Source organism: Sporolactobacillus caesalpiniae, from assembly GCF_040513385.1.
Taxonomy (GTDB): Bacteria; Bacillota; Bacilli; order Bacillales; family Sporolactobacillaceae; genus Sporolactobacillus.
This window is the reverse complement of sequence record NZ_JBEVCB010000008.1, coordinates 1-57,671: the sequence shown is the minus strand read 5'-3', so window position 1 is coordinate 57,671 and position 57,671 is coordinate 1. Positions and strand designations below refer to the sequence as shown.

General features: G+C 46.4%; 47 protein-coding genes, 2 pseudogenes and 1 CRISPR repeat array (1 of these 50 running past the window's edge). Of the genes and pseudogenes, 13 read left to right on the top strand and 36 right to left on the bottom strand.

Translation table 11 applies throughout. The annotated features are described in order from the left end of the window. A CRISPR array of direct repeats spans positions 1-919; the repeat unit is 29 nt; unit sequence ATTTCAATACATCCATGTTCTAGTTAAAC; it reaches 9,869 nt to the left of the window's first position. A 287-nt stretch (positions 920-1,206) separates the two neighbouring features. The 6 genes from ABWW58_RS15945 to ABWW58_RS15920 all read right to left on the bottom strand — a co-directional run bounded on the left by ABWW58_RS15945 (position 1,207) and on the right by ABWW58_RS15920 (position 9,723). Further along, positions 1,207-2,439, bottom strand: a complete 1,233-nt coding sequence (locus tag ABWW58_RS15945) for an MFS transporter (protein WP_353870142.1) — start codon at positions 2,437-2,439, stop codon at positions 1,207-1,209. A 1,057-nt stretch (positions 2,440-3,496) separates the two neighbouring features. Next, a complete protein-coding gene (locus ABWW58_RS15940) occupies positions 3,497-4,681 on the bottom strand; it encodes a trans-sulfuration enzyme family protein (protein ID WP_353870065.1) in 1,185 nt (394 codons plus the stop codon). A 333-nt stretch (positions 4,682-5,014) separates the two neighbouring features. Next, a complete protein-coding gene (locus ABWW58_RS15935; protein WP_353870064.1) occupies positions 5,015-6,145 on the bottom strand; it encodes a glycosyltransferase in 1,131 nt (376 codons plus the stop codon). Then, positions 6,126-7,313: a glycosyltransferase family 4 protein gene (locus ABWW58_RS15930; protein ID WP_353870063.1), complete on the bottom strand. Its 1,188-nt coding sequence runs from the start codon at positions 7,311-7,313 to the stop codon at positions 6,126-6,128. The genes ABWW58_RS15935 and ABWW58_RS15930 overlap by 20 nt, the downstream gene beginning before the upstream one ends. 257 nt (positions 7,314-7,570) lie before the next feature. Next, on the bottom strand, positions 7,571-8,791 hold the full coding sequence (locus ABWW58_RS15925; RefSeq protein ID WP_353870062.1) for a peptidase U32 family protein: 1,221 nt from the start codon (positions 8,789-8,791) through the stop codon (positions 7,571-7,573). 23 nt (positions 8,792-8,814) lie between these two features. Continuing rightward, on the bottom strand, positions 8,815-9,723 hold the full coding sequence (locus ABWW58_RS15920; protein WP_353870141.1) for a peptidase U32 family protein: 909 nt from the start codon (positions 9,721-9,723) through the stop codon (positions 8,815-8,817). Positions 9,724-9,921: 198 nt separating this feature from the next. On the opposite strand from ABWW58_RS15920, the gene ABWW58_RS15915 reads away from it, so the two are divergent. Beyond that, positions 9,922-10,785, top strand: coding sequence for an NAD(P)-dependent oxidoreductase (locus ABWW58_RS15915; protein WP_353870061.1), 864 nt, complete (start codon positions 9,922-9,924; stop codon positions 10,783-10,785). Positions 10,786-10,837: 52 nt separating this feature from the next. On the opposite strand, the gene ABWW58_RS15910 is transcribed toward ABWW58_RS15915, so the two are convergent. The 3 genes from ABWW58_RS15910 to ABWW58_RS15900 all read right to left on the bottom strand — a co-directional run bounded on the left by ABWW58_RS15910 (position 10,838) and on the right by ABWW58_RS15900 (position 12,770). Next, the gene (locus ABWW58_RS15910; RefSeq protein ID WP_353870060.1) at positions 10,838-11,302 is read right to left on the bottom strand and encodes a hypothetical protein; all 465 of its coding nucleotides are present in this window, start codon (positions 11,300-11,302) and stop codon (positions 10,838-10,840) included. A 3-nt stretch (positions 11,303-11,305) separates the two neighbouring features. Next, positions 11,306-12,262, bottom strand: a complete 957-nt coding sequence (gene manA / locus ABWW58_RS15905) for a mannose-6-phosphate isomerase, class I (protein WP_353870059.1) — start codon at positions 12,260-12,262, stop codon at positions 11,306-11,308. 88 nt (positions 12,263-12,350) lie between these two features. Further along, the gene (locus ABWW58_RS15900) at positions 12,351-12,770 is read right to left on the bottom strand and encodes a YjdF family protein (RefSeq protein WP_353870058.1); all 420 of its coding nucleotides are present in this window, start codon (positions 12,768-12,770) and stop codon (positions 12,351-12,353) included. 231 nt (positions 12,771-13,001) lie between these two features. Between ABWW58_RS15900 and ABWW58_RS15895 the strand changes: the two genes are divergently transcribed. From ABWW58_RS15895 to ABWW58_RS15880, 4 genes are read left to right on the top strand one after another with little or no spacing between them, the layout of a single operon-like run. Further along, the gene (locus tag ABWW58_RS15895; RefSeq protein WP_353870057.1) at positions 13,002-13,589 is read left to right on the top strand and encodes a TetR/AcrR family transcriptional regulator; all 588 of its coding nucleotides are present in this window, start codon (positions 13,002-13,004) and stop codon (positions 13,587-13,589) included. Further along, positions 13,589-13,903 (top strand): carboxymuconolactone decarboxylase family protein, encoded by a 315-nt coding sequence (locus ABWW58_RS15890; protein ID WP_353870056.1) that lies wholly within the window; start codon positions 13,589-13,591, stop codon positions 13,901-13,903. Before ABWW58_RS15895 ends, ABWW58_RS15890 begins: the two co-directional genes overlap by 1 nt. Next, entirely contained in the window at positions 13,900-14,148 is a 249-nt protein-coding gene (locus ABWW58_RS15885) for a zinc ribbon domain-containing protein (RefSeq protein WP_353870055.1), read from the top strand. The genes ABWW58_RS15890 and ABWW58_RS15885 overlap by 4 nt, the downstream gene beginning before the upstream one ends. Further along, complete coding sequence (locus ABWW58_RS15880; RefSeq protein WP_353870054.1) at positions 14,141-14,395, top strand: TfoX/Sxy family protein; 255 nt, start codon at positions 14,141-14,143, stop codon at positions 14,393-14,395. The genes ABWW58_RS15885 and ABWW58_RS15880 overlap by 8 nt, the downstream gene beginning before the upstream one ends. Positions 14,396-14,495: 100 nt before the next feature. Here ABWW58_RS15880 and ABWW58_RS15875 read toward each other — a convergent pair whose 3' ends face one another. The 5 genes from ABWW58_RS15875 to ABWW58_RS15855 form a co-directional block, all read right to left on the bottom strand. After that, positions 14,496-15,953, bottom strand: a complete 1,458-nt coding sequence (locus tag ABWW58_RS15875; RefSeq protein ID WP_353870053.1) for an NCS1 family nucleobase:cation symporter-1 — start codon at positions 15,951-15,953, stop codon at positions 14,496-14,498. Positions 15,954-16,975: 1,022 nt separating this feature from the next. Continuing rightward, positions 16,976-18,328 (bottom strand): allantoinase AllB, encoded by a 1,353-nt coding sequence (gene allB / locus ABWW58_RS15870; protein WP_353870052.1) that lies wholly within the window; start codon positions 18,326-18,328, stop codon positions 16,976-16,978. A 42-nt stretch (positions 18,329-18,370) separates the two neighbouring features. Next, a complete protein-coding gene (gene pucG / locus ABWW58_RS15865) occupies positions 18,371-19,615 on the bottom strand; it encodes a (S)-ureidoglycine--glyoxylate transaminase (RefSeq protein ID WP_353870051.1) in 1,245 nt (414 codons plus the stop codon). A 29-nt stretch (positions 19,616-19,644) separates the two neighbouring features. After that, positions 19,645-20,886, bottom strand: a complete 1,242-nt coding sequence (gene allC / locus ABWW58_RS15860; protein WP_353870050.1) for an allantoate deiminase — start codon at positions 20,884-20,886, stop codon at positions 19,645-19,647. A gap of 132 nt (positions 20,887-21,018) precedes the next feature. Then, positions 21,019-22,680, bottom strand: a complete 1,662-nt coding sequence (locus tag ABWW58_RS15855) for a PucR family transcriptional regulator (RefSeq protein ID WP_353870049.1) — start codon at positions 22,678-22,680, stop codon at positions 21,019-21,021. 469 nt (positions 22,681-23,149) lie between these two features. Here ABWW58_RS15855 and ABWW58_RS15850 point away from each other — a divergent pair, with 469 nt between their 5' ends. From ABWW58_RS15850 to ABWW58_RS15840, 3 genes are all read left to right on the top strand, one after another. Continuing rightward, positions 23,150-24,190, top strand: coding sequence for a Rieske 2Fe-2S domain-containing protein (locus tag ABWW58_RS15850; RefSeq protein ID WP_353870048.1), 1,041 nt, complete (start codon positions 23,150-23,152; stop codon positions 24,188-24,190). Between the two features lie 43 nt (positions 24,191-24,233). Further along, the gene (locus tag ABWW58_RS15845; RefSeq protein ID WP_353870047.1) at positions 24,234-24,491 is read left to right on the top strand and encodes a ferredoxin; all 258 of its coding nucleotides are present in this window, start codon (positions 24,234-24,236) and stop codon (positions 24,489-24,491) included. A gap of 67 nt (positions 24,492-24,558) precedes the next feature. Further along, positions 24,559-25,896, top strand: coding sequence for a nucleobase:cation symporter-2 family protein (locus ABWW58_RS15840; protein WP_353870046.1), 1,338 nt, complete (start codon positions 24,559-24,561; stop codon positions 25,894-25,896). 77 nt (positions 25,897-25,973) lie between these two features. On the opposite strand, the gene uraH is transcribed toward ABWW58_RS15840, so the two are convergent. The 3 genes from uraH to ABWW58_RS15825 all read right to left on the bottom strand — a co-directional run bounded on the left by uraH (position 25,974) and on the right by ABWW58_RS15825 (position 28,091). Beyond that, positions 25,974-26,324: a hydroxyisourate hydrolase gene (gene uraH / locus ABWW58_RS15835; RefSeq protein WP_353870045.1), complete on the bottom strand. Its 351-nt coding sequence runs from the start codon at positions 26,322-26,324 to the stop codon at positions 25,974-25,976. Between the two features lie 64 nt (positions 26,325-26,388). Continuing rightward, complete coding sequence (gene uraD / locus ABWW58_RS15830) at positions 26,389-26,889, bottom strand: 2-oxo-4-hydroxy-4-carboxy-5-ureidoimidazoline decarboxylase (RefSeq protein ID WP_353870044.1); 501 nt, start codon at positions 26,887-26,889, stop codon at positions 26,389-26,391. Further along, positions 26,886-28,091: an amidase gene (locus tag ABWW58_RS15825; RefSeq protein WP_353870043.1), complete on the bottom strand. Its 1,206-nt coding sequence runs from the start codon at positions 28,089-28,091 to the stop codon at positions 26,886-26,888. The genes uraD and ABWW58_RS15825 overlap by 4 nt, the downstream gene beginning before the upstream one ends. A 310-nt stretch (positions 28,092-28,401) precedes the next feature. Between ABWW58_RS15825 and ABWW58_RS15820 the strand changes: the two genes are divergently transcribed. Further along, the gene (locus tag ABWW58_RS15820) at positions 28,402-29,838 is read left to right on the top strand and encodes an NAD(P)-binding domain-containing protein (protein WP_353870042.1); all 1,437 of its coding nucleotides are present in this window, start codon (positions 28,402-28,404) and stop codon (positions 29,836-29,838) included. Positions 29,839-30,490: 652 nt separating this feature from the next. Here the strand turns inward: ABWW58_RS15820 and ABWW58_RS15815 are convergent. Continuing rightward, positions 30,491-31,960 (bottom strand): annotated as a pseudogene (locus ABWW58_RS15815) (glycoside hydrolase family 32 protein). Positions 31,961-32,265: 305 nt separating this feature from the next. Between ABWW58_RS15815 and ABWW58_RS15810 the strand changes: the two are divergent. Further along, positions 32,266-33,261 (top strand): ATP-binding cassette domain-containing protein, encoded by a 996-nt coding sequence (locus ABWW58_RS15810; RefSeq protein ID WP_353870041.1) that lies wholly within the window; start codon positions 32,266-32,268, stop codon positions 33,259-33,261. Beyond that, complete coding sequence (locus ABWW58_RS15805; protein ID WP_353870040.1) at positions 33,258-34,079, top strand: ABC transporter permease; 822 nt, start codon at positions 33,258-33,260, stop codon at positions 34,077-34,079. Before ABWW58_RS15810 ends, ABWW58_RS15805 begins: the two co-directional genes overlap by 4 nt. A 48-nt stretch (positions 34,080-34,127) precedes the next feature. Here ABWW58_RS15805 and ABWW58_RS17190 read toward each other — a convergent pair whose 3' ends face one another. The 11 genes and pseudogenes from ABWW58_RS17190 to ABWW58_RS15750 form a co-directional block, all read right to left on the bottom strand. Beyond that, the gene (locus ABWW58_RS17190; RefSeq protein ID WP_510770844.1) at positions 34,128-34,337 is read right to left on the bottom strand and encodes a hypothetical protein; all 210 of its coding nucleotides are present in this window, start codon (positions 34,335-34,337) and stop codon (positions 34,128-34,130) included. 93 nt (positions 34,338-34,430) lie between these two features. After that, positions 34,431-35,788 (bottom strand): annotated as a pseudogene (locus ABWW58_RS15795) (alpha-glucosidase); the annotation flags it as partial. A 1,028-nt stretch (positions 35,789-36,816) separates the two neighbouring features. Beyond that, on the bottom strand, positions 36,817-38,106 hold the full coding sequence (locus ABWW58_RS15790) for an MDR family MFS transporter (protein WP_353870037.1): 1,290 nt from the start codon (positions 38,104-38,106) through the stop codon (positions 36,817-36,819). Positions 38,107-38,585: 479 nt separating this feature from the next. Beyond that, a complete protein-coding gene (locus ABWW58_RS15785; RefSeq protein ID WP_353870036.1) occupies positions 38,586-39,578 on the bottom strand; it encodes a D-2-hydroxyacid dehydrogenase in 993 nt (330 codons plus the stop codon). Positions 39,579-39,656: 78 nt separating this feature from the next. Next, positions 39,657-40,838, bottom strand: coding sequence for an MFS transporter (locus tag ABWW58_RS15780; protein ID WP_353870035.1), 1,182 nt, complete (start codon positions 40,836-40,838; stop codon positions 39,657-39,659). A gap of 173 nt (positions 40,839-41,011) precedes the next feature. Beyond that, complete coding sequence (dat, locus tag ABWW58_RS15775) at positions 41,012-41,872, bottom strand: D-amino-acid transaminase (RefSeq protein ID WP_353870034.1); 861 nt, start codon at positions 41,870-41,872, stop codon at positions 41,012-41,014. A 285-nt stretch (positions 41,873-42,157) separates the two neighbouring features. Further along, positions 42,158-43,219 carry an iron-containing alcohol dehydrogenase family protein gene (locus ABWW58_RS15770; RefSeq protein WP_093671299.1) on the bottom strand — a complete coding sequence of 354 codons (1,062 nt, stop codon included), beginning with the start codon at positions 43,217-43,219 and terminating at the stop codon, positions 42,158-42,160. Then, positions 43,206-43,877, bottom strand: a complete 672-nt coding sequence (locus ABWW58_RS15765) for an MtnX-like HAD-IB family phosphatase (protein WP_353870033.1) — start codon at positions 43,875-43,877, stop codon at positions 43,206-43,208. The genes ABWW58_RS15770 and ABWW58_RS15765 overlap by 14 nt, the downstream gene beginning before the upstream one ends. Positions 43,878-44,152: 275 nt before the next feature. Then, on the bottom strand, positions 44,153-44,734 hold the full coding sequence (locus ABWW58_RS15760) for a competence protein ComK (protein WP_353870032.1): 582 nt from the start codon (positions 44,732-44,734) through the stop codon (positions 44,153-44,155). 705 nt (positions 44,735-45,439) lie between these two features. Continuing rightward, positions 45,440-46,504 (bottom strand): PTS sugar transporter subunit IIC, encoded by a 1,065-nt coding sequence (locus ABWW58_RS15755; RefSeq protein ID WP_353870031.1) that lies wholly within the window; start codon positions 46,502-46,504, stop codon positions 45,440-45,442. A gap of 169 nt (positions 46,505-46,673) precedes the next feature. Further along, positions 46,674-49,001: a YfhO family protein gene (locus ABWW58_RS15750; protein ID WP_353870140.1), complete on the bottom strand. Its 2,328-nt coding sequence runs from the start codon at positions 48,999-49,001 to the stop codon at positions 46,674-46,676. Positions 49,002-49,092: 91 nt separating this feature from the next. On the opposite strand from ABWW58_RS15750, the gene ABWW58_RS15745 reads away from it, so the two are divergent. Both ABWW58_RS15745 and ABWW58_RS15740 read left to right on the top strand, forming a co-directional pair. Next, a complete protein-coding gene (locus ABWW58_RS15745; protein WP_353870030.1) occupies positions 49,093-49,446 on the top strand; it encodes an aldo-keto reductase family protein in 354 nt (117 codons plus the stop codon). A gap of 84 nt (positions 49,447-49,530) precedes the next feature. Next, entirely contained in the window at positions 49,531-50,178 is a 648-nt protein-coding gene (locus tag ABWW58_RS15740; protein ID WP_353870029.1) for an alanyl-tRNA editing protein, read from the top strand. 192 nt (positions 50,179-50,370) lie between these two features. Here the strand turns inward: ABWW58_RS15740 and ABWW58_RS15735 are convergent, their stop codons facing one another. The 7 genes from ABWW58_RS15735 to pepV all read right to left on the bottom strand — a co-directional run bounded on the left by ABWW58_RS15735 (position 50,371) and on the right by pepV (position 57,332). Then, entirely contained in the window at positions 50,371-51,201 is an 831-nt protein-coding gene (locus ABWW58_RS15735) for an energy-coupling factor transporter transmembrane component T family protein (protein ID WP_353870139.1), read from the bottom strand. Beyond that, positions 51,173-52,906 (bottom strand): ABC transporter ATP-binding protein, encoded by a 1,734-nt coding sequence (locus tag ABWW58_RS15730; protein ID WP_353870028.1) that lies wholly within the window; start codon positions 52,904-52,906, stop codon positions 51,173-51,175. Before ABWW58_RS15730 ends, ABWW58_RS15735 begins: the two co-directional genes overlap by 29 nt. Before the next feature lie 79 nt (positions 52,907-52,985). Beyond that, positions 52,986-53,543, bottom strand: a complete 558-nt coding sequence (locus ABWW58_RS15725) for an ECF-type riboflavin transporter substrate-binding protein (RefSeq protein WP_353870027.1) — start codon at positions 53,541-53,543, stop codon at positions 52,986-52,988. A 132-nt stretch (positions 53,544-53,675) separates the two neighbouring features. After that, positions 53,676-54,515 (bottom strand): SAM hydrolase/SAM-dependent halogenase family protein, encoded by an 840-nt coding sequence (locus tag ABWW58_RS15720; RefSeq protein ID WP_353870026.1) that lies wholly within the window; start codon positions 54,513-54,515, stop codon positions 53,676-53,678. Between the two features lie 129 nt (positions 54,516-54,644). Then, on the bottom strand, positions 54,645-54,812 hold the full coding sequence (locus ABWW58_RS15715) for a hypothetical protein (protein ID WP_177184676.1): 168 nt from the start codon (positions 54,810-54,812) through the stop codon (positions 54,645-54,647). Between the two features lie 109 nt (positions 54,813-54,921). Further along, a complete protein-coding gene (locus tag ABWW58_RS15710) occupies positions 54,922-55,602 on the bottom strand; it encodes a YczE/YyaS/YitT family protein (protein WP_093671315.1) in 681 nt (226 codons plus the stop codon). A gap of 323 nt (positions 55,603-55,925) precedes the next feature. After that, positions 55,926-57,332 carry a dipeptidase PepV gene (gene pepV, locus ABWW58_RS15705; protein WP_353870025.1) on the bottom strand — a complete coding sequence of 469 codons (1,407 nt, stop codon included), beginning with the start codon at positions 57,330-57,332 and terminating at the stop codon, positions 55,926-55,928. Between the last annotated feature and the right edge of the window lie 339 nt (positions 57,333-57,671).

Below are 57,671 nucleotides of genomic sequence, written 5' to 3'. Positions count from 1 at the left end.
CTAGTTAAACCGTTAACGAATTAGCTGACCTGCTCAATAAAAAATTATTTCAATACATCCATGTTCTAGTTAAACGCGTGTGCTTGTCCTGGCACATCGTGGCGAGTTACTATTTCAATACATCCATGTTCTAGTTAAACAAAAGAGACCCGACAACAACGAGGTGGACTAACTGAATTTCAATACATCCATGTTCTAGTTAAACCTTGTCGTACCTCGTCGATCTTGATGGATAGCTGCATTTCAATACATCCATGTTCTAGTTAAACCCTGCCGTGTGGCTTCCGGCAATTCGGATACTCTCAATTTCAATACATCCATGTTCTAGTTAAACGGAAGCCGACACGTACGATTACCTCTGTGAAGCATTATTTCAATACATCCATGTTCTAGTTAAACTCATCCGGAAAGACGCGGTAGCTTGTCCAACCCTGATTTCAATACATCCATGTTCTAGTTAAACCAGCAGCAGAAGCAAGCGAACCGATGGGATGGTGAAATTTCAATACATCCATGTTCTAGTTAAACTATGACCCTCATCGTTAATGCCGACCGACTTGAGATAATTTCAATACATCCATGTTCTAGTTAAACGATTGCCTGCGCATTCTCACTGATTGATGTCTCTGCTATTTCAATACATCCATGTTCTAGTTAAACGGATTGTCATCGAATTTCTTATGCTTCGTGTCCCAATTTCAATACATCCATGTTCTAGTTAAACCCATACAATAAACGGTTCCACTTGGACTTTAAAGATATTTCAATACATCCATGTTCTAGTTAAACCAGCAGATTGCGAAGGCGGGGCACGATCATGCCATAATTTCAATACATCCATGTTCTAGTTAAACCAATTCCTGGACCGTATCGAATACCTTCACTTTGTCATTTCAATACATCCATGTTCTAGTTAAACACCGACAAAATAAGGCTTTTTATTTGATCTACGATCTTATAGTAGCTGATGGATAGGGTTATTTCAATTATTTTTCTAACTAATTGAGTTCGTTTGCTGATTTACGGATTAGTATGTATAAATCCTTTAGTACCAACAGAAAATCAGGATGACAGACAAAATAACTTAGAAAATTTATGCTGTTTTTTCTTGATCTCAGCTAAAATCGTCTATAAATTCAAAACCCAGCATCTTATCCGAATCAGATGCTGGGTTTAAACTTTTCTCTAGTTAATTCGTTCTTAGATTTATTCCTCCAACTCCGCTTCAATATACGAAGTTTTTGACGACTCTTGCATGCGCCAGTAGACGATCAAGCTGACAAAGACGCAGGCGGCCACGTAGAAGAAGAACATGGTTTCGATGCCGATGCTCTTGAACCACAGGGCTACGAATTCGGCGGTACCGCCAAAGATGGCGACGGTCAATCCATAAGGCAGACCGACACCGAGCGCGCGGATTTCGGTCGGGAACAGCTCGGCTTTGACGATCGCGTTGATCGAGGTATAGCCGGTGACGATGATCAGACCGAGCAGCATCAATAGGAAGGCTGCGGTTACGCTATGCGACGCGCGCATGAGTAGGAACAGTGGCACGGTCAAGACGCTGCCGCTGATACCGAAGAAGAACAGCAGCGGTTTGCGGCCGATTCGATCAGACAACATACCGGCGAGCGGCTGCAGAATCAGAAAAATGAGCAGTGCGACAAAGTTGATGATGCTGACAACTTCCTTGTCGAGTCCTACGGAGTTGATCATAAATTTCTGCAAATAGGTCGTATAGGTATAGAATGCGACCGTTCCTCCGAGCGTCAAGCCGACGACGGTTAGAACCGCTCTCGGGTACTTCATCAAAGCTTTAATGGTTCCCGCATTCTTCTTGGTTTTTCCGGACATTTTCTTGAACTGGTCGGATTCATCCATCGACAGTCGCAGCCACAGAACAGCAAGTGCTCCGAGCGCTCCGATCACGAATGGAATGCGCCAGCCCCATGCTCTCAATTCAGCTTCATTAAGTGATAATTGCAGAATGATTTGGACGCCGAGTGCTACGAGTTGTCCGCCGACCAAGGTTACGTACTGGAAACTGGAATAGAATCCGCGACGTCCTTTGTTAGCCATTTCCGACAAATAGGTTGCAGAAGTGCCGTATTCACCGCCGAGCGACAATCCTTGGAAAAGTCTGGCTAGGATAAGAATAATCGGTGCGAAAATACCAATCGTTTGATAGTTTGGTGTCGCGGCAATGATGAGCGAACCGCCCGCCATAATCAAGATCGATAGTGTCAGAGCGGCGCGGCGGCCATGACGGTCGGCGTAGCGCCCCATGATCAGACTGCCAATCGGCCGCATTAAAAAGCCAATCGCAAAAATTGCCGCTGTATTCAGCAGTTGTGATGTTGTGTCTCCTGACGGGAAGAAATCCGTTGAGAAGTACACTGCAAAAGCGGCATAAACATACCAGTCATACCATTCAATCATATTGCCTAAGGAACCTTTAAGAATATTTCCCGCGATTCGACGTGAATCCACGTGTTCTACAGGCTTAGCATCAGCCACATGAACATCTCCTTTAATCAGAACTCTCAATTGCCAACCGGTTAATATAATTAACGTACAATTTGGTGAAAAAAATATCCATGATGATCTGTCCACCTATGTATGCTTACTGTACCGAAAGCTTCGCCACAAGTGAAACAATTCGCTTATATAATCGCCATAAATCTTGAGGTCGCTCTGCGAGACATCTTCTTTCATCAAACTGTTGATTGGAATTATTATTCTATTTTGTTATCATTACAATAACATAAAGATCATAATTTAACAGCTTATTTGTTTTAATTTATAAAAATAAATTTCCAGTTGGTTCACTTGACTAAAAAATAATTTTGCATTTCTAAATAGGAATTAGCGGTTTTGAATCATCAAGCTTGTCTTGAACAAACAGTTCTAGTTCACGAATCATTTTGATCCTTGATTAAGTAACATGGCCGGAATAAAATAAGCGGAATTTTTCCGTCTATTCAAGCTATTTTTTCATTAATTTTCTAAATAAGCGGAATTTTTCCGTCTATTTCTTAGATTTGGCGCTTAACTAATCGCCCATCTGAATCTTACGACCTTTATCTTCGTACCGGGCAAGCCTGATCCTTTGCCATTAACCTTGCGCGCTTGTGCAACACTCCAGCTGCTCGCTTGCCGCGGGCGATCCGGGAGCCTCCTCGAGCGGGGTCTCCCCTGGCTCGCTGATGAGGCCACTGAAAAACTGTCGATTCTCAAAAAAACGTACTTTTTTGGGGGTCAAAAATGTCTCCCCATATAGAAAACGTCGCTTAGAAGCAGATCTGAGGGCTCGCTTTTCATCTGCGAATTTTTGATTTTAAAATTTTGGACTTTTTCAGTGGCCACTCGCTGATCCCGCAGGAGTCTCGCGCTTTCGTGTTTGGTTTTCACTTTATTACTAAGCCAAAAATCTAAGACTTTCTTATCTTGCAACAAAAAAAGAACCCTGAATTGGGTTCCGCCATATCGCTTTAGTTCACAAGCCTACTTTATCAAACGCTTGTGTTAAATCTTTAATAATATCATTTGCGCTCTCAAGTCCGACGCTAAAGCGCAGGAATCCGCGCTTGCGGAATTCCTCAGGATAGTAATTAATTCGTTCATCATCCGGACCGGTGTAGACGATTAAGCTCTCGTCATGTCCGATCGAAACGGCGGAGATGATGAGCTGCAATGCGTTCACAAAATCATTGTGACGCGCGACGTCGCCATCAATGCCAAAAGAGAGAACGCCGGAGTACAATCCGTGCATCTGTTTCTTGGCAATCGCGTGCTGCGGATGGCTCTCAAGTCCCGGATAAGCGACGAACGTGACTCCGGGATATGCTTCAAGGAATTGGGCGACTTTTAGCGCCGTTTCACTGTGTTGCTTCATGCGCAGCGGCAAAGTCACGACACCGCGCGTGATCAGCCAGGCATTGAATGGGCTGATTGCCCCGCCGATATTAACCATTGCTTCTCGTTTTATTTTATCAATCAATTCGGTTTTTCCAATCACCGCGCCACCCATTGCGTCTCCATGTCCGTTTATGTACTTAGTTAGACTGTGAATCACTAGATCAGCTCCGAGTTCGAGTGGTCTCTGGATATAAGGAGAAGCAAATGTGCTGTCAACGGAAACAAGAGCGCCTGCTTCATGGGCAAGTTCGGCAATTGCGGCGATATCGCTGACACGTGTGGTTGGATTTCCAGGAGTCTCCAAATGGATTAATTTTGTATTCGGACGAATCGCTTTTCGTACCTCTTCCACGTTCGAGGTATCTACAAGCGAAACCTCGACGCTGTATTTATCCGGAAAATAGTCATGAAGCAAGCGGTAAACCGCGATGTAAGAAACATCCGTGCAAATCACATGTGCGTCTTTATCGATAAAACTGAAGAACACACCCGCCAAAGCGGCGACACCGGTGGCGAGCACAACACAATCTTCGCCGCCTTCGAGTGATGCCAGGCGTTCCTGCAAATACAACTGGTTTGCCGATGTCGTCCGCGTATAAATGATGTTGTTCGGATCACTCCAATTAAGTGTCGACGCGTCATCCGGCAGCCGGTAGCTGTTCGCCATCGTGATCGGCCTGCGGATCGCGCCTGTTTCCTTGTCAATGTCGTTACCTACATGAATGCAGCGCGTCACAAAATCTGAATCGTTAAAATTGGCCATTCATTTGTCCCCTTTCACTACCCGATTCCACCATAGAAGCATGGTCATCTTTTCCTATAAATCCATCGTATGAGCCATCTGTATAGAAGTCAACCATTATTCATAGTATTCAACTGTGTTTTTGCTATTTTTTTATCAACGGATCCCGCGTAATCCAGTTCTACGTAGACTGAGCCGCGTGTTAATCGTTTCTTCTATTATAAGAAACGTGAAGGTTTTCCTTCTTTAAAATCAGCCTCTGTCCTTCTCGAGAAAAAAGCGCAAAAAAATAATGCACGTAATCTATTTTTTCAATAGATTCGGCATATCAATTCATTTTTAACATGCATCAAATTAAAAGGTTAGCTCATGATTCTCAACGAGGGCATCTTTTTCCCTCATGGTTCGCCGGTAGATCAGTTCCGTCATCAGATAAGCAATCGTCGATTCGGCTCCTTGATTTTGATTGACACCTTTTTGTTCCAAACCGTCACGACATCCGCCGTCCGTTGCGTCCGCCAGCGAAGCGTGCAAATCATTCGCGCCGTAAAACCAATCCCGGCATTGTCCCAAGATTCCAAGATATTTTTCAGGGTTGCCGAGTAAGCGAGCGGCTTGCTCGGCTGCGAGTGCCAGTTTCATCACTTCTAACGGTTGCTGATCCCACCTGCTGCACTGTTTCCGCGTGCACCACCCCTGATTGCCGATTGGATGAATCAGTCCGTCTGCCATCGTCATTTTCTCGATTAGAAAATCAAGCGATTCATTAGCGATGAGCAGGGCATCACTGTTTCCAGTTACTTGGAACGATTGAAAAAGCGCCCAAGGCAGTACGCCGTTGCCATAGGTCATGGCATGCTCAAACCATCGCCAATCGGTATCTGAATTTTGTTCAAACAGAGCCAGTAATTTCGCTTCAAAAGACTGAACACGCTCCGGTGCTTCTTGCCGAATAAAATTTTGGAACTCTGGAACCCCGCTCAATTCATTGCTGCGGGCCAGAAGCAAACTTGCGGAAGAAAGCGCATAGGCTATCCCGCGTGAATGGTTCATCGCATCCGCCGCTTGAAACGCTTTTTGGAAGAGCATCGCTGCGGCGAATCGACTGTCCGGATGAGGTTGAGTCAAACTGGCAACCGCGCAGGACCAAAGCGCGCGACCAAGGCAGTCATCGGACGGCTGTTCCGCTTCCGGAGAACGATCATAGGCAAAATTATTATGGAAGTGACCGTCCGGCTGCTCGGCGTATTCAAGAAATGATAAATAGATTTCAGACAAACGAACCAGTTGGACCGCTTCCTCTGTCGCTGCCGGATCATCTGCCGCAAACCGCTGCCATTCCGATACGAGCCAAAGCGCGCGGGCATTATCATCCGTTGAGTAGCCTTCGCTGCGACGCGGAATGTTGCCTAATGCATGCTCAATGAGTCCGGTATCATCGGTCATTCGTCTCAAATGCGTCAACTTAATTTTGGATTCTGGCAATCGTGTCCACCCCGGTTGACGGCTGTTTCATTGCTGCTTCCGCGAATATCTGCTTATATTTTTTACCGACTTGCGGCCAGCTCATCGACAGTCCAACGTGTGCCATTTTCGTTTGATAATCGGTGCGTAAGGCGTCATTGAAGAGCAATGTGTTCATTTTATCCACCCATCCTGCTTTGTCCTCATAGGAAACAAATAGCTCTTCATAGCCCTTAAGCAGATCTTGAGCGTAGCGATACGGGGTTGTCAGCACCGGTCGACCAAGCCCGATCGCGTATGCCAACGTGCCACTTGTAATCTGGTCAAGCCCCGGATAAGGCGTAATATATAGATCACAGGCTGTGATGTAGTGAACGAGATCTTGCTCAGTCATGAACTCATCGATCATCTGCACATGATCTTCCAAATGAAGCTGACGGATCAACGATTTAAGTTCATTACGATAAGATTCTCCTTCCTGCTTCTTCACATTCGGATGGGTCTGACCAATGATCACATAGAGCGCATTCGGTACTTTTTTCACAACCTCAGGAAGCGCGCACAGTACGGCTTCTATCCCTTTGTTGCGGCTTAGAAAACCAAATGTCATAATCACTTTTCGGTTCGTCCAGCCAATTTTCCCTCGGAAATCCGAACGCTTCTTCATATCCGGAACGGGTGTACCGTGTGGAATGAACGCAATTTTATCTTCACAGATCTGGAAAGCGTTTTTTAAATAGGTGATGGCTTTGTGATTCATCACCACAATCCTGTCGCTGCGCGCGACCAATTCACGTTGAATGGACGCGTACGGTTCTTCGGGGTGTTTGAAGACGGTATGGAACGTGGTGACGAGCGGTTTCTTAAGTGTACGGACGAAATCGAGAATGTATTCGCCCGCGTTTCCTCCAAAAATACCAAATTCATGCTGCAGCGAAACTGCTAAAACCGCGCTGTGATTCAACTGCTCTGCGATCCGCGTATAATCGGATCTGTTTTCCCGCTCAATGGCCCAGCTTGAGAACGGATCTTCCGGATACAGTGTGTCCTTGTCTTTGATAATGACAACGGGATCTGCGAGAGAATCACGTTTGGCTTTCTGCACATTCTGTCTCAAATGATACGTGTATGTGGCGATGCCACACTTCTGCGGTAAATACGTACTGACATAAGCTACCTGTTCACTCATATCGAAAATCGCACTCCTTTAAAATGAAATTCAATAGTGATACAGGAAATGTGGATTAGCACTCATCTTATGCGACTGCTAACAATAGCGTAGTCTTTTTTTTCGGAAAATTCAAGAGCAGGGAGACGGCAACCCTATGATTGAGGCAAGCCCTATGCCGCTTCAGTCAATGGTATCCGGCAGTTCAAATATAATTTAACAATAATTAAACCCCTCCGCTCACTTGTTGTGAACAAAGGGGTTTCTCAACAATTTATTTATTTTTTCCTCATCAGAAAATAGGGCTCAACAGGTGCGTCGACTGTCATCGTCACGGTCATCATCGGATTCGGAGCACGGTCAATCGGCTCTCCGTCCTCATCCCACAAGTCGCGGACTGTTTGTTTGAAATGGGTAAAACCCGGTCCGTAAAATTCGACCTCTTCACCGATGCCAAAATTATTGCGCTGCTCAAGTGTGGCGATATGCGTATCCGGATCATAATCCAGTACCTGAGCGGCGAATGTGTATTTCGGAATCGTACGCGGCTTGCCAAAGAGTTGTTCTTTCTCCGTCGGCACACCATAATAAAAACCGGTCGACAGATCACGCTGAGCGACTTTCCAAATCTCCTCGTCCCACGCGGGATCAAAGCTGAAATGCTCAGGATCGTCACAATAAGCGTCAACCGCGTTGCGATACACATTGGAGACTGTCGAAACATAATGAATCGACTTCATGCGTCCTTCAATTTTGAGGCTGTTCACTCCGGCATCAATCATATCCGGCAGATGATGGAGCATTGACAGATCAACAGCACTCATCGAAAACGGCTCGCCATCACGCAGGTGCGATTTTGCCTCACCATTATCCATGTCAAACAGATCGTATTTCCAGCGGCAGGATTGAGCGCAGCCGCCTCTGTTCGCGTCGCGATTCACCATATGATTGGAGAGTGTGCAGCGCCCGGAATAAGCGATGCACATCGCCCCATGGACAAAAGCCTCAATTTCAATATCTGTGTGGCGTCTCATTTCACGAATTTCTTCAATACCTACCTCTCTAGCAAGTACCACCCGCTCAAGTCCTATACTCTTCCAGAACTCAAGTGTTTTGTAGTTAGTCGCCGATGCCTGTGTCGACAGATGAATCGGGAGACCCGGGGCGGCATTAAAACAGACAACAATAAGTGCGGGATCCGAAATGATGACCGCATCCACACCAATTGATTTCAGTGTCTTGAAAAAGTCGTCCGCACCCCGAGCGTCGCCTTCATGCGTCACCATGTTGGCCGCGACAAATACCTTGGCTCCTCGGTCGTGGGCGAACGCCACGCCTTCCGTCATTTCCTCATAGGAGAAATTTCCGGCGCGTGATCTCAGCCCGAATGCTTGTCCGCCAATGTACACCGCATCCGCTCCATAGCGGATCGCCATTTTCAACTTTTCCAAATTGCCTGCCGGAGCCAGTACTTCCGGCTTATTTTCAATCTTTTTCATCAGCTTTCTCCTTCGTCATGCAATTAATGAACGTCCTCAGGACTTTTCAAATAAAATCCGGTTCCGAGCGGCCGTTGCTCAGGCTGAATCTTGGCTAACCGGTTGCAAAAGCTCTCCGCGATAAAATTCCCCGCATCAATCGATCGCCGCGCCTCGTCAAAAAGGGCAACAATTTGCACGAATTGATTGCCATGACACAGTACACCATCGAGTTTCCAAGTATCAAGTCCGTTTTCAACCATCAATTTCAGCTGGCCCATCAATGACAAATCTTCAGTCGAAAAGATATGTGTTCCTTCCTCATCCTCAACGATTGGATACTGGCTGTTCTCATTCTTGGGATCGCGCAAGTAGAGTTCGCCGGATTTCTCAGCCTGATCCGCTCCGCCTGTGTACTTAAAATAATTGGTTAAGAGCGGACGCCCGGACTGATGAATACAGGTCGGCCCATAGACCTGAACCTCAATCGGCTGTTCCAGCATCTTCTGCATGGTGATCAATTCTTTTAACGTCAATTCTCGGGCAGCGACCGCGCCGCACGCCCCTTGTCCAACCCAAAACGCGAGCTGCTCCGCCGACGTAGCCAAGGTTCCGCCGTCATAGATAAATTGCAGAGGAAAACCAAGCTCTTTAAGGACAAAAATTGCGCCGGGATCACCAATGGAGAGTGTATCTACGTCAAGCTCCGCTAGTTTGGATAAATAAGGAGTCAATTTTTTAATTTGCTCGTTGTGCATCAGCGCGTTGCATGCCACAGTCACCTTTTTCTCACGTTGATGAGCAAGCTTGGTGATTTGGCCGATTTGTTCTAAATCAAGTGACTCCGGCAGCCGCAGCCCAAATGGGTGTCCGCCCACATAAAGCCTGTCCGCACCGGTGTCAAGCAGCGCTTTCGCCTGTTCGTACGATTCTGCAGTAGCAATGATTTCAATCAAAACAATACCTCCGTATCAAGCATTCCGTATCGTCCATTATATCACGATCCCCCTCATAGCAACCCTTGATATAAGGCAATTTAATGTGTATCGGTAAAAATGTGTGCTATTCTGACTGTAGGAATTGGATACAGACATTAGTTCTAAAATAAGCGCTGAATCGCAACTGTTCGGCGCACTTAAGGAGCGACACAGATGATTGGATTTATTGGTATCGGTATCATGGGCAGCCGGATGGCGGGCCGATTGCTTGATGCGGGGTATGATTTGATCATTTACAACCGTACCCAGTCGAAAGCCAGACCACTTATTGACAAGGGCGCACAATGGGCGAACTCACCGCAGGAGGTTGGTGAGCAAGCATCGATCATAGTCACGATGCTGGCAAATCCTCAGGCGGTTGACGCTGTCGCCTACGGCGGCAACGGACTGCTTGCAGGAATGAAAAAAGGCGCGCTTTGGGTCGACAGCAGCACGATCAGCCCAACTCAATCGGCAAAACTAGCGGGCGCCGCAAAGCAGGAAGGCATTCGCTTTTTGGACGCACCGGTTGCCGGTTCAACCGGACCCGCTGAGAAAGGCGAATTGATTTTCTTTGTCGGCGGTGACAAAGCAGATGTTGCCGAAGCACGGCCACTGCTCGATGTGATGGGAAAAGAAGTGCACCATAAAGGGCCAAACGGTACCGGAACAGCAATGAAGCTTGTCAACAACTTGATGCTTGGACAAACCGTTGCCGCTTTCTCCGAGGCGGTCGCTTTTGGTGAAAGCCTTGGTTTGGACAAGACCGGCGTGATCAAATCACTCTTCGCCGGTCCAACTGCCGCGCCGATTCTTCATTTCAAAGAAAACAAAATAATGAAGGAAGATTTCGAGAATGCCGATTTTAAAGTGAACAGTATTTATAAAGATATGGAACTCGCTTCCGAGGAAGCCTACGCGCATGGTTTTGCGCTGCCTCTGTCAAACTTGGTTAAAGCAATGTACGGCCTATGCCAGCAGCAAGGTAAAGGTGACTACGATTTTGCGACCATCTATGATTTTCTAAAGAAAAAATAATTCAACAGGTGGAAAAACTGGAGTGAGAGATGATCCCTCGCTCCAGTTTTTATTAGACACAGCTGCGTCTTTTCCGCCATTTTTTACTGACGGCATGCTTCTTTCGATCTCCGCTTGATTTCAACGTGATCTGCAGTGACGCGCGTTTTATTTTTTCTTTTAAATCGAGCATAGGCTCAGGATCAATCAATACCTTCACATGATGCTTTTTAGCAATCTCGGCAGCTTGAAGCGCTACGCCGACAACCGCATCCTGCAGCAGCAAAACAGCGCTGCAACGCGAAATGACTTTCTCGGCAGCAGTCCAATTTTTCTTCTCATTTTCAGCGTCAATCCCATTAAAAAAGAGAACGCGCGCGTCACCTTGACTGCTCAGGCTGATCATTGATTTCTTTTTTCTGCGCCGTGGTTTGGGCTTGACTTGCTCAGAGACCGCTGAGGCTGCCTGACTTGGAAAGTCGTGAGTACATGACGCACCGATCACTAAAATGGTCGATTTTTTACGCTTGGCACCCATTAATTATACCGGATTCGAAACGATCAAATCCGCGGTTCCGAAGATTTGCAGTGTTTGAACGTCCGCCGGTACAACAAGGTGATCGCCTTTTTTCAAATCATAGCTTGAGCCTTCAATTTGAAGCTTTCCTTTACCATCAAGCACACTCACTAGCAGGAACGGCCAGTTTTTCTTAATCGGTTCCGTATGGCCGCGTACTTCCCAGTGAGAAACAGTAAATAGGCTCTCCCGTAATAGTTCCGTGAACTTCGCTTCTGCTTCCTGACGCACATGATAAGTTAATTCAGGGTCGACATGCGGACAATTCGCGACATCGATTGATTGCTGAATATGCAGTTCGCGCGGTTTTCCGTCCGCTCCTGGTCTGTCATAGTCATAGACGCGATAGGTTGTGTCCGAGCTTTGTTGTGTCTCAAGAATCAGGCAGCCGCCGCAAATCGCGTGTATGGTCCCGCTTGGCACATAGAAAAAGTCGCCTGGTTTTACCTTTACACGACGCAGCAGGCTGTCCCATTTTTTCTCGGCAACGGCCTTGCGAAATTCTTCTCGCGTTTGTGCCGTATGACCGTACACAATTTCTGAATCCGCATCACAGTCAATAATGTACCAGCATTCCGTTTTGCCGAATGGCACATGTTCCTTAGCCTGCGCATAAGCGTCATCCGGGTGAACTTGCACGGAAAGATCTGTGCGTGCGTCAAGAATTTTGGTCAGCAGTGGGAAATCATCTCCGGCATAATTGTCGAATAATTCTCGGTGCTCCGACCATGCGTCGGCTAGCGTTTGCCCTGCGAGCGGACCGTTCTTGATCACAGCCGGACCGTTCGGATGTGCCGAAATCCCCCAGCATTCGCCGGTTGTCTCGCTCGGTATGGTATACCCGAACAAGTCGCGCAACCGCGTGCCGCCCCATATTTTATCGTGAAGCGCCGGCGCTAGAAAAAGTGGTGTTTTATCCATCTGTACTCGTCCCCCGTTCTGTTCAATCCGCCTTTATTATACCATGCTTTTCTGATACAAAATGGTTGCGCTTTACTTTAGCAGTAAATCAGGCTTTCCCGCGATGCCTCAGCCTGGCTTTCTTTTTTCTCAGCTGATACTTTTGTTTCTCTAAGATCTCTCTTTCTTCCTTTTTGCGCGAGCAAGTTAATTTCTTTTTTTGTTCAAATGTCTCTTTCAACGCTTTTTGCGCTTTGGTTCCGATACCTAGACTCCGGGACTCTTTTTCAGCAATCCGTCTTAATCGCTTTGCATTGATGCGTTTACGATGATAGACATTCTCTTTCTCTAAAGCAACGGGCAGGCTGCGATCAACCAGTCGATTCAAGTCGTGAAGAACAAAAGATAAAAGATCAGGATTGCTCGGCTCCGGTCCGAACACATGCCGCACGATTATCATCCGTCCATCGTTCTCTGCTTCAACAACACCGACCCAGTACTGTCCATCGAAATACACGGTTAATTTCATAGAAAACGCCTCCTCTGTTCTTTCATGAAATGACGGACATCCCGAGGAGGGAAGGATACTGATATCATCATTGATACATCCGGACTACCAACCGGATCGTGTTTTTTCATTTCAAGGATAATTGAAGCATTTCAAAAAGATGCTGTCAACGCCGTTTGCTGACCGATGACTTGCGAATTTTAAACAACAGATTTATAATGACTATACAGTCAGTGAGTAAGGAGTCAGTTAATGAATAAACGAGAACACCAAAGACAACAGACACGTACAGCAATTCTTACTGCCGCCGAACAGGTTTATGCGATCCATGGCTTCATACGCCCATCAACACAGATGATTGCCAAAGAAGCCGGAGTCGCTCATGGCACTGTTTTTCTCCATTTTCAATCACAGGAAAAATTAATCCTGGCAGTGATTGAAAATCTGGGACGGTCGTTGACCTCACAAATTCATAAATCATCAGAACCGGGACATTCCCTTAACGAAGTTCTGCAAACACATCTGGATGCGATTGAAGCGAGCGAACCGCTTTATACGCATTTGATCATGGACCTGTCACAATTGCCGGAGGAAGCGCAGCAGACAGTGATCGGTATTCAATCGGTAATTGCCCATCATTTGGATCAAGTCATGAATCAATTGAAGAAAGAGAAAAAAATAAAGAATCTCAGCTTTTCTTTCCTGTTCAATACATGGATCGGACTCGTTCATTACTATCTGATGAACCGCAGGCTGTTTGCACCACAAGGATCAGTCCTCGCCGTTTATAAAAATCAATTAATCTCAAATTTTTTAACACTTCTGGAGGCGAATGGTTAATGAATACAATGGAATTCTTCATGACAGAAGCGCCTGAAGCCGCGCAAGCTTTTAATAATCTCATCAAGTCTCTATCAGAATCTACAGGACTGGATTCAAAAACAAAACAGCTTATCTATATCTCCATGAAAGCATCACAAGGAGATACTGCTGCTGTAACAGCCCATACCCACATGTTGAAAAAGCTTGGCGCTTCGCGTGATGAACTAAAAGAAACAATTTTAATGACACTGACCGTATCCGGAATTAAAGGCGTTGCAGCCTGCCTGGAACCGGCGCTTAACGTGTTTGATTCGGAGGCTGATGAAAAATGAAGCAATGTATTGCATGCGGCATGCCCATGAAAAAAGCTGACGATTATCCACTTGGCGACACAACGAAGGACTATTGCAAATTTTGCGCGCGGCCAGATGGAAGTATGCAAAGCTATGATGAAAAACTGGTGTCTATGACCAAGTTCATCGTAAGAACCCAGGGGCTCAACACCAATGTCGCTCAAAAATCAGCAGCATTCATGATGAGTAAGCTACCTGCATGGAAGAGCGCTTCTGATGACTGATCTATCTAGTCTCCCTAACATCGGACAGGTCCTTATTAACGAATTGCGCCAAATTAATATTTGCACTGCGGAAGAATTGCGAGCTACAGGGAGCGAGCACGCCTATCTCGCTATAAAAGAAAATGATCCGACTGCCTGCCTGTGCAAGCTCTATGCACTGGATGGAGCAATTCATGGAATTCGCTGGCATCTGCTGCCTGCCGACAGAAAAAAAGAGTTAAAAAAATTTTTTAATGATCATTATTGAACCGGGTAAATGGTTATGAATAAATAAAAACATGAGTAAGCAGCTGCTCGCTCATGTTTTTTGTCCCATCTATTTATCTACAAATTAGGAATTCTTTACCTTACTCCGCTCCAGAAAATTCAGCACCTGCGGCAACTTGTTCGCTGCGCATCATAACACCATATACAGCCCCGGTAATGAGCACACCGATCGGCCATGAGAACGCGGCGACAGCTGAAAATACGGGAATGAGTGCCAGAGGAACCGTAATGATGATTCCCACAATAAATGCGACGAACGCTTTTACATGATATCCGTTCTTATACCAATAGTCACCCTGCTTCTCTTCATACAACGCTTGCACATTGATCTTACCGCGCTTAATTAAATAATAGTCGACAATAATAATGGCGAAGATCGGTCCGAGAAAAGCGCCGAGTCCGCCGAGGAAATAGTTGACGGCAACCGGATTGCTGTAAACTTGCCACGGCATGACAACGATTGAGAGAATCGATGTGATCATCGCTCCGCGGCGAAAATTGATATGCTTAGGTGCCAGATTGGCAAAGTCATAGGCTGGAGATACAAGATTAGCGACGATATTCACTCCCATTGTGGCAATAATAAAGACGATTGCGCCCACAACAAGGAAAAACGGATTGCTCACACGCTGAATGAGGAGAACCGGATCCGTGATCGCTTTTCCAAATACAGTAATGGTTCCGGCTGTCACAACAACAGATGCTAGTGAAAAGGCGGTAAAGTTAACGGGCAGCCCCCAGAAATTGCCGCGTTTCGTCGTCTTCACCGAAGGCGAAAAGCGAGTAAAGTCACTGACATTCAGAATGATTGTTGAGAAATAAGCGATAACAAGTGAAATCGCACTAAAAAATTGAATCACGGCCTGTCCCGATGAAATTTTTACCGGACTGATACCGATATTTATTTTTCCACCTGCCTTAATCGCAATCCAAACGATTAAGATCAGCATCATCAGATAAACAACCGGACCACAGAAGTTATCAAATTTACGTATGAATTCCATACCATAATTAAATACAACGAACTGCAGCAGCCAAAGGAAAAGAAAACCGATCCATCCGGGAAGCGAAAGTCCGAGGAATGTGTAGCCCATCATCGATTTCATGTCCGGAAAGATAAGCAAAAGGATTGCGACAACGGCAACGGATGAAAGGTACGTCTGAATTCCATACCAAAAGATGGCGATGAATCCGCGAATCAATGCAGGCACGTTCCCGCCGAATACACCGAATGAAATGCGCGACAGAACCGGATAAGGCACACCAAGTTTGGTTCCAGCAACACCGGTCATATTCGCAAGGTACATGACAGCAAAAGCGCCAATGATTTCGGCAACCAGGACTTCCCAGCCGGTCAATCCAAGAAAAAATAAGCCAGCGGCAAAAGTATAGGTACCGATACTGTGCACATCAGACATCCACATCGACAATAAGCTGTAGGTCGTCCAGCGTCTTTCCTTGGCGGGAGCCAGATCTTCGTTATACAGACGTGAACTCGGTTCCGTGATCGTCCCTTTAAAAATTTCATGTGAACCCATACGTATGCCCTCCATTACCCAGAATATTTAGATATTAGCAAACAAGTTGACGAACGCATCATCAGCCAACCCTTCTTCGCGCGCCTAATCCTTTTTAAAAAGACGAGCAAAGAATGTTTCTTTAAATCACAAATAATGTTAAAAAATATTACAAATATTATATTAAAATGCATTCCAATGTTTGTCATTAGCCATAATGAATAAAAAAGTAATTCTTCTTTGTACTCATTCACCTATTCCCTTTAAATCATGTCATATTTCATGACACGATAAAGCAGTAGAAAAACCGAGCAAAAGCGCCCGGTCCTTACTTCCGCAGGATGTGATGACTTTCGCGTTGCATACAGGACATATGCAATGGAAAGCTCCTCTGCTGTTTGCGGAAGTTCCTTACACTTAGCGCAAGTTCTTCTATTGTTAGCGAAAGCCCATTTGCTCCAAATGCGGTTTTGAATCATCAACCTTGTGCGTGAGCAGACATTTCTAATTCACACTGGTAGGAAAGTTTAAGAAAACATTTAAAGGAAACGAGTGTAAGCGGTCCGAAAAAACGCCGCGTCCTGCGGCTCACCGGACACTAGGCCGTCCATGGCCGTCGCAACTAAGTCTTCGCCTTCGCCAGGGGCTTGGCGAAGCCAAGTTTTCTAATAAATCATTTGGATCCTTAATTAAGTAACGTAAAATAAGCGGAGATTTTCCGCTTATTTGCATCATGGCGCTTGTTTCACAGGCAAATAAGGGTAATTTTTCCGGTTATGCATAGAAAAATCCATCATTTTCACGTTTTTCGATTCGATAAGCGGAATTTCTCCGTCTATTTAAGCAATTTTTTCATTCATTCTCTAGTTAAACGGAATTTTTCCGCTTATTTCTCAGATTGGGCGCTTACCTGATCGCCCACACCCGAATCTTATGACCTTATCGTCGTACCGGCAAGGCAAAATCTGATATTTTCTTAAGCTGTAAAAAGACCGTGCACAGTTGATACACGGTCCATTCATTATTTATAGGAGTTTATACGGTTACTTTTCGGTGCCAAGCCATTTTCCGGCAGCCGCACCATTGATGCCATCTGTTTTAGAAAAGACAACCGTCCCCCGATTAATCGTCGTCTGTATGCTTGAAGGGAAAACATGGCCCTCGTACAGGCTGAATTTATTTTTCTGATAGAGTTTGTCTTTGGTCACCTGTTCAGGGACATCCAGCGCAACAATCGCAAGATCCGCATCGGCACCTTCGCGGATTTCTCCCTTTCGTGACGTAAGCCGGAAGCGTTCTGCCGGAAGCTTCGCCGTCCAATCCGCCACTTTAGTAAGCGGGAGATGGTGGGCTAAAGCGATCTCAATCGCGCTTACTAGCGAAAATTGACCACCGCTAATCCCGCCCCATGCAGAAAATATACTGTCTGTTTGTTTGTCTTTCCACTCGCATGGCGAATGGTCTGAAGAGAGCATGTCAATCCGTCCCCGAATCAGAAGATCGACTAAGCCGCTCCGTTCCGTTTCTGCACGAAGTGGAGGCGCGCATTTACCCACAACGCCGATCCTGCGAAAATCCTCATGACTGTAAAGTAAATAGTGCGGGCAGGTTTCTAGTGTAACATCCTGCCCTCTCTTTTTAGCGGCTTGAATCAACGCAACAGCCTCGACCGTACTGATATGAACAAAATGCAGTGGACAGCCGGTCACCTCAGCATATGTTAATGCTCGCGAAACTGCCTCAGTTTCCGCTTGGACCGGTCGGGATTCCGCATAGTCATCATATCCTGTTAACCCGCTACCTTCTTTTTCCTTTTGAAGAAACGTGACGAGCGGTGCACTTTCTGAATGAAGCGCGAGCACCGATCCGGTTTTCGCAATGCGTTTCATTCCTTCAAGAAGCGACTCATCATCAACAGAGTGAAAATAGGGGTTTCCTGACGGAGATAAAAAGGCTTTAAATCCAATTGCGCCTGCTTCGGCCAGATCAACTAAGTCATCCAGATTCTCCGGGACAAGTCCGCCCCAAAGGCCAAAATCAATATGTGACTTTGCTTCACCAATCGCCACTTTATCAACAAACGCCTCTTTAGTAACCGTTGATGGAACACCATTAAGCGGCATATCAAAAAAAGTGGTGCAGCCGCCCGCGGCAAGCATCGCCGATCCGGTTTCGAAGCCTTCCCAATTCTCTCGGCCGGGCTCATCGAAATGAACATGAACATCAATCATTCCGGGAAAAATCGTTTTTCCTTCGGCATCAATGATCTGCTTTGCCTGCTCGCTCAGTGATTCGCCAAGATATGCAATTTTTCCATTTAAAACGCCGACATTGAGCCGTTTCACTTCATTCGAAAGCACAACATCACCATTTTTGATCAGCAAATCATAAGGCACAGCCTTCATCTCCCTTAAAATGAAAACAATCCGAACTGTTATTTAATCCGCCGCCCCATCATAAACATCCATCGCCGCCTGCAGCCCTTCTCCGCGATTGACGGAGACACCGCAACGAATCAACGAAGCTTCCAAGCCGGCAAGAACCGTGAGCACATTATCTTTGCGGCAGCCGTAGCCCATTGTACCGATTCGCCAAATCTTCCCTTGAAGAGAGCCGAATGAACCGGCAATTTCAATACCAAATTGATTCAACAATACATTTCGTACCTCATCTGCATTCGCGCCTTCAGGAACCGACACGCAGGTGACTGTCGGCATTTTGCAATCCGGATCTCCGAACAAGTCAAGTCCCATGGCTTCAATGCCTGCCGCCAGCGCTTTTTCATTTAATTTGTGCCGAGCAAAACGCTTCGCCAGCCCTTCATCCAAAACAATCCGCAACCCCTCATGCAGCGCGTATTCCATTGATGTCGCCTCAGTATGATGATTCAGCCTGCGTTCGCTCCAATAGTCCTGAAGCTGACTCAAGTCAAAATAATTGCTTCGGATCGGCCTGACGGCAGCTGCCTGTTTGTCTGAATCCGTCGCAATTCCACGCTCAACCTTCTTCCTGCTCAAAATAACGCGTTCCACTCGTTCGTTGTATGTGATCGGCGTAATTCCCGAGGGAACTGAGAGACATTTTTGCGCGCCGCCGATCACAGCGTCAAGGCACCATTCATCAGCGCGGACATCGGCACCGCCGAACGTCGCCACACTATCGACGACGAGCAGCGCATTCAATTCTCGGCATGCATGGCCGATTTCAGACAGAGGCTGCATCCGTCCGGTTGACGTTTCCCCGTGTACAAGCGCCACAACTTTTGGCTGTACCTTTTTAATTTCATCAATAACATCCTGCGGATCAAAAACCGTTCCCCACGGGCAAGTCATCGTATGAATTTCCGCACCGTAACGCTCGCCAATTTCAACAAACAAGTCGCCAAAACGACCATAGATCGGGACAAGCATCCGATCCCCCGGTTCTATGAGACTAGCAATGACCGCCTCAAGTCCGGCCCGCGAGGTTCCATCAATCGGATAAGCCCACTGGTTTTTTGTTTGAAAAGCCTCGCGCAGCATAGCCATTACTTCGTTCATGACCTGCGTAAACGCCGGATCGAACTGCCCGAGAATCGGCATCGACATCGCGCGCAGTACGCGCGGATCGACCTCAACCGGTCCCGGAGTCATAATTTTACGCGGAGGTACTTTTAGCATGCGTTGTTCCATCGTTGTTTCCATAGTTCCACTCTTTTCCGCAAGTAAATGATTTAATAAGCCATTTCACGCAAAATTTTCATCAGCATACGTACACCGGTTTCCAAATCTTCCAGCTTCGTAAATTCCTTAGGCGAATGACTGATGCCATTGTGACTGGGTACAAACATCATCGCCGTTGGGCAGTAGGTGCCGAAGATCTGCGAATCATGGCCCGCGCCGCTCACCATTGTCTTAAATGGAATGCCTGCCTTCCGCGCAAGCGACACATGGCGCTGTGTCATGGCCGGATCCATCTTCACCGGCGCATCATCAAGCCATGTTTTACTATCCAGATCAACAGCCTCTTTTTCCGCAATCACCCGGAAATTCTCAAGCTCTTGCGTGCAGAAATCATGGAGAACCTCATATTCATGATGACGGACATCAAGTGCAAACGTGCAACCGCCTGGAATAACGTTCCCGACATTAGGCTGGATGCTTATCTGGCCCACCGTAGCCACAAGTCCGTTGTTCTGCTCTTTCGCGTGACTAATGACATCGGAAATCATTTGCGATGCGGCGTACAGAGCATCCCGGCGACCGGTCATAGGCGTCGTTCCTGCATGGTTGCTCTCTCCGGAAAGGTGAATAATCATGCGTTTCATTCCAACAATGTGACTGACCGGCGCCCACGCCAAATGCTCGTGCTCCAAGATCTGCCCCTGCTCGATATGCGTTTCCAAAAAACAGGCGATATCCTCGCGTCTTGCCGCCGGATATTTGCCTTGACCGAATCCCATTAGGCGCATGGCAGTCTCAAGGGTTACGCCCTGTCCATCCGTCACTGTAGTGGCGTCGTTCAATTGATAGCGTCCGGTGATCGATCCGGATCCCCAAAAGGCTAAGTGAAAGCGACTGCCTTCTTCTTCGCAAAGCGCGACAGTCTCGATTGTTTTTTTGGGCGCGCCATATTCTTGCTTCAGTCTGCTGACCGCAATCATCGCCGCAAGTACACCAAAGGCTCCGTCATATTTTCCTCCGTCAACAACTGTATCAATATGCGATCCTGTAAGAATCACACGATCACGTTCTTCTGTTCCTTCCACTCTTCCAAAAACATTACCGACGTCATCAAAACGAGCGGAAAACCCCATTTCTTCCATTTTTTTCTTTACAGCGGTCTGCGCTTTCAGCCACGAATCGCTATAAAGCAAGCGCGTTACACCGCCATTGTCGGTTCGTCCAATCTGCCCTAACCAATTGATTCGTTCAGCGATCTCTTCCGTTAACGGCGCTGAGGTTCGAAAAGCCATCTGACGAGCCCTCTTTCTATGTGAAGTTACGTAACATGTATCGAACAGCTTCATTTTAGCAAATTTTTAAAATGCGACCATTGACACAATCTCTATTTTTTTCATCAAAGTTCAGTTAAACTGCACAATTACTCATTGCGAGTAATCCATTTCATTTGATTCATCAAGGAGCGATTTTAAGCGAAACGCGAAACGAATCAAGAAACCCGTCTCAGGATCCTTCAAATCCGTACCGAGAAGCTGTTCGCATTTATCAATTCTGTAGATAACGGTGTTCCGATGAATAAATAATTTCTTAGCCGTCTCGGATATCTGGCAATTCGACTCAAAAAAGACAATGAGCGTATGGAATAGTTCCTTATCTTCTTCCCTCTCTGGAAACGCCAACCCTTGAAACGTTTCACGATACAGCTTGTTCAAATCATCCAATGGCACCATGCGCAACAGGTCGGAAAAACCTTTGGAATGATAGATTTGAATAAATTTGCGACGTCCGGAACGCAAGCCCGACTGCAACGCATCGACCGCTGACTGATACGCCCGCGACAAGTCGGAGAGATCAACACAAAGATTACTAAATCCGAAAGAAATAGTTTCAGAAAAAAATTGTTCCACTCGTTTCTGAACTCTGCTCAGGTAAGGCAAGAGCCGCCGCGGACCATCGACCCATCCTTCCCCTACGGCAAACAAGCAAATACAGAAACTATCTTTCACAAAAAAGTAGCCGTTAAAAGGCAAATTTTCCATTTCTCCTTCGATAAAATCACTTACATCATTTGTCTTCATTCTGAATTTTGTAAAGCTGATCTGGCTGTCATCAATATCGAGTTTCCCAACCGCAAGGATTGTTTTTTGTTCACTCAGCATACCGAATTCCTTCGCCCGGCTAACCATCTCTTCCTTTGAAGAAAATTCATCTGTGATTAATTTCAGGAAAAAGGCGTCGCGTATCTTTCGGTCACTTTGCTTTAGTGCTTCATCCTTGATCAATTCAAAAGCAAGAACGTTTGCTGCCTGCTCAATAGTCAAAACCATGATTCGTTCTTCCTGTGAGATGAATCCCCCTATAATCAAAAAATGACGCTTTGTTTTATAGGTATAAAGAGGGAAAAGTGTATACGCCTGATGTGATTCTCTCAAACAAAAAGCGGAATACGAGCTGCTCATCTGTGCAAGAAAAGAACCCGCTTGCTTTAATGGTGCAAACAATTCCTGTCCGGATCCATCTGTTTCTTGACCTGTCACCGCAATGGGTTTGAAATAATTGTCAAGAAGAGCAGCTGGGTATCCAATTAAATTCGAAAGGCTATTCAAAAGCCGCACGATTCCTTCACCATTCATGATGTGGTTGGAAAACTGTTGGTGCGTGTCAATCGCAAATTGCAGTTCCTGCGTGCGTGCATGAAGAATCAAGGTCAATGTCTGGTTCACAATATCAACAAGTGGGATACTATTCGGAATAAAAATTAGTGGAAATGATAGCTGGTTCGCAATCCGAATCACTTCATCGGGGATATCATCGATAAACCGTTTGGTTTTGATCCCCAGTGCGGCACATCCCTTTCCTGCCATCTGCTGAACGAGTTTTTTGAAAAACTCGGTATTGTTTTTCAAATGATAGCCTGAGGTAACCAGCCAGTCACCTGGTTTCAGGTAGTCAATGATATCCGGAGCGTCCATCATATTAATATTGCGAATCTCTCGATCAGACCCTTCATCGCCTGCAATGATTCTGAATCCAGAAAAGATTGGTTGAGAAAAAATATCCGAGACATTCATCCATCGTTCCCCCATTTTTCACGAACTACTTCCTGCTCTTAGTGAACCATTTTTCGAATGTTTTGTCGATTGATCCAGCCATTTTCCATCCCCGATATCTGTTAACCCACCTGTACCAACTTGAATCGTAAAAAAGGTTTTAAATCAAAAAGGGCTGGCTCCTTTAAGCAGCCAGCCAGAATGAGGCTGACCACCATTGGGTACCTTGCCGAGCACAACGGTATCATTAACGTGGAGATGAACCTGTGATCTATTTAAGTAATAATCGGCATTCAACGGTTCCATTTCATAATATTATAATGATAAAAAACGCATCGTTTAAATGTTCATATTTTTGTCACATTATCCAAAGGAACAACTTGTCCATGAGCTTAATCTACAAAAAAAGCAATTTTTTGTAAGAATTTCTAACATAACAATGTAGATTTCACCGAATTTATTATAAGATTTCTGAGAATTGAATATTTTGGGAGGGACAATCGCTATGGAAATTGTAAATACCAAAAGGAGCATACCCTATCCAACAGAGTGCACATTCAGCGTGGAGGACTGGACCGTCCTTGCTCAATACTGGTATCCCGTGGCAAAAAGCGAAGAAATCACGGACAAACCGCTAGCGGTCAAGCTGCTTGATGTCGAACTGGTTGCTTATCGTGCCAATGGCAAACCAGTAGTTGCCCGTGATCTCTGCATCCACCGCGGAACACCGCTGAGCATGGGATGGGTTGAAAATGATAACATTGTTTGCCCCTATCACGGATTCAGTTATGCCTCCGATGGACAGTGCGTTTCAATCCCCGCTCACCCGGAAGCAAAGATTTCGCCACGTCTCTGCCTGACGGTCTTTTCAACTGTCGAGCGATACGGGTTGGTCTGGACAACTTTAACTGGTACAGAAGAAAAGATTCCTCCGCTTCCAGTATGGCAGAATTCCGACTATGTTTCATTCATTGCACCAGTCGTCGACATTAACGGCTCGGCAGGAAGGCAAGTTGAAGGTTTTCTGGATGTCGCCCACTTCGCCTGGGTGCACACAGATACGTTTGCTGATCGTAATAACGCTTTTGTTCCAAGCTACAAAGTGACCCGTACAGATGATGGCTTGCACACCGACTATCTGAGCTCCGTCAGCAACTATCCGAAAGGCGTGGAGGATCCGTCACCTGCCGACTTCAAATGGCTGAGGGAATATGATATCTATCCGCCGCTTGCAGCCAGGCTGGTCGTCCATTTTCCAGACGACAAACTGCTCTGGATCCTGAACGCCGTCTGTCCGATCTCCGCGCGGAAAACGCGGCTCTTCTGTCCGATCTCTCAAAATTTTGATAAAGATCTATCAATCGAGGATGCCTGTGCATTCAACTTGAAAATTTTCAATGAAGACAAAGAAATGGTCGAGAATCAGAAACCGGAAGAGCTGCCTCTCGATCTTATGGCTGAAGCACATATTATGGCAGACAAGACATCGATTGCCTATCGCAAGCTGCTCAAAGAAATGGGACTCGGCAAGCACTATACCAGTTAAACAGAAGCTTTTTAAATTGTTGCAAAAGGAGGTGGAACGAGCTATGAAATATGTAATCGTTGACAAAGATACCTGCATTGCGTGTGGTGCCTGCGGGTGCGCGGCACCTGACATCTTCGGCTATGATGATGATGGCACCTCACGCGTTCTTCTTGATGGCAACCAGGGAACCACCGAGATTCCAGATGAACGTCTTGATGATGTTGTTGATGCCTTCGAAGGCTGTCCGTCCGAATCCATAAAAATGAGCGACCACCCCTTTAACGGCAATCCCTTAAAGGAAGAAAATGAGGCAAGCTGAGATGACTCACTTGGCGTTATCTCTTTATTATATAGAAACAAAAGATTATAGAATGGGAGTGTGAAAAATGGATTCACTACAAAAACCCGGAAAAATTTTATCTCTTGGCATTCAGCACATGCTGGCAATGTATGGTGGAGCTGTTATCGTTCCTTTAATTGTCGGGGGTGCGGTCGGCCTGACAGGCGCTGAGCTTGCTTTGCTTGTTTCTATTGACCTTGCAGCATGTGGTGTCGCCACATTGCTTCAAGCCTGGAAAAACCGCTATTTCGGTATTGGACTGCCGATCGTGATGGGGTGTACCTTTACTGCTGTTTCACCAATGATCATCATCGGAAAATCGTATGGGATGCCCGGAATTTGCGGCGCGATCCTGGTTGCCGGACTAGTAGTCCTAATTCTTTCCACCTTCTTTGGGAAAATCGTTTATCTTTTCCCGCCGGTCGTTGTCGGCACAGTTGTCATGATTATCGGTATTACGCTGATTCCGGTTGCCATCAACAATTTAGGCGGCGGTGTCGGCGCCAAAGGATTCGGAAGTCCACAAAATCTGGGTCTTGGGTTCGGCGTACTCGCGCTGATCATCATTTTGAATCGTTTTTTCAAAGGATTCCTGCGCACCCTTTCTATTCTGCTCAGCATTGTCATTGGCACCATTGCTGCCTCTTTTATGGGCATGGTCGATTTTTCATCGCTAGGCAGCGCCGGTTGGTTCAGCCTAATCAAGCCATTCAGTTTCGGCGCACCAACTTTTCACATTGATGCGATCATTACCATGTCGATCGTTGGCATTGTCAGCATGATCGAAACAACTGGCGTATATCTGGCGCTCAGCGAAATCTGCGAGCAGCCGATCGATGAGAAAGCAATGGAGCACGGGTATCGCGCCGAAGGATTGGCTATTCTCGTTGGCGGGCTGTTTAACGCCTTCCCTTATACAACATTCTCGCAGAACGTCGGCCTCGTCCAAATGACTGGTGTCAAAACCCGCAAGGTTGCTATTGTTTGCGGGATCGCATTGATTGTTCTTGGTTTGATTCCAAAAATCGGCGCTTTAACCGTGTTGATTCCAAACGCTGTGATCGGCGGCGCGACACTCGCTATGTTCGGGATGGTCATCGCTTCCGGTGTCCGAATGCTCAGCAAAGTTGACTTCGCACGCCAGGAAAATCTGCTGATTGTGGCCTGCTCCATCGGTGTTGGACTTGGTGTTACAGTCCAGCCTGAGCTGTTCGCAAAGTTTCCGAGTCTCGTGCAGATTCTCACAAATAACGGTATTGTTTCCGGAAGTCTTACCGCCCTTATTTTAAATATAATATTTAATGTCGGCCGCCACACGACCGAAGAAAAAGTTACTGATCTGTCGAAGCAGATGATCGCTGAGACAAGTGCTACGAAATCCTAATTTATTCTTTGATATTCTTTCATAGAACGAACAAAAGAAGCCCGGAAAATTCGCCGAGCTTCTTTATTTTTGACTGATTAACTTCCTCTATAAACCTGATAACCATATGGAGACACGAGTAAAGGAACATGGTAATTCTCACTGGGCAACGCAACAACGAACCGGACCGTGATGATGTCCAGAAATTGCGTGCCATGGGCACGTTCCGCCAGCTTGAAATAGTCGCCAATATGCGCATGCAATTCGTAAGTTCCCTTGTGAAAAGCTGGTTCAGTGAGCAGCGGGGCATCCAACCTGCCATCCTGATTTGTCGCTCTGCTCTTTAAAAATATTGTCGATTCTCCATCCACTTCGTACACATCAATCCGGACGTTTGCTGCAGGTCTGCCTTTTGTCAAATCCAAAATATGTGTCGTCAGTTGCCCCATGAACATCCCCTCGTTTGTTTTAATCGCATTATCCGTTTTCGACCATTAATATTTCCCGCAACACTTATTTATCTTCTTGCAGCAGATCATCCAATCGAAACCTGGCGATCTTCATGATTTCGCCGATTGCCGTTTCAAATTCAGCTATTCTGGTATTGTTCAATCGACTTTTCATTGCGGCATAAATTTCTGGTTTTGTCTTACCTCGGACAGCCATAATGAACGCGAAATCAAATGCTTTTTCATAGTCTGAATTTAATTTCGAGAAGGCGGCTGCTTCCTCTTCTTCCATATTCCGAAGCCCTGCCTTCTGCTGTTCGCCGTTTGAACGAGTCGTCATCTTCCCAGCAGATCCAAGTCGGGGGTGGGCATTGATTAACGCCGCTTTTTGTTCATGTGTGGCGGTTTTGACTGTGGCAGACATCGCCTCGAACAGTTTATCAATAGATGAAAACGGCTTTTTGCCGACTAAGTCTGCGACAATCCACGGTGAGTGCTCAAAAATTCCGTCAAGCAGCTTAACAAACGTCTCGGTGTCCGCAGTATTCAATGTATCAAGCCTCATTCGGCATCCCCCAATTGTCTATGTGAACCGCCATATTCGCTTAACAGCTTCTCCACAAACGCCAGCAGCTGCCGATCTGTGCTATCACCGGAAATTAAAGAAAGCCCAAGCGGCCGACCTTGGTCCATGACTGGAATAGTGATCTGCGGTAAGCCTGATACTCCGGCAATACACGTCAGCTTCATGGTTTGTGCGCGCACATTTTCACTCTCCTCAAACGATGCGCCGCGTTCTGGAGCCGATCCATAAGTAGTCGGAAGGATTAGCAAGCTTTCTGATCCAAGAAGATTTCTCATCGCTTGTCTGAACTGCTTTTTGATTTGAGCGGCGTGTTCATAAGCATCATCGCGTTTCATATTCGAGGCTGCTTCAAATCTTCCGGCAATATCCCTGCCGAATTTAGGATGATTTGCTTCAATCCACCGGCCATGCACTTGCCAAGCTTCAATGCCCTGAATAATTTGAAAAGTCCTGACGAGCTCCTGCAGAGATGAGAAAGGCAAGCGGCAGTGCTTAAAGGCATTGTTTGGGAAAAACCGAGAAACGGCTTGTTTTAACGTTGCTTCGTCTTTTTCAGAAGGAATCAGGTTCCATGCTTCCTCAAGCAGGTAAAAATTGCTGTAGGTTGACACCTTCTGATCGGGAAGCAGACATTTGCCAACCTTCGTCAGAACATCTGCCTTCTGCGCCATCCAGCCAACCGTATCAAAGCTCGGTGCAAGCGGGATCACCCCGTCCAGTGGAATTACGCCGTGGGTCGGGCGAATCCCGAAAAGTCCGCAATACGACGATGGAATGCGAACGGATCCGCCGGTATCGGTACCCATGGCAAAATCGGTCAATCCTGCTGCTGCAGCAACAGCCGACCCGCTTGACGAGCCTCCTGAGAAAGACTCAGGAAGTCGCGGATTTATGGTCGGCGGATAGTGACTATTGTCTCCTTTTAAACTGTACATCAGCTCATCTGTCACAGTGACACCGCGAAGCATTGCCCCGTTCACAAGCAATCGGTCAACCGCCCAAGCATGCATCTCCGCGGCTAGGTGTGTCCGCTGCCAATCCGGATTCCCGGCACTATTGACATGTCCTTTTAAAGCAAAGGCATCTTTGAGGGCAAAATTCATATCATCAAGAAGTCCTTTACCGGAAGGTCCAACATTCATCTGATCCTGGATAAAGGCACCGAATCGATCCTGCTCCATTTTCTGACCACCACATTTTTATCATAATTTTTCGAAAATAAATCATCTGCTTTGATCTTTCACCCTTACCTATTACAAGATTAACTCAAATCAACCCATGAAGTCATGTGTAAATAGTCCAAAAAAGGATCCTGTTTTTTGGATGAATTGTTTTGCACAGCCGATTCGACTGCCCTCATCATCTTTTCTAGTGAAAGTGAATAAATGAAATAAGAAAATTTAGACATAGTGTAATTGATCTGCATGGTAGAAAATAATACTATGAATATAAATGATGTAATAAAACTTCACATCAAGGAGTTGTGCGGCGATGAGTCTGGAAGCGTTGAACGAACGAGTGAAACAAGATCTATCTTATCTTGTCTTTGACAGTCCGGATTGGGTTCGTCCGGTCAGCCATCCCGATGGCCATGTCTATGACGCAGTAATTGTCGGCGGCGGGCAGTGCGGATTAGGAATCGCATTCGGCCTTCTGCGTGAACGAATTTCCAATATTCTGGTCATTGATGAAAACGAGGAAGGCTTGGAGGGGCCTTGGACGACTTACGCCCGTATGGTCACATTAAGAACACCAAAACAGCTGACCCCTCTAGATTTTGGAATTCCCTCACTGACTGTTCGCTCCTGGTGGGAGGCTCAGTTTGGCGGGAAAAGCTGGGAGGCTATTGAAAAAATTCCGCGCGGTGATTGGATGAATTATTTACGTTGGTACCGTAAAGTGCTCAGCCTCCCGGTCCTGAACAAAGTCAAATTGAATTTAATCGAACCTTCTGAAGAAGGCATTTATCATCTAAAAGTCGAAGGAGACGGGACGCTGTCCGACACGCTGCTCGCCCGTAAAGTGATCCTTGCAACAGGCATTCAAGGCGGCGGAAATTGGTATATTCCGCCGATGATCACGGAAAAGTTGCCACGGAATCTCTACGCACACACTTCTGAAATGATTGATTTCGACCGACTCAAGGAAAAGAGAATCGCCATTTTAGGCGGGGGTGCCTCCGCCTTTGATAACGCTAACTATGCTCTAGAAAAAGGAGCGTCGGAGGTACATGTCTTCGTCAGGCGCAAAGAACTGCCTCGTGTCAATCCAATCCGCCAGTTAGAGCCTTCCGGTCTGATTGAGCATTTTCATATGCTGGACGATGCGGAAAAATATGCGGTAATGGCTCATTTTTTCAAGTTGAATCAGCCGCCGACCAATGACATGTTCGCACGCGCGTCCTCGTGGTCGGGATTCCAGCTTCATCTCGGATCACCATGGCTTGATGTTGCAGAATCTGGTAACACTGCAACAGTAACAACAGATCAAGATATTTTCAGTTTTGATTTTCTGATCATCAGTACTGGTCTTCGTACGGATCCAGCTCTTCGTCCGGAACTGAGACTTATCGAAAGCCATATCGCCCGCTGGAGCGATCGATACAGCGCTCCGGAAGAACTGAAGAATCCTATTCTCGACGCACATCCTTACCTAAGTCCCGGTTTTTCGTTTTTAAGCCGCGATGAAGAGGGCAAAAAACTGCTTCATGGCGTTTATGCCTTCAACTATTCGGCGATGATCAGCTGCGGACTCTCCGCATCTGCACTTTCCGGAATGAAGTACAGTTTGCCAAAAATAGCGCAAGCTGTAGCCAATGAGCTTTTTCTTGATGACCATCATGAACATTTGAAAAGCTATTTTACTTATAATGAGCCTGAATTCGCTGGGACTGCAGATCTGAAACAGCCCCCGCAAGCAGCACAATAATACTTAAGCTGCTTGTGGAAAAAGCAGATCGTAGGCACGGATTCAGTGCCATCATTTTAACAAGCTTAGATAAACCGGGCAAAGAGCGTCCGGTCCTTACTTCCGCATGATGCGGTGACTTTCGCGTCGCATACAGGACATATGCGTTATTAGCGAAAGTTCTTCTATTGCTAGTGAAGGTTCCTTACATCGGTGTAAAATAAGCGGAATTTTTCCGGTTATTCGCATCATGGCGCTTGTTTCACAGGTACATAAGGGTAATTATTCCGCTTATGCACAGCAAAACCCTCCATTTTCATGTTTTTCGATTCGATAAGCGGAATTTCTCCGCTTATTTAAGCGATTTTTTCATTTATTTTCTAATTAAACGGAATTTTTCCGTTTATTTCTCAGATTGGGCGCTTACCTGATCGCCAACCGAATCTTATGACCTTATCGTCGTACCGGCAAGGCAAAACGCTATACTTTCTTAAATTCAATGTGAGAAAAAGGTGACTCAACTGCTAGTCGCCTTTTTTTGCGTGCCGTTATCGATCTATCTGGCACCTCAGAAAAGTCTATCAATCGTTTTGCTCGTTTTATTTTGTGTTTTGAAATTTTTTATCAGGCGGCTCCGCAATGTTGTCGAGCATTTTGCAGCATCTATTAATCATTAGTCTTCTTTCCAAACATCTTTGAGTTTCCAAGAATGCATGTTTTGCACGGTTAATCGCCCACCGCGAGCAAATAACTGCACGCCCTGATTTTGTTCTCTCGGATAGATTCTGCTGGTCATGACTTTCTCGCCATCATTCACAAATATTTCCACTGAGGAACGATCCAAATAGATTCTGAATTTGAGAGAATCATGCTCAGGGAGTTTGGTACGCCGCGTGCCGCCTGGTCCGGCACCGCTTTTTGATCGGTCAAGTGTCAGGACTCGACTCGCAGTTTCATACTGAAGTACAGTCCCCTCTGTTTCGCCGCAGCGTAGCTTAATGCCAAGCTGATCAGCATCCGATTTTTTGAGATCAAAGAGTATCTCAAGCTCCATGAGTTCTTCGTTTAGTTGATGGAATGAACGGCTTTCTGATATCAGCAGCTCACTTTCACGGATAAGCTTTCTTTTACGGAGCTGGACTAATTCAGACACCGGAGTCATGCGGATTTTACCATTCTCACCGAGATGCAGTTCACGCGGCAAGGTCAGTGCACCTGCCCATCCCTCAGTTTGTTCGGGCATAGTTGACTCCCACATGTCCATCCAACCGATTACGATCCGCCGTCCGGAATCATCTTGAAAGGATTGAACCGCATAAAAGTCGTGACCATGATCTAGCTCAGTAAATGCCCCGTAATTAAATCGAATGGACTCATAATCAAATTCCCCAACAAAGTAGCCGGTTTGATGCAAATTTTGATATAGATCACCATCCGATTCAATGCCTTGTGGCGAAATCATGAGTATATGCTTACCACCAAGCTCAAAGAAATCCGGGCATTCCCACATATAACCCAATTTCCCGTCACTCTGTGCGAGGACACCGAGATAGGTCCAATTTATCAGATTGCTCGAACGATACAAGACTACTTATCCAATATGATCCTTACATGTCCCGGCAATTAAATAGAAATATCTGTCCCGCCGCCACACCTTTGGGTCGCGAAAATCACCAGATCCTTCTTTAGGATGTGCAGCGATGATCGGATTTTCCGTAGCTTTTTTAAAATTGATACCATCCCTGCTCACGGCAAGACATTGAACCTGGTCGGAGCTCTTTTTTGCAGCGTCTGCATAGCGATGCCCCGTGTAGATTAAGCACAGCTCGCCATCTTTTTCAATAGCGCTCCCAGAGAAACAGCCGTCACGATCAAAGGAATCACCGGGAACAAGTGCAATCGGGTAGTGCTTCCAATGGACGAGATCACGACTTGCGACATGGCCCCAATGCATCGGTCCCCATTCAACACCATTTGGATAATGCTGAAAAAAGACATGATACATGCCCTTGTATTGTACAAGTCCATTGGGATCATTAATCCAGCCAGATGGTGCCATGATATGATAGCCTAGCCGCCATCTCCCATTTCCCCGCACTTCCCGATTCTCCTGTCCATCCACATCATGACGATCAAATAACATAATCACACTCCATTCGTTTCAATAAATAGATACTTACTATCATAAGTATTGTCATTCGGTTGACAATATTGAATACATTGTTACTCATATAAGTATGCACGCGTGTATCAGATATCGCCAGCACATTTTGCATTTACCAATAATTTTCTATTAGAAAAATACCCGAACCTGTTCCTATAAGCGTTTAGATTCGCTTTTATCCAAAAAATTTCATACAATTGACACATATTTACGTTTTTCATGAATTTAGTGACACTTAGGAGTTGTGCTTTCACGAGTTGCTCGCTAAAAATCGGAGGAGAAAGATGAACAACGACTTGGACACTCACCATCAGCCGCTCGCTGTTAAAGCGACCGGCTTAGTCAAACGTTTTGGAAAACACCGCGCCGTCGACGGCATCAATTTAGCTATTCCACAAGGAACGGTCTATGGGTTTCTTGGTCCAAACGGTGCCGGAAAAACGACAACGATGAAAATGCTGGCCACCTTACTGAAGCCTGACGAAGGCAGCGCCCAAATCATGGGTCACGATTTGCTAAAAGAACCGGACGCCGTGCGTACATGTGTCAGTCTCACGGGGCAGTTCGCTTCGGTTGATGAAGACCTGAACGGAATCGAAAATTTGATTCTGATCGCGCGGCTGATGGGTTACCCTTCACGATCCGCGAAAAAAAGAGCGTCTGAACTCCTGGATGCATTCGGTTTACAAGACGCCGCAAAAAGACAGGTCAAAAAATATTCAGGCGGCATGAGGCGGCGTCTGGACATTGCGGCTAGCATGATTGTACGACCCGATCTGCTTTTCTTGGACGAGCCGACAACTGGTTTGGATCCGCGCAGCCGCAATCAAATCTGGGATATTGTGCGCGCACTCGTCACGACAGGTACAACCGTGCTGCTGACCACGCAGTATCTGGATGAAGCCGATCAACTTGCTGACCGGATCGCTGTCATCGATCATGGGAAAATTATCGCAGAAGGAACGAGCGGTGAACTCAAAGCTTCCATCGGATCCGGCGTGCTTCACGTTCGGCTTCTTGATCCATCGACGCGTGCCCAGGCGCAGCAGCTTCTCTCAGATGCGCTCAAAACAAAGGTGCGTCTGTCCTCAGATTCTGCCACACTTTCTGCGCAGCTTACAGGGACAAAGGCCGCATCAAAAGCACTCGCCGCGCTCGATGCGAATCAGCTTGAAGTCAGTGAGTTCTCGCTCGGTCAGCCGAGCCTCGATGAAGTGTTCCTAACGTTAACTGGTAAACCGGCAGAAAATGAAACGCAGAAAAAAGGTGCGAAGTCATGAGTGAAGAGCAGAATATGGCTAAAATGCGTGCCGCACTGGTTGAGCAAGTACGTCCGCCGCGTCCAAACGGAATTGCGACATCGCTCACCTTCGCTTGGCGCGCACTGTTGAAAATAAAATACGTACCGGAGCAGCTGCTCGACGTCACTTTTTTCCCAGTAATGTTTACGCTAATGTTTACCTATTTATTCGGTGGCGCGCTCGCTGGATCAACAAGCGAGTATTTGCAGTTCTTGATACCCGGCATTCTGGTACAGACGGTCATCTTTACCACGGTATATACCGGTGTTTCTCTGAATGATGATGTCTCCAAAGGAACATTCGACCGTTTTCGATCACTTCCCATTTGGAGCCCGTCGCCCTTGGTCGGCGCACTTATCGCAGATGCAGTACGTTATACCATTGCTTCAATTATTGTCATCGTCTTGGGGCTGATTCTTGGATTCCGACCGACGGGAAGTATTCTTGAGATCGTCGCAAGTATCGTTCTTGTGCTGATCTTTGCGTTCAGCCTCTCTTGGATTTTCACAGTAATCGGGCTCATCCTACAAACATCGAAAGCGGTGATGGGCATCAGCATGACATTTCTATTTCCGGTCACGTTTGCCAGCAATATTTTTGTTGATCCGGCGACGATGCCCGGCTGGCTGCGCGCGGCGGTCAACGCCAATCCGGTGTCGATGCTGACCACCGCCATCCGCGGTTTAATGGGCGGTCGCGCTGCAGTTGCCGAAATCATCTGGGTACTCATTGCCTCGGCAGTACTGATTCTCATATTTTCACCAGTCACCATGTATCTTTATCGAAACAAGCGATAATGAAGCAGCACAAAGGATGCGAAGCCGTTTTTCAGCTCGCATCCTTTTTTACTTAACAAGATAAACGCGTGCTTCATATGGGTGTAATCGAATCCCATCATTCGTATCGGGCAGACGTTTTGGAACATTGCTGAGCATTATTTTTTTATCCGTGATCGGAAGCAGTTGTTCCGGCGCGGCAAAATCTGTTTGCTGGTTGCTGAAATTGAGGATCATCAAAAGTTCCTCTTGACCATAGGTTCGCGTGAATGCCCACACTTTTTCATGGTTCGGTTCAAGCAACGTGTAATCGCCATGAATTAATGCCTGACTATTTTTCCTGAGATGAATCAATTTTTGATAAAAATAATAAACCGAGTCCGGATTGCGAAGCGCTCTTTTCGCGTTAATTTGTAAATAGTTGGGATTAACGCCAAGCCATGGCTGATGCTCGGAAAAACCAGCGTTCAGACTGTCGTCCCAGTGCATCGGAGTTCTGCTATTATCGCGGCTGAATCGCCAGACGGCTTCGAGCGCCTCACGTTCGGAATACCCTTCGCGAATGGCCGACTCATATTGACTGATTGACCAAATGTCTTGATAGTCTTTTATTGACGGAAAACGGACGTTGGTTATGCCAAGTTCTTCTCCTTGATAAACGTAAGGCGTCCCCTTGAGCAGCATATAAAAGTGGCGAGCAGCTTAGCCGGTACCGGTCCGACAGCATCATCACCAAGAAAATTGTTCATTGACCTTGGCGAGTCATGATTCTCAAGATAGAGCGCGACCCATCCGGTTTGATTCACCTGATTCTGACTTTTCGTCACAACTTTTTTTAGGTCCGTGAGCGACCAGGAAATGGGTTCGTACCATTTGTCCTGAGGACCAAACGCCATTCGGACATGATCGAATTCAATCAGCATTGTAAATACACCGTCCGGACCGGTAAAGTGTTCAAATTCTTCAGGGCGTATACCCGGAGCCTCGGCGACAGTGAAAATATCATAATGGACAAAGGTATGGTCCTTCAGTTCATGAAGATAATCGAGTAATCCGGGTTGATTCAACGTTGCGTCGCCAATAGCAGCCAGACCGTCGGCAGAATCAGCAGGCAGATCGGTGAACTGTTCCGGTTTTTTGATGTATGTGATCGCGTCAAGGCGAAATCCGCCGACGCCTTTGTGCAGCCAGAAGTTAATCATTTTATAGATAGCCGCTCGGACCTCTGAATTTGCCCAGTTTAAGTCGGGCTGCTCCTGAGCAAAGGTATGAAGATAATATTGTCCGGTCTTCGTATCCAGAGTCCATGATGAGCCTCCGAACTCCGATCGCCAATTCGTCGGTGCAGCACCATCCGGCTTAGGGTCTCGCCAAATATACCAATCCCGTTTCGGGTTTGTTCGGCTGCTTCTTGATTGAAGAAACCAAGGATGCGCGCTTGAAGAATGGTTTAAGACGAGATCCATAACGATGCGAATGCCGCGTATCTTTGCCTCGTGAATCAATTCCTCCATATCGTCCATCGTTCCGAACGTTGGATCAATTGCTTCGTAGTCTGAAATATCATAACCGTTGTCAACCATCGGCGAACGATAAACCGGATTAAGCCAAATCGCTTCAATCCCCAGTTTCTGCAGATAGTCCAGTTTTTCTGTCACGCCTTTAATGTCGCCAAACCCATCATTATTTGTATCTTTGAAACTCTTCGGATAGACCTGATAAACAACCATCTGTTTCCACCATTCATTTTCTCCCACCTTTGACGCCTCCTGCCTCACAAACTCTTTATAGTATATTAATTATATCAAAAGGAAAGAGATTCGTTTAACTACACCGTTGCCTGGCACAAGCCGCAACTTAGTTACAACCATTAGAAAAGCCGGGCAAAAAACGCCCGTTCCTTACTTCCGCAGGATGTAAGGACTTTCGCTAAATGCAGTTTTGAATCATCAAGCTTGTCTTGAACAAACAGTTCTAGTTCACACTGGTAGGAAAGTATAAGAAAACATTTAAAGGAAACGAGTGTAAGCGGTCCGAAAAAACGCCGCGTCCTGCGGCTCACCGGACACTAGGCCGTCCATGGTCGTCGCAACTAAGTCTTCGCCTTCGCCAGAGGCTTGGCGAAGCCAAGTTTTCTAATGAATCATTTTGATCCTTGATTAAGTAACGTGGCCGGAATAAAATAAGCGGAGATTTTCCGGCTATTTGCATCATGGTGCTTGTTTTACAGGTAAATAAGGGTAATTTTTCCGCTTATGCACGGAAAAACCCTCTATTTTCACGTTTTTCGATGCGATAAGCGGAATTTTTCCGTCTATTTAAGCTATTTTTTCATTCATTTTCTAAATAAGCGGAATTTTTCCGTTTATTTCTTAGATTGGGCGGCTTACCTAATCGTCCATCCGAATCTTATGACCATATCGTCGTACCGGCAAGGCAGAACGATAAACTTTCTTTACCTGTTAGATAAACCGAGCACAGCCCGGTCCTTAATCTCTAGCCATGTGTGATGGTTTTGTGTCTTTTCGGTGCTGAATTCGTCGCTTCGGTTACTCGCTTGCCGCGGGCGCACCGCGAGCCTCCTCAGACAGGCAGGAATCTGCGGGGTCTCGCCGGCACCTGGTCCCGCAGGTGTCTCGCACCTCCGCTTTGATTCTCGGCCAAGACACTGGTCTATTGGTTTGAAAACGTGCAAAATAATAAACTTTCTTATCTTGCAAAAAAGCCGCACGCGTTAAGCCTGCAGCTTTTCATTTCATTATAGGGAATTCGAGTGGCCAGTTACTCGCAGCCCGCTTCGATCATACATCGAGAACATCACACCGTAACTAATCATACCGAGAAAAGCAATTGTTCCGAGAATCACAAAAGTCCACGAATAGCCAAACCATACGGTCATCGGTATGGCGATCGGAGCGATGGTACGTCCAAGTGAAAAGCGCAAGCCTGACGCCGCAAAATACTGAGCGCGCAAATTTTTCGGAGCCAGCTTGGCGATGAAGCTGTCTTGAACGCCGACGGTCATCAGCTCCGCCCAAGAAAAGAGCACAATGCCAAAAAGCAAAAGCCAAATGTTCCGCGTCGATCCCATCAGGATCATGGCAATTCCATAGCAAAAAGAAGAACCCATAAACACATTGCCCTCACGAAATTTCGTCATCCATTTGGTCACAATAACCGTCAGAAGCGCCACGCAAAGCCCGTTCATCGACACCATGACACTGAACAAGTTTCTTCCGGTGATTTCCACCTGCCAATTGCCAAACGAAAACAGCGTCTGAATCGGCACCTTATTCGTCGTGTACACCGCGATCAGCATATCAAGCTGCATAAATGTCTGAGCGACCAGTACACCGGCCAATATGTAAAGCAGGAAAATGTGATCCGTGAAAATGACTCGATAATCACTCAACTGATCAATCAAATGGTTCATCCAGTTGGGTTTTTCTTCTTGATGAGTCTCCCGCTCTGCTTGCGGCGCTGTCTCATGAATCCAGTGCTGCAGTGCCCAAATCAAGCCGGCACTCACAGCGGTGCAAATCACCAAAAATAAAAAACGCTCATTGAAAAAGAAGATTGCGCCTAGCAGCGGTCCAATAACAACCGTTACGTTAATTGACGTATAAAATACTGCGAACACGCTTGCCCGATGCTGCTCAGGAACGACATCGGCGATCATTGCGCTGCTCGCCGGCCAGTACAGTTGACCGAACAAGCCAAGCCAAGAAAAGCTGATAAACGTCAGCCATGGCGAGACGAGCCAAGGTGAATTCGCGAAGGCAAAAAACGCGAAACATACCGTCTGGCCAATTGCGGAAAAAACCATCATCCGTTTCCGACCAAAGTGATCGGCGCAATAGCCGCCGAAAAGTCCGATTACAACACCTAGAACTTGTGAAAGAACCAGCAGCATTCCGGCCATTTCCTGACCGAAATGTTCCGAAAAATAGATTGCCATAAACGGAAAATACATCCAGAAAAGAACATTGAATAGTCCTTCACCAATAAGCCGAACTTTTAAATTTATATCCCAGTCACGCCACTTCATTAAAACTACCACCTTCTCGCCAAACTAAAAAAGAGTCCGCGCTCGGCAGTCGTACACCGAGCAACAGACTCTTTCCATTCTAAAGTCCTGAGGCACAGCTACGCTTTTCTCTGACCCTTCATCCGATTTCGTGGCAAAACAAATGTCGCTGCTAAAGCATTCAACTTTTCATTTACCGAGAAAATCGTTTTGTGATTACGCGCAGTCATGGTTCAACCCTCATTTTTCATTATATAAACTAATTATTTTCTACCCAGTTCATTAAGCTTCATCTGTGACAGCCTTTGCATTATACGTTATATTTTGCCGTTTGACAAACAGGATGCTAATTATAACCGAGCAAAAAGCGCCCGATCCTCTGCCACCACTCCGGCATTAAGCATCAACCTTGTGCCGGCACGCTGATCCCGCAGGCGTCTAGCGCTTTCGTGTCTGGTTTACACGTTTGCTTCGTCTTCTTATTTTTTGAAAGATACCGTCTAATAACCGAGTTCTTTATTAACCAAATTGAGCAGGGGGCGTCCCTCCACGTAACGGTGAAGATTCTCAATAAAGAGATCCATGTAGCGCCGAGATGTATGCGCCGAATAGTAGGCACGATGAGGCGTCACAATCACACGATCCATCGTCCAGAATGGATGAGCAGTCGGCAGCGGCTCTGCCTCAAACACGTCAAGTGCCGCGCCGGTGATCCGGCCGTCTTTTAAGCACTTCTCCAAATCCGATTCAACGATCAGATTACCGCGGCCGATATTGACAAGATAACTGCCCGCTTTCAGCATTCCCAACCTTTTCTTATCAAAGATATGAACGGTTTCTTTTGTCGAAGGCAGTGCCAGAATGGTAAAATCCGACTGAGCCAGTACTTCATCCATATGCTCCATGCCGACAATCTGATCTGCCGGATCCTGATCCCCATGCCTTTTCTTCGGATTTCGCCGGCAACCAATTACTGTCATGCCGAACGCTTTGCACCGGCGAGCAATCTCATAACCGATCTCGCCATAACCGATAATCCCTACCGTCTTCCCCGCAAGGTCATCGACAGGTGCTTCGTCCCACTCGCCGGCAATTTGTTTGCGGACAAAATGCGGTAGTTTTTTCGCAAGACCTGTAATCATCGCCAGCACGTGCTCGGCAATTGGAACGGAGGTGCAGCCTTTTGTATTGGTAATCTGTAAACCATGGGCAACAACTTCTTGGCGCAGCATCATGTCGACGCCGACACTGGTCGATTGTACCCATTTAAGGTTTGTCGCTTTAGGTAGGATTTTCAGATCATCACGATACCCCGCTGTCAGCATCACATCACATTCAGCGAGTGCGCCAAGCGGCTCAGGCTCAGGCGTTCCGTATGGCCATGGATCATAGACAATCTTCTGGCTCACATTCACGAGCTCGTGAAGATAGTCATTTGGCAGTACATCCCGAATGTAGATAATCGGCTGCTTTCGCTTTGTATCGAATTTCATTAGTACCGTCTCCTCCTTCTTCTGAGCCCTCTGAAACTATGTTTTTTGAATCTATTTTGTCTTCTTTATATAGGTCACTTATCTTGCCGCGTACTCATTCACAGGAGGATGATCTGTCCGCTTTTTTTCACGGAAAACGAATACCGCAAGCGTTATCAAAACAAGGGCGGTCGCCCCCCAAAAAGGCGCAGCATCCTGGTAGAAAAACAACCAGCCGGCGAGTAGTGGTCCAATGCTTCGTCCCAAACTATCCATTGCCTGCTGCAGACTCATCACCATCCCCTGCCCGACAGTATCTTGTTTGGACAGGAGCGAAACCAGCGTTGGCTGAACCAATGCGTTACCGATTCCGATCAGCGCGCAGCCAAGAAAAATCATCCACACCGATTGCGAAAATGCGATGCATGCGTACCCACCCGCATTAATGAGCGATCCGAGTTTTGCGATACGCAGTTCACCGAGTTTCCTGTAGATTGTGCTCATGACAAATACTTGCAGAATAACGGTGGCCAAGGATTCCGTGCTGAACGCGAGACCTGTCTGACTCGCGTTCGTGCTAAAGCGTTCAATCATAAAATAGCCGAGCATCGAGAAGAATCCGGATGCAGCAACAGCAATGCCAAAGGTCATCAGAAACAGTTCCCAGCAACCAGGCTGAATTAGGATGCCAATGGATTTCACAAAGGACGGGTTATCTTTTCGAGCCGCTTTTCGCTTTGATTCTTTGAGAAAGATGATTGCGAATGGAATCGTGATAAAACTGAGAAGCGATGCCACGATAAACGGCATGTTGATTCCAAAAGGTGACAACACGCTTCCGACGACTGGACCGCAAAGAAAGCCGAGCGTATTGGCCGCCGCCATTTTCGCAATCACCGGCCCGCGCCGCCTCTTGTCATACACATCGGTGATCATCGCGTAAACCGCCGGCATGGTTCCCGTAGAAACCATCGCCCCGATGATTCGGATCCAGAGCAATTGAGTGTAGCTTTGGGCGAAGATCATCAGAAGAAAAGCGATGCCAAAGCCAAACAGTCCGAAAACAAGTATCGGTTTGCGACCCAAACGGTCGATCAATCGACCCCAAAACGGAACAGTCACAAATTGAGAAGACGCCCAACCGGTAATCAGCGACCCCATCTGAAACGAATTAAGTCCAAGATGGGCGGCTAGATAAGGCAGTGCCGGAAAAACGATGCCGTAGCCCGTCATCGAAAGAAACATGATAAAAGCCAATAAATAAAATGAACGTTTTGACATTGATACTCATCCTGCCCCAGCTATGATGTCTTTGCGTGAAAAAACAGCCATTCATTCTGATAGCGAACAGCTGCTTTGTTGCCAACTCTCTAATTTTACGATAATTATATGAAAAGGTCACTGGATTTCAGACAACTCAGGCCGCCTTTTTCCCGTCTTTCAAGAATATTAAATTAATCTAGAGTATCAGAAATAAATCGCTCAACTTCACCGTTGAATGCGTCGAGCAGTCGTTTTGAAATCGGTCCGGGCACGCCGTTGCCAATCAATTGCTCGTCAATCTGAATAACCGGGGCAACACGCTCACCGGTACTGGTAAGGAATACCTCATCCGCGTGCAGTAGTTCATCCGTTGTGTAGGTCCGCTCCTCAACCGGGATACCGAGCCGTTCAGCAAGCTGAAGCACAAAGATTCGCGTAATTCCGTTCAGGATGAAATGATCGGCAGGGTGGGTAATCAAGATACCGTCCTTTACCATGAATGCGTTGCAGGTAGTGCCTTCGGTCACCACACCGTCACGGTGCAGAATCGCATCCGCAGAGCCTTTCTCGAACGCTTCCTGATTTGCCAGCACATTGCCGAGCAGGTTCAGCGTCTTGATGTCACAGCGAAGCCAGCGAATATCATCAAGCAGACTCACTTTGATTCCGTCCGGATACAAGTCTTCGTCCTTCGTCGTCGCCTCGATACTGCCGGTAAGCACGCAGTCGATCTTTTCCAGTGGGAAACGATGTTTTCTGGCGATCGCGCCACGTGTAATTTGGAAATAAATATAACCGTAATCCATCTGATTATCGCGAATCAATTTGTCCAAGTTTTCCACAAGGTGGTCCGTATCATATGGAAGTGAAAGCCGGAGTTCACGCGCGCTCCGTTCGAGCCGTTTCATATGGAGGTCAAGTAGAAACATTTTTCCGTTATAAACTCGGAGTGCCTCATAAATCCCGTCTCCGAATTGATAGCCGCGATCTTCCATGTCGACTTTGCCTTGCTCCCTCGCCAGAAACGAGTCGTTGTATAAAATGGTGTTCATTATGCTGTTCCCCTCTCCGCTACTGTTCATTTCATCAATGCTGCGTTTCCGGATTATGACCGCCGATTCGAGTTCATCAGGCAGCAGATCCGTTCCGTTCTTAATTCATCTATTATACCTTGCCGGTTGAACTTGCCTCAACCATTTTTTGCCTCAATTCATGTAAAAAAGCAAAGACACAAGTGCATCTCCGCTTAAGGGATAAGTCAATTCTGATTTTTCTTAAAGCCGATATTGTGGAAGTTGTATCAAAGACAACTTTTCGTCTTGTGTTAACGTTGATACTTAAGCAAGAATATCCTTCAGAATCGGATCGTCATGCAGGATCTGGTGAGCCAATTCACGATAGTTAGCGACATGGAGGAATGTATAGCGCATCGGTTTCATTTCCGGCGCTCGATCAATGGCCATATCGAAATCAGCCATCGTCATGCCAACCGTTTTGGCGAATGTGAAAAATCCGGTATCCTGGAGTACCTTTGTGATACGTTCATAGCGATGGTTCTGTACCTTGCTCATCAAATACGAGGCAACGCCGACTTGAATACCGTGCAGCTGCGGCTTCGATGAGAACGTATCAAGCGCATGTGAAATTAGATGCTCACTGCCACTGGTCGGCGCGCTGTTACCCGCGATTTCCATTGAAATTCCCGCCATTGTCAGTGAATCTACGAGTTCTTTAAGGAAGAGATCATCGCGAATTGTACCGAAGTCGGTGCGGACGAAACTGTTGACTGCCTTTTTTGAAAGCATCAGAGCGCAGTCATCCACCCGTGTGTGTCCGTTCTGTTCTTCAAAGATCCAATCCTCGGCTGCTGTGATCTTCGAGACAAGGTCGCCGACACCTGAATAGATAAAGCATTCCGGCGCGTTTTTGACAACATCAATATCAATCAAGATTCCGTATGGCATCTTTGCGTGTACGGAAATGCGGCGTCCGTGTATCGTAAGTGAGGTATTGGAACTGGAAAATCCATCGTTTGACGTCGAGGTCGGCACACTGATAAACGGCCATTTACGCAGCAGCGCGGTATACTTGGCCGCGTCCAATGCCTTACCGCCTCCGATGCCGATCACCGCCTCCGTCTGGAAAGGGAGTTGAAAGGCGTGATCGACGACACTGTCAATATCAATGTCGCTGACCTCTTTCGTTTCTAGAATGTCAATCCCCGCTTCTTTCATAGAAGCAAACACTTTTTCTCCAAGCATATCTGTTAAACCCATGCCGAAAAAAATAACGACCTTCTTAAATTGATGGCGACCAAGCAGCCGTCCGATTTCCGCTAAATTTCCTTTTCGTACATCGAGTAATGAAGGAACAACAATCTGGTGATTATCGGCTCCCATTGATGATGGCCTCCTCATGTGCGGCAAGATAGTTCGCTACATCTTTAAAATTAGTGATCGCGACATACGACTTGTTTTCTTGATCAAGCAGTGGCTGAAGCTTCCCTTTGGCAAAAATAGTGTCTGACAGCATTGCCGCTTTCAAGTCAGGCAAGCTGTCTCCCGCGAAAAATACTGTATCATAATCCTTCATTAAATCCTTCGCAAGCTTCTGTTTATCAATCCCATACAGTTCCGAGTAATAGGTGCCGTTCGGGTCCGGTTTCAATTGGATACCTCTGTTCTCGTAGACTCCGGGATTGGAATAAATTTTCACATCTGTTATACCCTGTTTTTCGAAAATATGTTTAATGTAGTAATCTGTACCAGCGCTGATCACTACAAATTCTCCACCCATATTTTTGACTTGTTCGATTACACGTTTCGCATCAGGATCAAAAGGAACGGCGTCAATGTCCTCATCGATTTGAGCTTGATCACGATCTATCGAACTGAACAGACGGCTTAAATAATCGATATCAGTCATGACTTTCTTATCCCAGTCATCATAGAGTTTTTCGCGTTGATCGGCGAAATGGCGGTCAATAATGACATGGAAGAAATCTTTATCGGATAATGTTCCGTCAAAGTCGGAAAGAAAGAGGAATGATTTTGTCATATAATAATACTCCTTTATCTCTTCTGTTATATTACAGATTAAGTATAACAGATAAGCAATCGTTTTGAATTTTATGGAAACGTAACCAATGTGTCAAAGTGATGAAGATCGAAAATGATTTTCTTTTGGTTCCAAACAATCCGCGTAAATGCGTTAGTTAGTATGCCTTAATCTTTGTGTTTTCATTTTGAATTTCAACGCACATGCAACGAAAAAAACCGATGATCAGTGAATCGTGATCATCGGGAGAACCTATTTTAAAGCTTATCTAGTTGTCACTCATCAGTGACAAGGTCATCACCATCGATATCAACATAATAAGTACCGTTCTCTTTCAGAATGATCGATTGCGGTTTGCTCTCTTCTTTTGGTTCTGCGACGATTGTATTCGACCTCATCCGCTTCTGAAGTTCCTTACTGTATTGCATTGCGCGCAGCATACGACCGCTGAATGGTCCTGAGTTCATCGGAAGCTTAATCTCTTTGTCCCGCGATAACAATACAGAAACATAGCCTTTTTCGTTACTGTCGTTCCAATTGTGAACATGCATGAATGCCAGCCAAGCACAATAATCAGATCGTTCGGTCATCGATGAGATAAAGATGATTCCCAATTCTCCGCAGACACAAATCGGCGGCATACTCTTATAGCCCATATCCATGGCGACTTTCTTTCTCCCGCGATAAGTGGAACCATAATAGCCGCATGAATCCTCAACAATCCTTTTCGGCATTAGTGTCACACAGCACTTAGCGTTTTCTTCGATGACCAACGTGCCTAGACTTCCATCAACGAAACTACAAGGAAGTAACGCCATTGTCTCCGGACGAATAATATACTGTTGTAAAATTTCCATAAACATGCTCCTATCTCATTTAGCATTTTTTGGGTATAACCTTCACAAAGACACGGCGTGTGGACTCTCATATGAGTTTGGAATTAACCGCTCCAGAGGAAAGGAAATTCAGCGGTTATTAAATTAGGAGAAAACACAGGTATTTAGTACTCTGTATTTATACCTAAAATTATATATGGATAAACAGTAATTAATCAAGTGTTTATTAGCATTATTTTCTGAAAAAAGAATCAATTTCACAAATTGTTCAAATACGAGCTATATTTTGCTTTTTATAAGATTGTACACAAAATTCCGTTCATCCCTACATATGCGCTAAAAATTGCACACAGAAAAACCGGGCAAAGAGCGGCCGGAATAAAATAAGCGGAGGTTTTCCGGTTATTTACACTCCGAAGCTTGTTTTGCAGGTAAATAAGGGTAATTTTTCCGGTTATGCAAAGAAAAATCCTCTATTTTCACGTTTTTCGATTCGATAAGCGGAATTTCTCCGTCTATTTAAGCTTTTTTTTATTCTTTTTTCTAGATAAGGGTAGTTTTTCCGTCTATTTATCAGATTGAGCGCTTACCTGATCGCCCAGCCCAACCGAATCTTATGACCTTATCGTCGTACCGGCAAGGCACAACGCTTTACTTTTTTAACTTGGAACAACAAAAACACCGGCATCTAAAGGATACCGGTGCTTCTTTGATTTATTTATAGGATTATTGCTTTTCGATGTAGTCTTCCTTCGTGTAGAGGTGCAGCTGCGTGCGGCACAACCATTCGAAGAACCAGCCGAGCGCAAAGGGAATAATAATAAAGACAAGCACAATAATCAGCAGATTGGCCGCTGTTCCGCCGCCCGGCATAAAGCGGATCGCGTTGATCGGGCCGACGAGTCCGGAGAATCCGAACCCTGCGCTGATTGGCGTTCCTTGAATCTTGAACACAACAGCCAAAACGCCGAGAACAGCCGCATTTAAAATAACGGGCAGCAGAATAATTGGTTTACGGACAATCGCCGCAATCATGATCTTTGGCGTGCCGAGTAGTGCAGATAAAGACAATCCGATCGGATTCACACGCATGCCGCCAAGAAACATGCCGACCGCAGCAGCGACAACACCGAGGTTGCCGGCACCGGACGCGATGCCGCTCATGCTGATGGCTGTCGCAATGGCTACGGTTGAAATAGGCGAAACAATAATAATTGAGAAACTGACGGCGACAAGAATGCCCATTAGAATCGGCGCCAGCGCAAAATAGCTGTCAACCAGCTGACCGACTGCCATTGTGATTTTGCGGACATAGGGCAGAATCCATAAACCAATACCGCCGGAAACCACGCAGACAATCGTCGGCAAAAAAAGTGGCGCGAATGCCTTTAACCGGTCACCGATGATCAAGACAACACCAACGGCAATACTTGCGGTCAGCAGCGTGTTGATCAAATCGCCCATGCCGGTCACAAGGACACCGTTCGGCGTAAAATTCAACGCACCGGAACCAATATAAGTCGCGGACGCTACCGAAACCATTTGAATCGGATTAAATTTGAATCGAAACGCAATCGCCGTCCCAATCAACAACGGCACTGTAAACATAATGATCGTGACAATTTGCAAGATAATGGCGAAAATCGGCGCATGTGGCGCTAGTGCCTTGCATAGTTCACTAAGCAATGCCGACGGAACTAATCCGGCGACAATCCCGATAGCAAGACCGGTCAGCACATTGTTGGTGTATGATTTAACCGTCAGTGCATCATTTTTCACTTCATTTGTCAATTTAGGCTGCCTCCATCCTTTTGCTCATCTTTCTATATAATGCCCGTTCCTTGAATAAATGAACCTGCGCCTGCTATTCTACCAAGTAAACGCATGCTTGTCGATAAAAGGTTTTAAAACTAAAAAAAACGCCGGACAACGTGTATTGACTTAGATCCCGGCATTTTTTTCATTCATTAAATTCATGAGATGGCTGCACGCGTCTGCGAAGGAACAGACGGTCTGAGAACAGGTAGGTCGCAAATATGACCATTGAAAGAAGAGCGATCACCGCGCCGAGTCCAAGTCCTGGCGTGCGGTAGTCAAATCGAATATGGTTGGCGCCGTCCCTTACCGGTACAATCATCATACCGTCCGCGTCGATGATCGGTACAGAGATGCCATTGACCTTAGCAGACCATCCTTTGTCATAGGGCACGCTGAAGAAGGCAAACTTATCTGTATTTGCCTGAATGTTTGCGGTAAATCCTCTATGATCCCGATGGAACGTGGTTGATGCCTCCGTCGCGCGCAGCTTCAGATCCTGTTGGTATTCTCCATTAGCCGTTGTAAACAGGTCGCTTTCAGGAAGAGGCACAAGGTAGTTTTTCACTTTTGAAACATCGCTGTCTTTAATGACCACGGCTCGGAGCAGCACCAAATGCTTGTACGCGTCCGAGACATGTTGAAAACGGCTTTGCGTGACATAGTAGTCATAGGTGAAACCGATTGGCAGCACATCCTTATTTTCATAGACATAAACCATCCCGGTACCGTTGTAAAATTGTGTGTATAAATGACCACGGCTCAACTTCACCGTACTTACATAGAAGCGTTCCGACAGCAACGGCTTCAACCCATATGCATCTGCCGGAACAATCGTCTTCACACCCCTTGGCGAACCGATCGACTTATAAAAGTCAAAAATGGAACCATTCACCATGCTTGTGAACGAATTGACGGTCGGCAACCCGGCAACCATCGCCAAGTTCCATCCATCGTCACTAATGCCGATGCGGTAATTTTCCGTTTTCGGCAGGCGCTGCTTCAGTTCTTTTCCTGTCTTAACAACTGTATCATGTATGGCTTTGCCGTCTTGATAGTCATAGATGTTATGTGTTGCAAAAATATTAAACAAGCCCAATCCGCCGCAAAAGATCACGGTGGTTGCAAAGACGGCCGTGTACCAACGCTTGGCATTTCGAAACCGCCAGACGAGATAATAGGTGGCGGCGAGTCCCGCGGCTGCCGCAGTCAGGTAGAAAAGGAACTGATCATAATGGAGAACCGCACTCCGCTGCGTTTCACTCCACGGATAAAAGAGCAGAAAAGCGGCCGCAGCAGCTAAAGCAGTTACCGAAATCAGCAAGCTTTTTTTCAATTGAATTGTCGTTCTCTTTTCGAGGGCAACCGCCGACATCAAGGCCATAATCAGCACCGGCATGTAAAACCAGCGTGCGTAATAGGAAGCGTTCAGAACATAAAATAGACTGTTCAAGAGTGGTACAGCCGCCATGATGATACAACCGATCATCATCCGCCGCATCCAATTTCTGCGGCCAATCATCATTGTGAGTACTAGAACCGGCCCAAAAAGCGGCAAATACGCACTGCTCGATGAGAAATCCGATGGAAAAATAGCCGACTGATGCGGCATGAGGTCTGCCGGCATCAGAATTGCCTTAATGAGCTCCAAATAACGGCTTCCGGAATATACAAGCGCGTTCGGCCCATACAAAAATGAATCCAGACGCGGATTTTGCAAGGTGAACAGAATTGCCGGAACAAACAGCAGGCTCGCCATACCGATACCGAGCAGACCTTCCCAGATGATCCGCGGCAGGCGCCGTACATATCGTTTCCAATCTTCAGCTATGTAGCGAAGCACGTAGTAGAGAATTAAGAAGATGACCTCGCCAATAAAGAAAAAGAAGTTTAATGTCGCATTCAAAGCGACGGCCGCGGCAAACCAACCCTTTCTCCGGTCGATGACAAGACGGTCGAAGCCAGCCAAAAGTAATGGAAAGAACGCGACAACATCATGAAAATGGTTGAACATCAGATTAACAGTCGAGAAGCCGGAGAAGGCATATAGAAGTGCGCCAATCATGGCGTAGCGACTATCTGTTACATAGCGGCGAATGTATCCGTACGCCGTCATTCCGGCAACACAATATTTCAGTAAAAACATCGGCCCAATCACATAGGGAAACAGCGACGCAGGAAACAGCAGACTAAGCCAAAAAAAGGGGCTGCCTAGTGTGTAAAAGCTATAGGAAGCGATAAAGTTGCTCCCGAGATCCGTTGACCAGTTCCAGAACCAATCACCGCTTTTAATCGCCTCATTGCTCAGCATATTAAACGGAATCTGCTGATAGTTAAAATCTCCGACCAATGTAAATAATCCCTTATTCGCAATAATTGATGGAACAAACATAATTCCTGAAGTAATGAGGCAAAGTAGAAAAACTTTTGTATAATCGGAACAGTATAGCTTTTTAATAAACTGGAAAATCATCACAATGCAGTACTCCTTGTCTCTCTTTCTCGCAATCTTTGCAGATCTCTTTAATTTTACAACAGCTGTGGGGGATAGAAAGTAATAATAATTGGAAGATTTGACTTCGAAAAGAAAAAGGTATTTTTTTCTACCATATTATTCGTCACGAGTGGCTTATTGTCCTCTGGCTGAAGGCGGGTCACTTAAATCCCAGCTGCTCAAAGACCCGGATGTAATGAAAGCAGCTGTCGATCACCAGGCAACACCGCTTCAGATTCTGCTCGCTTGGTCAATCCGCTATGCGGAATCCGACGGGATCGTTGCTATTCCAAAAGCCGGACGTCCGGAACACGTACTGTTAAACGCACAGGCCGCAGCTATCCGATTATCTGAAGAAGAACAGCGAAACTTAAATCTCGCATTTTCGAAGCCGGCGCGCAAAGTGCCACTGGATATTGTGTGAAATGAAAATAAATTGATTATTTCGTCCCCGTGATTGTAAAATGGTATACTATTTTAAATTTATGACGCTTGTGGAGATGAGCATATGGCCGTTGAAAAAATTTTTTGGAAGGATCCTTATTTAACACAAATCGATGCAGTCGTTACCTCCGTAGCTGAAAATAGTGTCACAGTCAGTCAAACGGTTGCCTATGCTTTTAACGGAGGCCAAGCCTCAGACGCCGGGACTATCGGCGGCTATCCCATTCTTTCTGCAGAAAAGGAAGGCAAAGACATTCGCTACACATTGTCTGATTCACATCAGTTGTACACAGGGGACAGCGTCACGGTCGTGATTGACTGGCCCCGACGTTATCGATTGATGCGGCTTCATTTTGCTGCGGAGTTAGTACTCGAGCATGTATATCAATTTTTTCATCATCCGGAAAAGATCGGTGCCAATATTAATGAAGATAAGGCACGGATTGATTTCTATTGGGAAGGCAGCATTGCGACGATTTTCCCGGAGCTGACGCAGCGCGTGAATCAAATGATCACGGAGGATTTACCGATTATCAGCGCCTTTAGTGATGAACAGAATCAGCGAAGGTATTGGCGCATTGAAGGCTTCGCTCAGGTCCCATGCGGCGGCACACACCTCCGCCGAACCGGAGAGATCGGACCAATTTACCTGAAGAGAAGAAATTTGGGTAAAGGAAAAGAGCGAATTGAAATTTTCTTGCAAGAAGATTAACCAATCGTCCGTCTAAATAGTAAAGTATCCCATGGGGCTTGGTCTCCTATTGGTTCAAGGTGCTTTGACCCACTAGCTTATACCTAAAGACACTTGTGCTGCTTGATCGCCGCGGGCGCACCGTGAAGAGAAGCAAGTGTGAACAACCCGGCACTTAAGTACCGGGTTGTTCACTGATTTCCTGTTAGAGCATCAAATAAAAGGATTATAGTAGCGACTGCCGCGCTGTAACGTCAACCATAGAGACAGAATGAGTAACAGTACGGCAAATAGGACTGCTAAATAATCGATACGGGTAAACGGGCGCCCATGATACCACGTTCGTTTCTTCTTTTTGCCGAATCGCCGCAGCTCCATGGCATTGCTGACGACTTCTATCCGATCCAGCGTAAAAATGATAAGCGGAATGACAATCGCCGATGCCTGACGGATCCGCCGCGCGAATTTCTGCTTTCCGGACAGATCAACGCCGCGTGCCTGCTGAGCTTGAGCGATTTCATGATAACCGCGCTGCACATCGGGAATATAGCGGAGCGTGATCGATACGGCATAGGCGATCCGGTAGCTGACACCAATTCGGTTTAAGGATGCGGCAAATTCGCTCGGCTGTGTCGTTACAATAAAGAGCAGTGCAAAAGGAATGACCGCAAAATACTTTAAGCTAACGTTCAACTGGTAAAAAAGCTGTTCAAACGTCAGTGAATAGATGCCCGGAAGATGAACGAGAATATGGGTTGTTCCATAGATCGCCGTCCCCTGCCGCGGCGCAAAAATATAAATGCCCAGATTGTTAAGCAGAAGAAAAATCAGTATGAAGCTAAGGACGAAAGAGATCTCGCTCAAACGCACCTTGGCAACCCGAAAAATAATCACACCCGCGATCAGCATAAACACAAGCACCCGCGTGTCGAAGGTGGTCATGGCGATCACAGACCAAAGAATAAAACAAATCAGTTTCGCCGCGCCGGTCATCTGATGGATCGGTGTCGCGCGGTCAATGTAGCTGAGCATGTGCATTCTCATCACACGACCGCCTCCCCTGCTCACTCTGAATAAAGTGCTTTACAAATGTCGGCGGGCTTGAAAAACCGACACGTTCAGCCAAATGATACAACGAGGTTGTCTTCAAATTAGCCCGTGACGCGATGTCAGCGTCAGAGAGCAGTTCTGCAGGCGGCTGATCAGCAATCAATCGACCGTCCGCCATCACAAGTGCGCGCTCCGTGTATTCAAGCATCAGATGCATGTCATGGGTAATCATAATCAGCGTCATACCTTTTTCACTGAGCGATTCCAAGAAGCGCATAATCTCTGTATAATGCCGGTAATCTTGACCTGCCGTCGGTTCATCTAAAATGAGCAGATCAGGATCAAGAACTAAAATAGAAGCAATAGTGACCCGTTTTTTCTGTCCGAAACTGAGTGCGGAAACCGGCCAGTTCCGGTAGGGATACAACCCGCAGATTTTCAAAGATTCATAAACACGACGCTTGATCTCTTCTTCAGCGAAACCACGAAGCCTCATCCCGAACGCCACTTCGTCAAAAATCATATTCTGTGAAATCATCTGATTCGGATTCTGCATAACAAGACCGATGTGTTCCGAACGTTCCTTGATCGTCTGCGTGCTAATGTCGCCACCGCCGATATAAATGGTACCTGAATCCGGATGCTCAAGTCCGCAAATCAACTTAGTGAGCGTTGATTTGCCGGCGCCGTTCTTGCCCACCAGTGCGATCCGCTCGCCTTTCCGTACAGAAAAGCTGACATCTTCAAGTGTCGGCCGATCAGATTCATAATGAAAATTGACATGCGAAACGTTCAAAATGGGTTGACCTAGCAGATGCTCCTTTTCTGAAACGGCGGCATGCGTCCATGCAAGCAGGGCCGCTCCGGCACCGTCCAGACTCATGTGGTCCAGCGATTCCGGGTGAAGCTCCGGTACAATCGGAATTCCGGCGCGTTTCAACGCTGTCAAATAGAGCGGCTCACGCACACCGTTTGCTTCAAGAACGCCGGAACAAAGCAACTGATCGGGCGGTGCATCCGCGACGATCTTGCCATCTGCAACAAGCACAATTCGATCAATGCCGATCGCAAGGACATCTTCCACTCTATGTTCAATAATGACCACAGTCACACCCGTCTCTTTTTGAATCCGGTCAATCAAGTGCATGGTCGCTTTCCCCGATGCCGGATCGAGATTGGCAAGCGGTTCGTCAAACAAAAGAATGCTGACCGGGTCAACCAGTACCCCTGCCATTGACACCCTTTGCTTCTGCCCTCCGGACAAATCATGCGGCGATTGATCAAGAAAAAGTTCCATGCCGACCTGCTTTGCAGCTTGCGCGACGGTTTTCTTCATCTCAACTTGCGGAACCGCATCGTTTTCCAAAGCAAAGGCAATGTCCTCACCGACCGTTAACCCGATAAATTGAGCGTCTGTGTCTTGAAGCACGGTCCCGACTTTCTTTGACAAAGCCGGGATACGTTGATCACCTGCATCTCCGCCCATTCGTTCGAGTGCCCCTTTGATTTCGCCTTTAAAGGTATTCGGAATTAAGCCATTAATACAGCGTCCCAACGTGCTTTTTCCAGATCCGGACGGTCCGGTAATTAAGATACGTTCACCTTGGTTAATAGCCAAATTGATATCATACAGCGACGGACTTTCCTGACTTCTGTATTTAAAACTGAATTGTTTGAACGAGATGACCTTTTTATTCATGGCAATCCTTTAATTTTCTTTCCGGCTTGATTAATCATTCGAAAACGTACAGTAAAGATTAATCGGCCAAGAATTTGGTTTATGCTTCTTTTTTCAGACTTCCGACCTTGGTCCGTGTTTGCGTATAAATCCAAATTAAGAGTGTGCCGAAAATACCGACCGTCACTATATCCAAGATTCCGGCTGTAAAGCCCTGAACGAATACTTTGTTGGCCGGTTCGCCATAGATCGAGATATCAAGAATAGGCGCAATCAAGAACCATCCGACGGCCTGCGTCACCACTTGAAAAAGATTAAAAACGGCAATTGATTTCCAGCCGAATTCACCATCGGAAATCTTAAGAAAATGAGAGGCAAGACCAAAACCAATACCGACAATTGCCGACACAACGACCCAGCTCCACCAGACACTTCCATACTGAAGCGCGTCTCCGAGTGAATGACCGATCAAGCCGACCAGTCCACCGGCAACCGGACCGTAAACGACTGCGATCAGCGCTAAAAAAATATAGGATAATTGCACGGTCGTGTTCGGAACAAAACCAACCGGTATGGAGATATAACGAAGGATAATAAAAATAGCGGCACCGATACCTGCGGCAACAATCGTTCGAATAGACAGCCAATCTTTTTTCATCAAAATCATTCCCCTTTGAAATAATAGTATAAAAAATAGATAAGTTCCTTGATGCTGATCCTGCTGCCTGTACTAAAAGAAATAGTCATTACACTGTCCCGGACATCACCTCCTTTGCAATTACAAGATAGTTCAAACTTTGTGCAGTGAAATATGCCAGTTCGTGCCGGTGCCGATCGAATAGGCTTTGGCGAATGAGCCCTGGTTGATCGCGACACCGACATTTTCAAGTGAATTAATATAAAGCAGCGGTTCGCCGATTGCCACTTCAGCAAATGACCGGCCGAACACCATCGTATTCTCGTACACGGTCCGGGTGTCGTTTTTTATTTTTACAGCCAGGCGGTCGCCGCGCGCCACATCCAGTTCGTGAAAAAGCAGATGACTGATATTCGTCCAAAGATTGCCGAAGCGCACATCGAGGATATCAATCGTTCCATTTACCTGACTGTCCTCTCGATAGGAGGGAATGATCGGCAGCTCAGTAACCGATTCGACCGGTACCAATTCGCCGAATTGCTCGTAATCAATGATTCCGGCTGCCAGTTTGGCACCGTTAAAGGCATAAATATCCCGACCGAAAAAAGTGAACGATTCGCCGGCAGTCGGCAATTTGTTTGCTTTCTCATCAAACGTACGCACACTTTCAATTCCTTCGATTTTTTTAATATGCGTCAGCGTCCCGTTGTCGGGTGTAATGATGTATTGATTTTTGCGCGTCCGAGCAATCACGCTGCGGCGTGTTGATCCGACACCCGGATCAACAACTGAGACAAATACGGTTCCCTCCGGCCAATAATTGACCGTTTGCCGCAACCGGTAAGAGGCTTCCCAAATGTTGTATTGCGGGATGTCATGGGTCAGATCATATATTTTCAATTTCGAATCAACAGAATTCGCGACGCCGTACATCGCGCATACCGCTCCGTCGACGAGTCCGAAATCAGTTTGAAAGACCAGTGCATTACTCATTTTGAATCACCTTTCCTGTTTGCAGTCTTTTGCTTCATTATTCCACAGATACTCACTGAAAAATCAAAAACCCCCGTCCTTAATCGATTGACTAAGGACGGGGGGTTAGCTCCGCGGTACCACCTTGATTCACCGGCCACTCGCATGACCGGTCTCAGCGAGTACATGTACTTCGTACGTATACTCCGGTTTTTGCAACAAGAACCTTAACTCGGCTCGGCTTACTTCGGCGATCAGCGCCGTTCGGCTTCGCAGCTCAGAGGCCATGTTCGAGTGCTTGCTTCTGCTCCTTTTCACCGGACGGAGCTCTCTGCTGAAAAGCGCACACTCTACTTCTTCTCTTCATCGCATTTTTATTTTGTACACTCATTATTAGTCGTTTGGAGAAAATTGTCAAGCAAATTTATTATGCTTTCGAATGCTTCACATGATGTAACAGGTGCGGCATACGCCAATGTGTCAACGCGTCCCGGTTCAGATGCAGATGAATACAGCGATCAAAAAACAGAATAAAGTACCCCATGCAAAGAAAACTGATCGCCGTGCCAAGATTGATACCAACCAAATGATGGCGAAACAGCCCGACTGATAATCCGAGTGCGAGAGGAATTCCAAGTGAAATACGCTGCGCGAGCACAACATTTCCATTTAAGTATTTCTCACGTAAAATTTTAAGCAGATCATCAAAAGGATGCAACACCAGATTGACTTGAAAATAAATCGACAGCGCAGCCGCGATACACAGTACTCCCGCAATGCAGACAATGACGCGCAATGCCCAGCCGTTCACTGTCACTGATTGCATAATAAAGAGCCACGCATCAATTAAATAGCCGAAGGACAGCATATAGAGAAAATTAAACACATCCTTGATTCCATTCCAATGCCTTCTGAGAAGGTCATCTGCGATCAGAACGATAATGCCCATAATGATCAGAACATTGCCCACCGTCAAGCCTGTAGCATTCGAAATATTGATGCTCGCCGCCGTCCACGGTGCCGAACCGAACGCTGCCTTTACCGTCAGTGCATTCCCGAATGCATTCAAGAATACGGAAAGAAACAGCCAAAACACACCTTTTGCCATTACTTTTCAATCCTCCATCAAAGCTGTCATGTCGTTGTCACCGTCGCGTGCACCAGGTCATCTCTTCCTTTTTCATCGTCAATCAAACTTCCATTCCAGTTATACAACTGATTGCTTCAATGCGCACTAATTTTGCTTCATTCGGAAGCATGAATAATGTGCAGTCTTTTCGTACTCACATTCTATCAAGTTCTTCCTCAAAATGTAACCACTAATTTTCCTGAAAGTGCAAGAAAATAGCGAGAAAAAAAGCATTCACTTTTCCTCGCCATAACTATTGCTATTCTATGCATTTAGATTTCAATAATCGCTTAAGCATTCATTTACTTTTCAAGATTGCCAAGTTCAGCCATCGCGTCGGCATAGATTTCCGATGCAAGCAGCAAATCATCTACTCTAACATGTTCGTCCACTTGATGACCAGTGTACGGATAACCCGGCATGCAGGCACCAAAGGCAACTCCGGCGTCGAGATACTGAGCGTAAGTACCGCCTCCGCTGGTGAGTAACTCGACATCTTTGAGACCCATATGTTTTTCATAAACCTTTTTCAAAATCTGGACTGCCGGATGCTTCGGATCCATGTACAGCGGTTTGCTTGTGCCGAGTTCACCGATGGATAGGCCAAGCGTCTCAACTGAGGCGGTGAGCGTCTTGGTTAATTCATCCAATGAGGCTTTGATTGGGCAGCGAATATCAAGTGAAACCGTTCCACCCTCTTCGCCGAAGCGGATGACGCCGGCATTCACGGTCAGTTCACCGGACACATCGTCATGATACTTGATCCCGAGCCGTTCGCCGCCAAAGTCATTATTCAGCGTATCAGCAAGCAGATTGACAAAAGCTTGTTCTTCCTTGACGATCGGCAGTTCTTTTAATGCCCCAGCGAGCAAGAATGCTGCATTCACGCCGCCGGCAGGTTCGGATCCGTGTGCCGATTTGCCTTTAACCGTGATTTTAACGCCTTGCTCTGTCTTTTCTGCAGTGAACGGCACTTGGTTTGCTTTGAGTTTGGCCTGCGCATGTGCGGACCATTTCTCCGCCTCACTACCCGACAGTACGGCATAGGCATGGTCCGGCACCATATTGATCCGCTCGCCTGAGTAGAAAGAAGCAAGATGAACCGGGGCATCTCCTGCAGCTTGCGGAAGCTTGATCCATGCGCGAATCTGGCCTTTTTCAGCAAAAATCAGCGGGAACTCAGCGTCCGGAGCAAATCCGAACAGTGACATCGGTTCCAATTCATTGTACTTGACCATGCATTCACAGCCACTCTCTTCATCTGTCCCGATCACGAGACGGATCCGGTTTTTAACCGAAACGCCTGAATCTTTCAGTGCTTTGAGTGCATAATAGGCAGCCATCGTCGGTCCCTTGTCATCAATCACACCGCGAGCATACAGAGTCCCGTTCTCTTCATGAACGGTAAACGGATCGTGTGCCCATTTTCCGGTCGCCGGCACGACATCGACATGGCCAAGCACGGCAATGTAATCCTCGGCATTTTCCGGTCCATATTCAATGTAGCCGGCATAGCCTTGCAGCATCTTCGTCCGGAAGCCGTCGCGTTTACCGATCGCCAGCATTTTTTCCAATGCAGCCAGCGGCCCCGGTCCGAACGGGGCGCCTTCCTTTGCCTGGCTCGCATCCTTCGTACTCGGCACCGCAATCAGTGAGGAAAGGTCTGCCAAAAATGATTCTTTATCGACTTTTGTATTTACTTGACTCATCGTTCCGCCTTCCTTTTTCATCCAAATAGTCGGCGGTTCGCCTCAATGATTCGGGCGAACGCGCACATTGTACCTACTCAGCATTCTAGCACAAAGCAGGGCGGAAGGAAAAAATCGGAAAAAGTGTAGATGGCTCGACTCAGCATCCCCCTGAAGACTCGCGCTGCTTCTGCAACCCACCTCACAAGTTAAGACGGAGTACGCAGTTAAAATGCTTGAGTAAAAGAGCCTATCAATTTTGCATTGTTCAGGCAAAAATATCAGCGCTCAGAGAAAAGAATCAGCGCTCAGAGAAAAGAATCAGCGTTCAGGCAAAAGAATCAGCGCTCAAGCAAAAGA

Bases quoted from the DNA above. Each gene is read 5' to 3' on its own strand.
- ABWW58_RS15885 (WP_353870055.1), top strand. From the start codon at position 13,900: ATGAAGCAATGTATTGCATGCGGCATGCCCATGAAAAAAGCTGACGAT.
- pucG (WP_353870051.1), bottom strand. From the start codon at position 19,615: ATGGAAACAACGATGGAACAACGCATGCTAAAAGTACCTCCGCGTAAA.
- ABWW58_RS15910 (WP_353870060.1), bottom strand. From the start codon at position 11,302: ATGGGTGCCAAGCGTAAAAAATCGACCATTTTAGTGATCGGTGCGTCA.
- ABWW58_RS15725 (WP_353870027.1), bottom strand. From the start codon at position 53,543: ATGAAAAAAGATTGGCTGTCTATTCGAACGATTGTTGCCGCAGGTATC.
- ABWW58_RS15915 (WP_353870061.1), top strand. From the start codon at position 9,922: ATGATTGGATTTATTGGTATCGGTATCATGGGCAGCCGGATGGCGGGC.
- ABWW58_RS15765 (WP_353870033.1), bottom strand. From the start codon at position 43,877: ATGACAAAATCATTCCTCTTTCTTTCCGACTTTGACGGAACATTATCC.
- ABWW58_RS15890 (WP_353870056.1), top strand. From the start codon at position 13,589: ATGAATACAATGGAATTCTTCATGACAGAAGCGCCTGAAGCCGCGCAA.
- ABWW58_RS15845 (WP_353870047.1), top strand. From the start codon at position 24,234: ATGAAATATGTAATCGTTGACAAAGATACCTGCATTGCGTGTGGTGCC.
- allC (WP_353870050.1), bottom strand. From the start codon at position 20,886: ATGGCTTTTCGAACCTCAGCGCCGTTAACGGAAGAGATCGCTGAACGA.
- ABWW58_RS15900 (WP_353870058.1), bottom strand. From the start codon at position 12,770: ATGAAATTAACCGTGTATTTCGATGGACAGTACTGGGTCGGTGTTGTT.
- ABWW58_RS15720 (WP_353870026.1), bottom strand. From the start codon at position 54,515: ATGAGTAATGCACTGGTCTTTCAAACTGATTTCGGACTCGTCGACGGA.
- ABWW58_RS15850 (WP_353870048.1), top strand. From the start codon at position 23,150: ATGGAAATTGTAAATACCAAAAGGAGCATACCCTATCCAACAGAGTGC.
- ABWW58_RS15895 (WP_353870057.1), top strand. From the start codon at position 13,002: ATGAATAAACGAGAACACCAAAGACAACAGACACGTACAGCAATTCTT.
- ABWW58_RS15735 (WP_353870139.1), bottom strand. From the start codon at position 51,201: ATGAGAATGCACATGCTCAGCTACATTGACCGCGCGACACCGATCCAT.
- ABWW58_RS15880 (WP_353870054.1), top strand. From the start codon at position 14,141: ATGACTGATCTATCTAGTCTCCCTAACATCGGACAGGTCCTTATTAAC.
- ABWW58_RS15750 (WP_353870140.1), bottom strand. From the start codon at position 49,001: ATGATTTTCCAGTTTATTAAAAAGCTATACTGTTCCGATTATACAAAA.
- pepV (WP_353870025.1), bottom strand. From the start codon at position 57,332: ATGAGTCAAGTAAATACAAAAGTCGATAAAGAATCATTTTTGGCAGAC.
- ABWW58_RS15780 (WP_353870035.1), bottom strand. From the start codon at position 40,838: ATGTCAAAACGTTCATTTTATTTATTGGCTTTTATCATGTTTCTTTCG.
- manA (WP_353870059.1), bottom strand. From the start codon at position 12,262: ATGGATAAAACACCACTTTTTCTAGCGCCGGCGCTTCACGATAAAATA.
- dat (WP_353870034.1), bottom strand. From the start codon at position 41,872: ATGAACACCATTTTATACAACGACTCGTTTCTGGCGAGGGAGCAAGGC.
- ABWW58_RS15925 (WP_353870062.1), bottom strand. From the start codon at position 8,791: ATGAAAAAGATTGAAAATAAGCCGGAAGTACTGGCTCCGGCAGGCAAT.
- ABWW58_RS15740 (WP_353870029.1), top strand. From the start codon at position 49,531: ATGGCCGTTGAAAAAATTTTTTGGAAGGATCCTTATTTAACACAAATC.
- ABWW58_RS15840 (WP_353870046.1), top strand. From the start codon at position 24,559: ATGGATTCACTACAAAAACCCGGAAAAATTTTATCTCTTGGCATTCAG.
- ABWW58_RS15825 (WP_353870043.1), bottom strand. From the start codon at position 28,091: ATGGAGCAGGATCGATTCGGTGCCTTTATCCAGGATCAGATGAATGTT.
- ABWW58_RS15710 (WP_093671315.1), bottom strand. From the start codon at position 55,602: ATGGCAAAAGGTGTGTTTTGGCTGTTTCTTTCCGTATTCTTGAATGCA.
- ABWW58_RS15790 (WP_353870037.1), bottom strand. From the start codon at position 38,106: ATGAAGTGGCGTGACTGGGATATAAATTTAAAAGTTCGGCTTATTGGT.
- ABWW58_RS15785 (WP_353870036.1), bottom strand. From the start codon at position 39,578: ATGAAATTCGATACAAAGCGAAAGCAGCCGATTATCTACATTCGGGAT.
- ABWW58_RS15810 (WP_353870041.1), top strand. From the start codon at position 32,266: ATGAACAACGACTTGGACACTCACCATCAGCCGCTCGCTGTTAAAGCG.
- ABWW58_RS15760 (WP_353870032.1), bottom strand. From the start codon at position 44,734: ATGGAAATTTTACAACAGTATATTATTCGTCCGGAGACAATGGCGTTA.
- ABWW58_RS15875 (WP_353870053.1), bottom strand. From the start codon at position 15,953: ATGGGTTCACATGAAATTTTTAAAGGGACGATCACGGAACCGAGTTCA.
- ABWW58_RS15820 (WP_353870042.1), top strand. From the start codon at position 28,402: ATGAGTCTGGAAGCGTTGAACGAACGAGTGAAACAAGATCTATCTTAT.
- ABWW58_RS15770 (WP_093671299.1), bottom strand. From the start codon at position 43,219: ATGGGAGCCGATAATCACCAGATTGTTGTTCCTTCATTACTCGATGTA.
- ABWW58_RS15855 (WP_353870049.1), bottom strand. From the start codon at position 22,680: ATGGGGGAACGATGGATGAATGTCTCGGATATTTTTTCTCAACCAATC.
- ABWW58_RS15940 (WP_353870065.1), bottom strand. From the start codon at position 4,681: ATGGCCAATTTTAACGATTCAGATTTTGTGACGCGCTGCATTCATGTA.
- uraD (WP_353870044.1), bottom strand. From the start codon at position 26,889: ATGAGGCTTGATACATTGAATACTGCGGACACCGAGACGTTTGTTAAG.
- ABWW58_RS15945 (WP_353870142.1), bottom strand. From the start codon at position 2,439: ATGATTGAATGGTATGACTGGTATGTTTATGCCGCTTTTGCAGTGTAC.
- uraH (WP_353870045.1), bottom strand. From the start codon at position 26,324: ATGGGGCAACTGACGACACATATTTTGGATTTGACAAAAGGCAGACCT.
- ABWW58_RS15930 (WP_353870063.1), bottom strand. From the start codon at position 7,313: ATGAGTGAACAGGTAGCTTATGTCAGTACGTATTTACCGCAGAAGTGT.
- ABWW58_RS15805 (WP_353870040.1), top strand. From the start codon at position 33,258: ATGAGTGAAGAGCAGAATATGGCTAAAATGCGTGCCGCACTGGTTGAG.
- ABWW58_RS15730 (WP_353870028.1), bottom strand. From the start codon at position 52,906: ATGAATAAAAAGGTCATCTCGTTCAAACAATTCAGTTTTAAATACAGA.